Annotated in this window: 55 protein-coding genes (2 of these 55 cut by a window edge); 4 read left to right on the top strand and 51 right to left on the bottom strand. The window is 38.7% G+C overall.

The genetic code is table 11. The features are described from left to right. The 20 genes from F4694_RS16950 to F4694_RS16855 all read right to left on the bottom strand — a co-directional run. Positions 1-317, bottom strand: partial view of a carbon storage regulator gene (locus F4694_RS16950; RefSeq protein ID WP_179600075.1) — the 5' portion only. 40 nt of this gene lie to the left of the window's left edge; the window shows 317 of its 357 coding nt (coding positions 1-317); its start codon is at positions 315-317; the stop codon falls past the left edge of the window. A 336-nt stretch (positions 318-653) separates the two neighbouring features. Next, positions 654-2,207 carry a flagellar filament capping protein FliD gene (fliD, locus tag F4694_RS16945; RefSeq protein WP_179600073.1) on the bottom strand — a complete coding sequence of 518 codons (1,554 nt, stop codon included), beginning with the start codon at positions 2,205-2,207 and terminating at the stop codon, positions 654-656. A gap of 120 nt (positions 2,208-2,327) precedes the next feature. Further along, positions 2,328-3,182 (bottom strand): flagellar hook-basal body protein, encoded by an 855-nt coding sequence (locus F4694_RS16940; RefSeq protein WP_179600071.1) that lies wholly within the window; start codon positions 3,180-3,182, stop codon positions 2,328-2,330. A gap of 27 nt (positions 3,183-3,209) precedes the next feature. Then, positions 3,210-4,082: a flagellar hook-basal body protein gene (locus F4694_RS16935; protein WP_179600069.1), complete on the bottom strand. Its 873-nt coding sequence runs from the start codon at positions 4,080-4,082 to the stop codon at positions 3,210-3,212. A 27-nt stretch (positions 4,083-4,109) separates the two neighbouring features. Further along, positions 4,110-4,553, bottom strand: coding sequence for a YaaR family protein (locus F4694_RS16930; protein WP_179600067.1), 444 nt, complete (start codon positions 4,551-4,553; stop codon positions 4,110-4,112). Between the two features lie 169 nt (positions 4,554-4,722). Continuing rightward, complete coding sequence (locus F4694_RS16925) at positions 4,723-6,888, bottom strand: HAMP domain-containing methyl-accepting chemotaxis protein (protein WP_179600066.1); 2,166 nt, start codon at positions 6,886-6,888, stop codon at positions 4,723-4,725. A 43-nt stretch (positions 6,889-6,931) separates the two neighbouring features. Further along, positions 6,932-7,402, bottom strand: a complete 471-nt coding sequence (locus F4694_RS16920; RefSeq protein ID WP_179600064.1) for a chemotaxis protein CheW — start codon at positions 7,400-7,402, stop codon at positions 6,932-6,934. 212 nt (positions 7,403-7,614) lie between these two features. Further along, on the bottom strand, positions 7,615-8,040 hold the full coding sequence (locus tag F4694_RS16915; protein WP_374757431.1) for a chemotaxis protein CheW: 426 nt from the start codon (positions 8,038-8,040) through the stop codon (positions 7,615-7,617). 14 nt (positions 8,041-8,054) lie between these two features. Next, positions 8,055-10,064 carry a chemotaxis protein CheA gene (locus tag F4694_RS16910; RefSeq protein ID WP_179600060.1) on the bottom strand — a complete coding sequence of 670 codons (2,010 nt, stop codon included), beginning with the start codon at positions 10,062-10,064 and terminating at the stop codon, positions 8,055-8,057. Positions 10,065-10,262: 198 nt separating this feature from the next. Then, complete coding sequence (locus F4694_RS16905; protein WP_179600058.1) at positions 10,263-12,563, bottom strand: methyl-accepting chemotaxis protein; 2,301 nt, start codon at positions 12,561-12,563, stop codon at positions 10,263-10,265. A 194-nt stretch (positions 12,564-12,757) separates the two neighbouring features. Continuing rightward, on the bottom strand, positions 12,758-14,911 hold the full coding sequence (locus F4694_RS16900) for a methyl-accepting chemotaxis protein (protein WP_179600056.1): 2,154 nt from the start codon (positions 14,909-14,911) through the stop codon (positions 12,758-12,760). Between the two features lie 178 nt (positions 14,912-15,089). After that, positions 15,090-15,488 carry a flagellar protein gene (locus F4694_RS16895; RefSeq protein WP_179600054.1) on the bottom strand — a complete coding sequence of 133 codons (399 nt, stop codon included), beginning with the start codon at positions 15,486-15,488 and terminating at the stop codon, positions 15,090-15,092. A gap of 23 nt (positions 15,489-15,511) precedes the next feature. Next, on the bottom strand, positions 15,512-15,874 hold the full coding sequence (locus F4694_RS16890) for a response regulator (RefSeq protein ID WP_179600052.1): 363 nt from the start codon (positions 15,872-15,874) through the stop codon (positions 15,512-15,514). A 28-nt stretch (positions 15,875-15,902) separates the two neighbouring features. Continuing rightward, positions 15,903-17,027, bottom strand: coding sequence for a flagellar motor switch phosphatase FliY (gene fliY, locus F4694_RS16885; RefSeq protein WP_179600050.1), 1,125 nt, complete (start codon positions 17,025-17,027; stop codon positions 15,903-15,905). 1 nt (position 17,028) lies between these two features. Continuing rightward, positions 17,029-18,003 carry a flagellar motor switch protein FliM gene (gene fliM, locus F4694_RS16880; RefSeq protein ID WP_179600048.1) on the bottom strand — a complete coding sequence of 325 codons (975 nt, stop codon included), beginning with the start codon at positions 18,001-18,003 and terminating at the stop codon, positions 17,029-17,031. A gap of 57 nt (positions 18,004-18,060) precedes the next feature. Next, complete coding sequence (locus F4694_RS16875) at positions 18,061-18,981, bottom strand: flagellar hook-basal body complex protein (protein WP_179600046.1); 921 nt, start codon at positions 18,979-18,981, stop codon at positions 18,061-18,063. A 37-nt stretch (positions 18,982-19,018) separates the two neighbouring features. Then, positions 19,019-19,435, bottom strand: a complete 417-nt coding sequence (flgD, locus tag F4694_RS16870) for a flagellar hook assembly protein FlgD (protein WP_179600044.1) — start codon at positions 19,433-19,435, stop codon at positions 19,019-19,021. A 15-nt stretch (positions 19,436-19,450) separates the two neighbouring features. Continuing rightward, entirely contained in the window at positions 19,451-22,810 is a 3,360-nt protein-coding gene (locus tag F4694_RS16865) for a flagellar hook-length control protein FliK (protein ID WP_179600042.1), read from the bottom strand. Positions 22,811-22,943: 133 nt separating this feature from the next. Further along, positions 22,944-23,981 carry a protein-glutamate methylesterase/protein-glutamine glutaminase gene (locus F4694_RS16860; RefSeq protein ID WP_179600040.1) on the bottom strand — a complete coding sequence of 346 codons (1,038 nt, stop codon included), beginning with the start codon at positions 23,979-23,981 and terminating at the stop codon, positions 22,944-22,946. After that, positions 23,950-24,792, bottom strand: coding sequence for a CheR family methyltransferase (locus tag F4694_RS16855; RefSeq protein ID WP_179600038.1), 843 nt, complete (start codon positions 24,790-24,792; stop codon positions 23,950-23,952). Before F4694_RS16855 ends, F4694_RS16860 begins: the two co-directional genes overlap by 32 nt. 307 nt (positions 24,793-25,099) lie before the next feature. Here F4694_RS16855 and motA point away from each other — a divergent pair, with 307 nt between their 5' ends. Together motA and F4694_RS16845 are read left to right on the top strand one after the other, a co-directional pair. Then, positions 25,100-25,897, top strand: coding sequence for a flagellar motor stator protein MotA (motA, locus tag F4694_RS16850; RefSeq protein ID WP_179600036.1), 798 nt, complete (start codon positions 25,100-25,102; stop codon positions 25,895-25,897). Then, positions 25,881-26,642, top strand: a complete 762-nt coding sequence (locus F4694_RS16845) for a flagellar motor protein MotB (RefSeq protein WP_179600034.1) — start codon at positions 25,881-25,883, stop codon at positions 26,640-26,642. The genes motA and F4694_RS16845 overlap by 17 nt, the downstream gene beginning before the upstream one ends. 40 nt (positions 26,643-26,682) lie before the next feature. Here the strand turns inward: F4694_RS16845 and F4694_RS16840 are convergent, their stop codons facing one another. From F4694_RS16840 to F4694_RS16750, 19 genes are all read right to left on the bottom strand, one after another. Continuing rightward, the gene (locus F4694_RS16840) at positions 26,683-27,432 is read right to left on the bottom strand and encodes a C39 family peptidase (protein ID WP_179600032.1); all 750 of its coding nucleotides are present in this window, start codon (positions 27,430-27,432) and stop codon (positions 26,683-26,685) included. 114 nt (positions 27,433-27,546) lie between these two features. Continuing rightward, complete coding sequence (locus F4694_RS16835) at positions 27,547-28,755, bottom strand: iron-containing alcohol dehydrogenase (RefSeq protein ID WP_179600030.1); 1,209 nt, start codon at positions 28,753-28,755, stop codon at positions 27,547-27,549. A 19-nt stretch (positions 28,756-28,774) separates the two neighbouring features. Continuing rightward, on the bottom strand, positions 28,775-30,298 hold the full coding sequence (locus F4694_RS16830) for an aldehyde dehydrogenase family protein (RefSeq protein ID WP_179600028.1): 1,524 nt from the start codon (positions 30,296-30,298) through the stop codon (positions 28,775-28,777). A gap of 26 nt (positions 30,299-30,324) precedes the next feature. Next, on the bottom strand, positions 30,325-31,218 hold the full coding sequence (locus F4694_RS16825) for a R2-like ligand-binding oxidase (protein ID WP_179600026.1): 894 nt from the start codon (positions 31,216-31,218) through the stop codon (positions 30,325-30,327). Positions 31,219-31,228: 10 nt separating this feature from the next. Next, complete coding sequence (locus F4694_RS16820) at positions 31,229-32,749, bottom strand: long-chain-fatty-acid--CoA ligase (protein ID WP_179600024.1); 1,521 nt, start codon at positions 32,747-32,749, stop codon at positions 31,229-31,231. 126 nt (positions 32,750-32,875) lie between these two features. Further along, on the bottom strand, positions 32,876-34,084 hold the full coding sequence (locus tag F4694_RS16815; protein WP_179600022.1) for an ABC transporter substrate-binding protein: 1,209 nt from the start codon (positions 34,082-34,084) through the stop codon (positions 32,876-32,878). An 87-nt stretch (positions 34,085-34,171) separates the two neighbouring features. Continuing rightward, positions 34,172-34,879 (bottom strand): ABC transporter ATP-binding protein, encoded by a 708-nt coding sequence (locus tag F4694_RS16810; protein WP_179600020.1) that lies wholly within the window; start codon positions 34,877-34,879, stop codon positions 34,172-34,174. Then, on the bottom strand, positions 34,872-35,639 hold the full coding sequence (locus F4694_RS16805; protein ID WP_218895703.1) for an ABC transporter ATP-binding protein: 768 nt from the start codon (positions 35,637-35,639) through the stop codon (positions 34,872-34,874). Before F4694_RS16805 ends, F4694_RS16810 begins: the two co-directional genes overlap by 8 nt. Before the next feature lie 3 nt (positions 35,640-35,642). Beyond that, a complete protein-coding gene (locus F4694_RS16800) occupies positions 35,643-36,644 on the bottom strand; it encodes a branched-chain amino acid ABC transporter permease (RefSeq protein ID WP_179600018.1) in 1,002 nt (333 codons plus the stop codon). Next, on the bottom strand, positions 36,644-37,507 hold the full coding sequence (locus F4694_RS16795; RefSeq protein WP_179600016.1) for a branched-chain amino acid ABC transporter permease: 864 nt from the start codon (positions 37,505-37,507) through the stop codon (positions 36,644-36,646). The genes F4694_RS16800 and F4694_RS16795 overlap by 1 nt, the downstream gene beginning before the upstream one ends. A gap of 150 nt (positions 37,508-37,657) precedes the next feature. Next, positions 37,658-38,827, bottom strand: a complete 1,170-nt coding sequence (locus tag F4694_RS16790) for a thiolase family protein (protein WP_179600014.1) — start codon at positions 38,825-38,827, stop codon at positions 37,658-37,660. A gap of 31 nt (positions 38,828-38,858) precedes the next feature. Then, positions 38,859-39,632 (bottom strand): SDR family oxidoreductase, encoded by a 774-nt coding sequence (locus tag F4694_RS16785; protein WP_179600012.1) that lies wholly within the window; start codon positions 39,630-39,632, stop codon positions 38,859-38,861. 153 nt (positions 39,633-39,785) lie between these two features. After that, a complete protein-coding gene (locus F4694_RS16780; protein ID WP_218895702.1) occupies positions 39,786-40,973 on the bottom strand; it encodes a thiolase family protein in 1,188 nt (395 codons plus the stop codon). A gap of 127 nt (positions 40,974-41,100) precedes the next feature. Beyond that, positions 41,101-42,255 (bottom strand): acyl-CoA dehydrogenase family protein, encoded by a 1,155-nt coding sequence (locus F4694_RS16775; protein ID WP_179600008.1) that lies wholly within the window; start codon positions 42,253-42,255, stop codon positions 41,101-41,103. Positions 42,256-42,343: 88 nt separating this feature from the next. After that, a complete protein-coding gene (locus tag F4694_RS16770; RefSeq protein WP_179600006.1) occupies positions 42,344-42,745 on the bottom strand; it encodes a MaoC/PaaZ C-terminal domain-containing protein in 402 nt (133 codons plus the stop codon). Beyond that, a complete protein-coding gene (locus F4694_RS16765; RefSeq protein WP_179600004.1) occupies positions 42,742-43,191 on the bottom strand; it encodes a MaoC family dehydratase N-terminal domain-containing protein in 450 nt (149 codons plus the stop codon). The genes F4694_RS16770 and F4694_RS16765 overlap by 4 nt, the downstream gene beginning before the upstream one ends. A 24-nt stretch (positions 43,192-43,215) precedes the next feature. Next, on the bottom strand, positions 43,216-43,980 hold the full coding sequence (fabG, locus tag F4694_RS16760) for a 3-oxoacyl-ACP reductase FabG (RefSeq protein ID WP_179600002.1): 765 nt from the start codon (positions 43,978-43,980) through the stop codon (positions 43,216-43,218). 63 nt (positions 43,981-44,043) lie between these two features. After that, positions 44,044-45,222, bottom strand: coding sequence for an acyl-CoA dehydrogenase family protein (locus tag F4694_RS16755; RefSeq protein WP_179600001.1), 1,179 nt, complete (start codon positions 45,220-45,222; stop codon positions 44,044-44,046). Between the two features lie 173 nt (positions 45,223-45,395). After that, positions 45,396-45,752: a response regulator gene (locus tag F4694_RS16750; RefSeq protein WP_179600000.1), complete on the bottom strand. Its 357-nt coding sequence runs from the start codon at positions 45,750-45,752 to the stop codon at positions 45,396-45,398. Between the two features lie 167 nt (positions 45,753-45,919). On the opposite strand from F4694_RS16750, the gene F4694_RS16745 reads away from it, so the two are divergent. Further along, positions 45,920-47,212: an ATP-binding protein gene (locus tag F4694_RS16745; RefSeq protein WP_179599999.1), complete on the top strand. Its 1,293-nt coding sequence runs from the start codon at positions 45,920-45,922 to the stop codon at positions 47,210-47,212. A gap of 34 nt (positions 47,213-47,246) precedes the next feature. On the opposite strand, the gene F4694_RS16740 is transcribed toward F4694_RS16745, so the two are convergent. From F4694_RS16740 to F4694_RS16725, 4 genes are all read right to left on the bottom strand, one after another. Then, positions 47,247-47,471 (bottom strand): hypothetical protein, encoded by a 225-nt coding sequence (locus tag F4694_RS16740; RefSeq protein WP_179599998.1) that lies wholly within the window; start codon positions 47,469-47,471, stop codon positions 47,247-47,249. Positions 47,472-47,656: 185 nt separating this feature from the next. Next, the gene (locus F4694_RS16735; RefSeq protein ID WP_179599997.1) at positions 47,657-47,923 is read right to left on the bottom strand and encodes a phage holin; all 267 of its coding nucleotides are present in this window, start codon (positions 47,921-47,923) and stop codon (positions 47,657-47,659) included. A gap of 91 nt (positions 47,924-48,014) precedes the next feature. Continuing rightward, positions 48,015-49,370 carry an ABC transporter permease gene (locus tag F4694_RS16730; RefSeq protein ID WP_179599996.1) on the bottom strand — a complete coding sequence of 452 codons (1,356 nt, stop codon included), beginning with the start codon at positions 49,368-49,370 and terminating at the stop codon, positions 48,015-48,017. Next, positions 49,367-50,056, bottom strand: coding sequence for an ABC transporter ATP-binding protein (locus F4694_RS16725; protein ID WP_179599995.1), 690 nt, complete (start codon positions 50,054-50,056; stop codon positions 49,367-49,369). Before F4694_RS16725 ends, F4694_RS16730 begins: the two co-directional genes overlap by 4 nt. 172 nt (positions 50,057-50,228) lie before the next feature. On the opposite strand from F4694_RS16725, the gene F4694_RS16720 reads away from it, so the two are divergent. After that, on the top strand, positions 50,229-52,331 hold the full coding sequence (locus tag F4694_RS16720) for a PBP1A family penicillin-binding protein (RefSeq protein ID WP_179599994.1): 2,103 nt from the start codon (positions 50,229-50,231) through the stop codon (positions 52,329-52,331). A gap of 22 nt (positions 52,332-52,353) precedes the next feature. On the opposite strand, the gene F4694_RS16715 is transcribed toward F4694_RS16720, so the two are convergent. The 8 genes in view from F4694_RS16715 to F4694_RS16680 are tightly spaced (each overlapping or abutting the next) and all read right to left on the bottom strand, a layout consistent with a single transcriptional unit that may run on beyond the window. Next, positions 52,354-53,067 carry an ATP-binding protein gene (locus tag F4694_RS16715; RefSeq protein WP_179599993.1) on the bottom strand — a complete coding sequence of 238 codons (714 nt, stop codon included), beginning with the start codon at positions 53,065-53,067 and terminating at the stop codon, positions 52,354-52,356. Next, a complete protein-coding gene (locus tag F4694_RS16710; RefSeq protein WP_179599992.1) occupies positions 53,064-53,558 on the bottom strand; it encodes an ECF transporter S component in 495 nt (164 codons plus the stop codon). The genes F4694_RS16715 and F4694_RS16710 overlap by 4 nt, the downstream gene beginning before the upstream one ends. Next, on the bottom strand, positions 53,548-54,132 hold the full coding sequence (locus F4694_RS16705) for a cob(I)yrinic acid a,c-diamide adenosyltransferase (RefSeq protein WP_179599991.1): 585 nt from the start codon (positions 54,130-54,132) through the stop codon (positions 53,548-53,550). The genes F4694_RS16710 and F4694_RS16705 overlap by 11 nt, the downstream gene beginning before the upstream one ends. Further along, positions 54,129-54,578: a bifunctional adenosylcobinamide kinase/adenosylcobinamide-phosphate guanylyltransferase gene (locus F4694_RS16700; protein ID WP_179599990.1), complete on the bottom strand. Its 450-nt coding sequence runs from the start codon at positions 54,576-54,578 to the stop codon at positions 54,129-54,131. The genes F4694_RS16705 and F4694_RS16700 overlap by 4 nt, the downstream gene beginning before the upstream one ends. Further along, entirely contained in the window at positions 54,530-55,141 is a 612-nt protein-coding gene (locus F4694_RS16695; RefSeq protein ID WP_179599989.1) for a histidine phosphatase family protein, read from the bottom strand. Before F4694_RS16695 ends, F4694_RS16700 begins: the two co-directional genes overlap by 49 nt. Continuing rightward, a complete protein-coding gene (gene cobS / locus F4694_RS16690) occupies positions 55,099-55,890 on the bottom strand; it encodes an adenosylcobinamide-GDP ribazoletransferase (RefSeq protein WP_179599987.1) in 792 nt (263 codons plus the stop codon). The genes F4694_RS16695 and cobS overlap by 43 nt, the downstream gene beginning before the upstream one ends. Continuing rightward, on the bottom strand, positions 55,887-57,392 hold the full coding sequence (locus F4694_RS16685; protein ID WP_179599985.1) for a cobyric acid synthase: 1,506 nt from the start codon (positions 57,390-57,392) through the stop codon (positions 55,887-55,889). Before F4694_RS16685 ends, cobS begins: the two co-directional genes overlap by 4 nt. Further along, on the bottom strand, positions 57,392-57,671 hold the 3' end of the coding sequence (locus tag F4694_RS16680) for a bifunctional adenosylcobinamide kinase/adenosylcobinamide-phosphate guanylyltransferase (RefSeq protein ID WP_179599983.1). It continues 290 nt past the right edge of the window; the window shows 280 of its 570 coding nt (coding positions 291-570); its start codon lies off the right edge, out of view; the stop codon is at positions 57,392-57,394. Before F4694_RS16680 ends, F4694_RS16685 begins: the two co-directional genes overlap by 1 nt.

The raw sequence follows: 57,671 nt of genomic DNA, 5'->3' as shown, positions 1-57,671 counted from the left end.
AAAAGATCGCCTTTATACAATTCTTCTCGATAAATATTAACCTCTCTTGGAGCATCGATTGCAAAACGTAAGAGGCCGGTTTCAGTTTGGATAACAGTCACCTTTATGTATTCTCCAATTTGTGTTGTGGCACCGATGATTCTTGCCCCTTTTTTCAATTTACTCTTTCCTATTTCATTTTGTTTCACTTGTGTAATAGGAAAACCCTTTGGTGCGTCAATAGCAATCCGAAGTTTAGAACCAAGTTGTAGAACAGTCACTTTAACGGCTTCACCAATGATTACGGATTGTCCAATTTCCCTGCCTACAATAAGCACGTTACCAGCCTCCAATGATATTATTACCGGTACAATTCTTTTATCGGAAAATTAATAGGATTGTTTAGCATGATGTAAAATTTCTCTAAAAACTGGTAAACAAGGAATACCTTGGTATTAATTATTATCGGATATTTTAACAAAGAGTTTAGTCTTTTTATTTGAAATTATTTGACCACCTCTTGTTCTATTATTTTTATCGGTGTATCAAACAAATAGTTTAGTACCTTTTAAAAATATTTTGAGTTCATTTAATCGACACTACTATTTATATGTTCTGTTTCTTTATACTAAAAACCCAACTATCAAAAATTGATAGTTGGGCTTCTATTATTATTACATTCCTAATTGCTGCGACAGCCATGATCCTTGAGAATTAAGCTGCTGTAATGCCTTTTCCATCATGCTAAATTGTTTCCATAGTCTTGCCTCATAAGCACTAATTTTGTGTTGTTCTCGATCAATACTTTCATCTAATGCTTTTATTTGTTTAGCCATAAAACTTTTCGTATCAACAGAGGTATTTGGCGAACCAGCTAGTGAACCAAGTTGGCTTATGGTTACATTTATGCGGTCGTATAACCTCCAGGCGAATCCACTTTGATCATGTTTGGCCTTGTCAGTCACGGTGGTTGAGGAACTTGAGTCATCCCCTCCCTTGAAAGTGAACAGTTTCTTAACATCTTCTAGATTTGTTTCGAGAACACCCTTTAATTTAGCTTCATCAAGAACTAATTTTCCTTTGTCCATATAATTGTTAGAGAAGTTAATACCAATTTCCTTAAAAGACTTGAAACCCGTAGAGCTCTCGATTACTGAACCAAGACTATTCCGCATTTCATTTATTAAGGTTTGAATAGTAGAATCATTTGTTAATAATCCACTCTTAGCCTTTTCTTCCCAAAGCTTTATTTCATTTTCTTTTAGATCCTTTTTTTGTTCGTCCAATAATGGTGGGTAATCTCGATATTTCTTTTCACTTAACCGTCCATTTAAATCAGCAATTAACTCATTGTATTTATCAACGAACGTCTTAATACTTTCAAAAATGCCACTAGTATCATTTTTATTTGTTACAGTTAGGGTTCCAGTCATATTATCTTTAATTTCGAAAGTCATCCCATCATAGGTGATTTTATTAGTATCAGAGCGAAACTCTAACCCATTAATCCACATTTTTGCTTGGGTTGCGCTAGTTCCTTTGGTTACTGACATATTAGCAGCATTTTGATAACTTTGATCACTAGTAGATCCTGCCACTATGCCTAAAGCTTTAAGTAGATTTGGAGAACCACTTATTGTAATATCCGATTCGCCCAATTCTTTATTACTAAACGTAAGGGATTTCTCTGTTGCAGAATAGGATAACGTTGAAGTCCCCGCAATATTAATCTCACTAAAAACTTTTGATAAATTATCTTCGATACTAAATGTATAGGTTTTTCCATTAACTTTTAATGATGCTTCCCCATTAGCATTACCAACAACACCTAATTCACTTAGTTTCTTCGTTGTGTCTAGTGTACCTTCTAAGAAAAATTTAACAGACGTCGCGGTTGCAGGTTTTGCTTGTTGAACATTGGAAATTTCATAGGAAGATTGTGTAGGTACTCCACTAACAGTCCCTGAAACCACACTGTCGTTTGAGGATGTTGTAACTTGTTTATTAAAAGTGGATTGCAGCCTCAAAGCTTCCATTGATTTACGAAATTCATCAACCTTTTTATTTACGTCCCTATAAGCATCTGTTTTCCAGTCCGCGAGTGTTTTGTTTTGTGTTAGTTTGTTTAACCGAGCGCTTTGGACTTTTACGAGATTTGTTACGATTTCATCTGTATTCATTCCAGACGCCAGTCCCGTTACCCTTAATGTATTGTTGTTTTCAATCATCGTTGGTACCCCCTTTTTCATTTTTCACAAAGGACATAATACCCCTTATCTATTACTATCGGTAACTCTTAGAAAAAGTTAATAGCAAAAAAGAGACGCAATTACTACGTCTCAAAATTGTTATCTTAAAATGTTGCTGGCAATCCCCATCATTTGATCAGCATAGGAGACTGCTCGAGCATTCATTTGAAAGCTCCGCTGTGAGGTCATCAATTCAACCATTTCAGTCGTTAAGTCGACATTTGAGCCCTCTAGATACCCAGATGATAGTTGTGCCTCTCCAGGCTGCATCATCCTTACAAGATTATCCACTGTTGTGCCAGCTGGCAATTCAGCAGCATTAATCCCAAACTCATTATTCCCCAAGTTCTCTAATACATTGGGATTTTGAATATCGACAATTCCTACTTGCTGTGGTGATCGGAAGGCAATTCCCTGACCGTTCTTATCTCTCAATTGAATTTGACCATTCTCTGTGAAATTCACTTCGTATTGGTCATTGAATTCAAGCGCTTGTCCATTTTGATCGAGCAGGTAACCGCCATTGGCATTTACTAAATGATAGCTTCCATCTACATAGGGATTCGGTGTTAAGTGGAAACTCCCATCTCGGGTAAACCTTACTTCACCATTTACGCCTACAGCTCCAGGATATCCCACCTGAAAAAAGCCATTCCCTTTGATCATTAAATCAAACGGATTTCCTGTTGCAATTGCCTGGCCTTGTTCCATGTTCGTTTGTGTAAGCCCAATACGTGTTCCATATCCCACCCGAAGTCCATCGGGCGTTAGTCTGCCAACTTCCTGATCGGTACGGCCCTGATGATTGATTTGTGAGGCCAATATTTCCGAAAAGCTATGGTCTTTACGTTTATAGCCATTTGTATTTACATTCGCTACATTGTTAGCGGTGTTATCAATTTTTTGCTGATATGCTTGCATAGCACCAGAAGAGATAAATAATGAAGTATTCATTTCTTTTTTTCTCCCATTCTAAATGGTTTAGCCGTTAATTTTTCCAACAGAATAAAGCTGTTCTAACGAAGTGTTATAAACGCCAATTACCTTCTGATTTGCTTCATACCCCCGTACAGTTACCATCATTTCGGTCATTGTTTGACCAGGATCTACATTTGATTGTTCAATAAATCCCTGTTGAATTGTTACTCCTTGATTGTTTATTGCTAGTGGAATATCAGACTGAAAGGTACTCCCGCCAATTCGGCGCAGTTCATTTGGATTTTCGGCTGTGGCAATGCCTATTTGCCCGGCAACCCTCGTCCTTGCTAGGTCGCCAGGATAGGCAATTAGCTGCCCATCTGCACTAATATGTATGTCACTCTTACTGATACTACCGGTAAGTTGAATTGACTGTTGATTGGCACCAAGAATACGATATCCATCAGACGTGACCAAATTGCCTGCAGAATCAACATCCCACTTTCCGTTCCGCGTATACCCAACGGTTCCATCAGGCAACTGAACTGTAAAAAATGCTGCTGGTTTAACTTGCTTACCATTCATTAACTGAGGCGCAAGCCCTTGGTCATCGATGGCGATATCAAGGGGATTATCAGACTGGACGAGCGTCCCTTGACTGAAGCTCGGAACTCGTTCTTGTAGATACACGCCATTATACAATTCCCCAATTTGAACAGGCCTACCTGGTATGTTCGGTGCACCAGGAACTTGCCCAGTTCCATTATCATTAAAATCACGTATTCTTTGCATTAATAGATTAGGGAAAGCACGGAGGACTGTGTCGTCCTTCTTGTATCCTGGTGTCTGCGCATTTGCTAGATTATCAGATAACGCTTCCTGTCGTCGTTCTAAAGAAATCATTCCGGAAGCCGCTGAATATAAGCCTCTTATCATTTTTCAATCCCCTCCCAAATCAATCTTTCACGTATAAAGATTAATTAATAGCCCTTTTATTTCTCCGATTCGCTCTAATATAGATAAGCCTTTATCTTGTTGATTTAACACTTGATTCGTTAATTCAATTAGTTTCCAATCAATGGTTTGCACGGTTTTTAATGTTTTATTTCCTGCATAAGGGTCCCAGGTTTCTGTTTGATAAAGTGCAACTCCGCTTTTAGTTACCTCACCCATAAACTGCTTAACCAAATCTTTGTATTTTCTAAGTTCATGAAAAGTTGGATTTTCACTCAATTTTTGACCTTGCTGATCAATATTCTCCAAAATCTGTTGGAGGTGATCTTTTGTCAAATCTTTTGAATATGTACTCATTATTTTTTGAAAGGATGGTGATTGACTCGATGTCCGGTCAGTCGCATTCAGCCTTGGATCATTTAAATTAATCCTTACTGGTTCTTGTATTTTCATTATAATTATCCTCCGGAACTCATCAAAAAAATCTATCAAAATTCATCAAAATATACCTAGTCATTATACCTTACTTTTCTATTAATTTCATTAGGGTTATGAAAATATACTTTCCTACAAAATGAAAAAACTCCCGTAATTGGATACGAGAGTTTTTGAACTAAACTATTTATCTTAATTTCAACACTTGCGTTTTTACTTCCCCTATCGAAACAGCAACCTCAGCCATTTCCTTTGATTGTGATTCTATGCTGCCATTTAATTCTTCTGTTTGCTTCAGAACATTTTCAACCTCTTTGGCAATCACTGCACCGTATTTAGCCTGTTCACTTGCAGCAATGGACATTTGTTGAACCATTTCTCGCATATTATTTATATTGCGAACAATTTCTTCTGCAGTAAGCGCCTGCTCCTTGGTGGCATTGGTAACAGAGCTCGATTGAGTGGTGACATTTTCAACAGCAGAAACGATTGCCTGACCGCCTTTTGCTTGTTCAGCAGTAGCGAGAGTAATTTGGTGAACCTGAGTTTTTGTATTCAGGATTCCTTTTACAATTTCTTCAGCACTAGCTGATTGTAGTTGTGTAGAATGTGCCATTTCTCCAGCCTTCCTGGTTACATTCTCAACAGCTTGTAAGATAAGTTCACTATTTTTAGTTTGCTCAGAAGTAGCTTGGTTAGCTTGTACCATTTGCTCTGATACCTGTGCAATTCCTTCTGAAATTTTCTTAATCGCTAGGTTTGTTTTTTCTGCTAACTGATTTCCAATTCTAACTTTGTCTTCTCCAGCTTTGATAGAGGAAACAGCAGCTGCCGTTTCATTTTGAATCCCTTTGATTAGATCGGCTATTTCCTTTGTTGCTTTCGTTGATCGTTCTGCTAATTTCCGAACTTCGTCGGCAACGACAGCAAACCCTCTTCCATGCTCACCCGCACGTGCAGCTTCAATTGCGGCATTGAGTGCTAATAGATTGGTTTGTTCTGCAATATCATCAATAACCTCAATAATACTTCCGATTTCTTCAGAACTTTCACCTAAACTCTCCATTACATGACTTGCTTGGTTAATCACAAGAGAAATATCTTTCATACCGTTTAAGGTTTCATTTAAAGAGATTGTTCCTTCAACTGCGTCTTGCTGAACATTTTCCGTTAATTCTTTAACAGTATGTGTGGTTGCGGCAACTTGCTGAATAGAACGGACCATATCTTCTATCGTATCTGCTGTTTGCTCAGTAGTCTGAGTCAGACTTACAGTATTTTCACTTACTCCCTTTATGGATAAGCTCATTTCTTCAATGGCTTCAGTTATTTCATCCACCGTTATCCCAACGTTACCTGCGTTTGCAGCAACTTGATCAATAGAAGCCATCATTTCTTGGATCGCTGCAGATGTCTCTTCAGCTGAAACATTTAAATAATCAGCGCTTCCAGCCACAATATTGATTGAGGCACTCATTTGTTCAACAGCTGCAGATACTTCATCCACACTAGACGCTGTAATATCCGTACTGGTCGCCACTTGTTGTATAGAAGCAACCAATTCATTTACCGAAGCATTGGCCTTATTCATGGAAGTATCTAATTCATTTGCACTTTCAAACACATGATTGATTGATAAGGCAATTTCATTACCTGAATGCGTTGTTCTATCTACATTTGTGAGGACATTCTTAACTGAACGCTTAATAATTCTAAGCATAACAATTGAGATTAAGATACTTATAAGTCCCCCAAAAACTGCAATAAGAATGATACGTTTGATAAAACTATTAATTTTCTGGTTTGAATGATCGATTATCGTATCTGATTCTTGATTAATATCATCCGCAAGTTTATCAAGTGATGCAAGTGTCTTTTCTTCAAGAGGACCTAAAACTTCCATTTCCTTTTTTACCAACTCATAGTTGTTACTTTTTGATTGACTGATATAGAAAAAAGTAATCGCAGCAAATTCTTCAAAGTCTTGATTGAACTCCTCCAATAACTTGTCATCACTCTTAGAATTATTGGATTTCTCTAATTCTTTAATACTAACCCGTATTTTTTCTATTTCTTCATTGAGTAATTTTTCCATTTGATCTTTATCAACTGCCTCACGCTCGAATGCATGCTGCATTAAATAGAGGCGGACGCGGGTGTAATCTTCTTTAACTGTTCCAATTAATTCAATTCTGGGAATTTGTGTTTTCCCCATATTATTTACATCTTCACCAATTTTTTTAATACTATCTGATGCGAAATAAGCTAAAAACGCGAAAAATAAGATGATAAGGACATAACTGCCTCTTTGTTGTACAGTCATCGGTATGTTCATTTTCCATTTTTTATACATTTCATTTTCCCCTTTTATAAGTAGCATCCACTGTTACTTTCTCTTATAGAGAATCTTTAATTTTTTTTAATTCATCTAGATTTGTTGTGTTCTCTAATAACTTTTCAATATCTAAAAGAATGATGATACGACTTTCTAGTTTAGAAACTCCTTTTAAATAGGATGTCTCTTTAGCTTGCAACATTAAATCAGGCTGCTGAATACTTTCAGGTAAAATATCTATGACATCTGTTGCAGCATCTACGATTAGACCAATTTCTTGATCCTTTACCATCACGATAATAATGCGTGAAGTTTCATCAGCACCTTTGTTATTCCCTATTAAAGCTGCACGCATGTCGATTACAGGAATCACCATATGGCGCACAGATGTGAAGCCCACTACATGAGGTGGACGGTTAGGGAAAGAAGTAATTTCTTGCATTCTTTCAATCGATACCACCTGTGTGATATGAATACTATATTCTTCGCTTCCTACCCGAAAAACAAGTGATTTACAATCCTCAGCCTTCATACAATTCCCTCTTTTTTTAGTATTGACTGTGTTAAATAAGGCTGTTGATCTGCGCTCCAGGCGCTATGCTTTCCGCGGTCTCGACCGTGAGCCTCCTCGGTCTTTCGACCTGCGGGGTCTCACTCAGCTCGTGCATCCCGCAGGAGTCAAGCGCCTTCCGCTCCAATCAACAGGTTCATAAATCAATAGTATCCTTTAACACAGTCATAAGATTAATAGTTTGTTGTTTTCATTAATTCTTCTAGGTTTAATAAAATGATTAAGCGTCCGTTTAGTTTGGCGATGCCTTCAAAGAATTCTGTATTTCCGCTTAACGAGGTTGCATTTTCTATATTTTCTTTTGCTATGTCTAATACGTCGCTTGTTCGATCAACAATAATACCTAATTGTATTTCCTCATTTTTTGTAATGATGACACGCGTATCTTTTGTATAATCCGTACAATCAAAGTCCAACTTAGCTCGTAAATCTATCACAGGTGTAACCGTTCCCCGCAAATTGATAACACCTTTTACATAATGAGGAGCATTGGGAACTCTCGTAATCTGCTGGATTCGTTCAATGGATTGGACATTTGTGATATCCAATCCGTATTCTTCTTCTCCCAATTTAAAGGCTACGATTTTGAAACTCTCCACTAGGACCATCCTTTCTAATTAATAAATTGATTGGAATCTATGATGAGTGCCACTTCGCCATTGCCTAATATCGTAGCCCCCGAGATTGCATATAAATTGGTTAAATAGCTCCCTAAAGATTTTAGTACCACTTCTTGTTGTCCAAGTACTGAGTCAACCACCAATCCAACGGTTTTGTCTCCTTTACGGACAATAACAATAAATAATTCTTGTACTTCTGTTTCGTTTGGTGCAGAAGGAACGTGGAACACTTCTTGTAAATAAATTAACGGCACTACTTGTTCTCTAAATTGGATAACCTTTTGTCCATGAAGAGTTACTACTTCATCTCGAGCCACATTGGTAATTTCTACAATCGAGTTAAATGGAATGGCATATGTTTCATTTGCCACTTTTATTAACATGGCATAGATGATAGATAGAGACAACGGCAATTGAATTTGAAAGATAGACCCTTGTCCGAGTGTTGAATCTACACTTATTGCTCCGCCCAAAGACTCGATTTTTGTTTTAACAACATCCAAACCAACCCCGCGTCCAGATATATCAGAAATTTTATCCGCGGTACTAAATCCTGATGAAAACAACAGCGAATACACTTGTGAGTCAGTTAGGTTCTGACTATCCTCCAGTGTTACCACTCCGCGCTCAATACCTTTACTTAATACTTTTTCCCTATTTATTCCTTTTCCATCATCCTTCACCTCAATAAAGACATGGTTCCCACTGTGATACGCTTTTAGGACAACCTTGCCTTCTTCCGGTTTCCCGCATTCAATTCTATCTTTTGTTGTTTCAAGACCGTGATCTAATGCATTTCGAATTAAGTGGACCAAAGGATCGCCGATTTCATCAATTACCGTTCGATCTAATTCGGTTTCTGCTCCTTCTATAATTAACTCTATTTTTTTATTCAATTCTTTGGCAAGATCGCGAATCATCCGCGGGAATCGGTTAAATACCTGTTCTACAGGAACCATACGCATATTTAATATCAATTCTTGTAGATTCGTAGATATACGAGTCATATGCTCTACCGTTTCTGTCAACTCATTAAGGTGCGTATTTTGGGCTATTTGTTCAAGTCTTCCACGATCAATAATTAACTCACTAAATAAATTCATTAACTGATCAAGCTTATCAATGTCGACACGAATGGATTTTGAACGCGGCTTTTTCTTACTTGAATCACTTTCTTCATTACCATTTTGTTTTGGTGTTGGATCCGCTTTTTCGACCTCTTTAACTAGTACTTCCTCATCTATTTTTCCTTGTTGGTTGCCTTGCTCAACAACAAGGACTTGTTTTACTTCTGACACATTCAACAATTGCTTTTGAATATCCTGTGCTTCCTGAGGAGATAAAAGTAAAATACTAAATGTATCATTAAAACCTTCTTCTTCAATTTGCTCCACGGGTGGATTGGTTTGCAGAACTTCGCCAAGTTCTTCTAATACTTGGAAAACCATGTAAGCTCTGACCGCTTTCATCACACATTGTTCATCTAACGTAACCGAGATTTGATAAGCATGGTTACCAAATTTAATTGCCTCATTAATGACAGAAAGCTGAAATTCGTCCATTACTAACTGTGCTGTGGCTGCCGTCTCATTTATAGCTTGATTCTCAAGATTCATCGCAAGTGATGGATCTTGTATTTTCTTAAGTTGGAATACAATATCCGTTACATTTTCTTTTCCATTTCCACCCTGTTCGATGTTAGTAACCATTTTTTCTATAAAATCAACACAAGTAAATATGATATCCATTATTTCAGAAGTAATCGTTAATTTTGAATTCCTTAGTAGGTCTAGGACATTTTCCATATCATGAGTTAAAGATGCTAAGTCTTCAAACCCCATCGTTGCTGCCATTCCTTTTAGTGTGTGCGCAGAGCGAAAGATCTCATTCACAATCGATGTGTTATCTGGATCAGCCTCTAATTTTAATAGCTCATCATTAATATTCTGTAAATGATCTTTTGATTCTTCAATAAACATCTCTAAAAAATCATTGTATTCCATTTCAAACTCCCCTCGCTTTTAGTACATACAAAAATAGTACATATACCTCATATTACCATATTATAAAGCCGTTTATTTGATTTATTTTGATAGTTTTAGGTACTTTTTCATATGAAAATTATATAGTTTGATAGCACATAACAAAAAGTAAAAGAAAAAGGATTCGCGATCAAGCGAAGCCTTTTCCTATTCAAATCATTATTTTAATTTTTCTATTTGCACTTTTACATCATGAATAGAACCAGCTACCCCATTTACTTCTTTTGATTGAGTTTCGATACTGTCATTTAATTCTTCAGTCTGTTTGCGGACATTCTCAACTTCAATGGCAATATCTTTCCCATACTTAGCTTGTTCATTGGTAGCCATAGCCATTTGCATGACCATATCCTTCATGTGAGTGATGTTACGTACAATTTCTTCCGCAGTTAATGCTTGCTCCTTTGTAGCATTTGTAACGGAGTTTGATTGAGTTGTTACACTTTCTACTGCTGATACAATTGCACTGCTGCCTTTAGCCTGCTCCGCAGTTGCGATGGTAATTTGATTAACAAGTTCTTTTGCATGTAATATTCCCTTTGCAATTCTGTCTGCTGTAACCGATTGTTCTTTGGTCGAATGAGTCATTACATTTGTTTGCTGTGTTACGTTTGCAACCGCTTGGGTAATAAATTCACTGTTTCTAGTTTGTTCCTCTGTAGCTTTTGCAATTTGATTCATTTCTTCGGTTACCTGTGAGATACCCTCTGAAATCTTTTTAATGGCTAGGTTTGTTTTATCAGCCAATTGATTTCCAAGTTCAACCTTTTTAGATCCCTCTTTAGTGGATGCTATGGCAATAGATGTTTCTTTTTGAATGCCCTTAATAATTTTTGAAATTTCTTTCGTAGCTTTAGCAGAGCGCTCAGCTAATTTTCGGACCTCATCCGCTACAACTGCAAATCCTTTCCCATGTTCGCCGGCACGTGCCGCTTCTATTGCTGCGTTAAGTGCTAAAAGATTCGTTTGATCTGCGATATCATCAATTACTTTCACGATCATGCCGATTTCTTCAGAATTTTTACCTAAATTCTCCATAATTTGGCTTCCTTGTTGGATAACCTGAGAGATTTCTGTCATAAAATTTAAGGTTTCATTTATGGATAATGCGCCTTCAAGGGCATCTTGCTTAACAGAGATTGCCAAATCATTGACTTTATGTGCACTGCCTGCGACCTGCTTAATAGAAACCACCATCGCTTCAATGGTCTCCGCCGTTTCTTCAGCAGTTTGTGTTAGGCTAACTGCGTTGTCGCTTACTCCCGAAATCGATTTGCTCATTTCTTCAATTCTAGTTGCAAAAAGTTCGACACTATCACTTACATCTCCCGCATTTCCCGCAACTTGCTCAATCGAAGCCATCATTTCTTGAATCGCTGCAGATGTTTCTTCCGCAGTTGCATTTAAGTAATCCGCACTGCCTGCTACTATATTGATGGAAGCACTCATCTGCTCAACCGCTGCAGATATTTCATCAACACTATCTGTTGTCACATCTGTACCCGCGGCAACTTGCTGGATTGAAGCAACTAGTGCATTGATCGAATCATTAGCCTTGTTCATGGAAGTATCTAATTCTTGGGCACTTACTGCAGTACGTTCAATAGAACTTTTTATTTCTTCAACAGACACGTTTGAGATGTCTACATTTTTTGCTACCCGATAAACAGAACGTGCAATTAACCTAGTTAAGAAAAATAAAATAATAACACTTAAAACAACACCAATTAACGATACAATTATGATTTCATTCATCGATTCTGTAGAATCTGCTTCTGAATCTTTTACAAGCGTGCTAGTACTTTTATTGACATTTTCATCTAGGCGATCTAATGCAAGAATTGTACTTCCTCCGTTTTGTGCCAATAACTTCATCTGTACATCTGATATGCTATAGTCATTCGTTCTTGAACCTTCATAAAAAGAGGGTAAAAACTCAGCCATTTTTTCAAAGTTTTTATTAAAGTCTTTCAAAAGTTTTTTATCTTTATCTGAATCAATAAGTTTCGTTAGTGACTTAATATTCTTTCTAATATTTTCAATATCTTTATTGATAAAATTCTCCATTATGACTTTATTTCCAGAGCCCCGCTCATAAGCATGCTTTGCAGCATTTTGACGTATATTGTTTACCTCTTCCTTTAAATCACCAATAATTTGAGTTTTTTGTACCTGAGTATTTCCTATGTAGAGCATCTGTTCATTTAATTGATTGATATTCTTGAATGATACAAGCGAAATCGAAACAAGGAAAAGAAGAACGATAATAAAACTGCCCCACAACTTTACTTTCAACGGAACAGAGTTTATCACTGCCCAAAATTGCTGACTGGTTGGTTTATTTCGTTTGCCTCCCTCATCTTCACTTTGTTGGTGATTTATTGTTACTTTATTGTCAGGCTGTGCATTAGAATCCTTTTTCTTAAATTTATTTATGATTTTTGAAAGCCCTTTTACCATTTATTCCTCTCCTCTACAAATAACAAATAAAAAATATTTATAATAGTCATATAGTAGCATATATTTTGACTATTCTTCTATGGATTTTGATAGTTTTTTAGTTTTTTTGCTAAAAAATTGGTTCAAAGATAAAAAACCTTCTGATCAGTAGGAAGAGACCAAACCCTGCCACACTTTCCAGAAGGTAAATTTAATTATTTTAACTTATCAATCTGGACTTTCACATCTTTTATAGCATGCACCACTTCTTCAACCTCTTGGGTTTGGGTTTCAATACTCTCATTTAGGGAATCAGTTTGTTTTAAAACATTTCTTACCTCCAGACTGATTTTATGTCCATATTTCGCCTGTTCATTTGTGGAAACCGTAATTTGTTGAACCATTTCTTTCATAGAAATGATGTTACGAACAATTTCTTCAGCAGTTAATGACTGTTCTCTTGTAGCATTTGTCACTGAACTTGATTGAGCTGTGACATTTTCTACTGCAGAAATGATGGCTTGGCTGCCTTTTGCCTGTTCAGCTGTCGCAAAGCTTATTTGTTGGACTTGATTTTTAGTATTCATAATACCTTTGACGATTTCTTCGGCTGTAATCGATTGTTCTCTAGTTGAATAGGTCATTTCGGAAGCTTGCTTGGTAACATTCTCAACAGCTTTCATAATATATACACTATTTTTTGTTTGTGCTGCTGTAGCTTTTGAGGCTTGGTCCATCTCTTCAGTAACTTGTTCAATACCCTCAAAAATCTTCTTTAACGCTTGGTTCGTTTTAGCAGCTAGTTGATTTCCAATTAGAACTTTTTCAGTTCCTTCTTTGATTGAAGTTAGTGCAACACTTGTTTCTTTTTGAATTCCTTTAATCAAGATTGATATCTCTTTTGTAGCACGCGCTGAACGTTCTGCCAGTTTTCTTACTTCATCAGCTACCACCGCAAATCCTTTACCATGATCGCCTGCTCTGGAGGCTTCAATCGCTGCATTTAACGCAAGTAAATTGGTTTGATCCGCAATATCATCAATTACTTCAATTATGGTACCGATTTCCTCAGAACTTTTTCCGAGTCTGGCCATTACATCACTTGCTTGATTAATAACTTTGGATATTTCTTTCAATCCATTCAAGGTTTCATTCAGGGAGATGGTTCCTTCCTCCGCGTCCTGTTCTACAGAGTCTGTTAATTTTTTTACAGTCTGTGTACTTGCGGCCACTTGTTTAATAGAGGCAACTATTTCTTCAACAGTTTCTGACGTTTGTTCTGCTGTCTGTGTTAAATTTACTGCATTTTCACTAACGCCTTTAATAGATTTGCTCATTTCTTCAATAGCAGCAGAAATTTCTTCTACATTTGCACCAACATTTCCGGCATTTTCTGCTACCTGTTCGATAGAAACCATCATTTCTTGTATCACAGATGAAGTTTCTTCTGCAGAAACATTTAATTGATCTGCACTCATGGCAACTAGATTTATGGTAGCACTCATTTGTTCTACTGCTGCTGAAACTTCATCCACCCCAGAAGAGGTTATATTTGTACTGCCGGCAACCTGCTGAATGGAAGTAACCAGCTCACTTATAGATTCGTTCGCTTTATTCATAGATGTTCCTAATTCATTTGCACTGGCCGCAGATAAATCAATCGATCTCTTAATCTCATCAGCTGAATGCGTGGAAATTTCTACATTTTTTACAACCTGTTTTACCAACCGATTAATCAATCTCGTCATGAAGAAGGCAATTAAGACACTAAAAATGGATGCAGCTACAGATAAGAATAATATTTCATAGTTGAAAAAATTTGAATCCTTCAATGATTCCTGTATGGTTACATCTGCATCATTTTGGGCTTTTACATATAATTTATTTAGATTTGACACAGCCAGGCTGCCTAGCTGCTCTAGTTTTTCGATTTCTGAATTTATCCTGTTAAATTCATTTGTCTTTGATTCAGCGAAAAAAATTGGCAAAACTTCAAGGTATTGATCAAATGTTTTACTAAAATCCTCTACTAATTTAGCTTCTTTGCTTGATAGTTTCATGGCGTTTAATTCTTTAATATATGTATTAATCGTAGTACTTTCCGCCTTTATCTTGCTCTCCAACTCTTCTTTTTCTACATTGTTTTGTACAAAAGCATGCTTTGCTGTGTAGGAATTAAGAAGTGTAAACTCTTCTTTTAAGTTCACTGTTGTGACAATCAACGGTAAATTTGTTTGTCCTATCTGTAGTGTTTGATCTCTTAAATGCAGAACGTTATTGTAGGATGTATTGGTTATCAGTATTAAAAATAAAACGATGATGACATAACTGCCAGCTTGTTTCACATTCATTGATAATTTCTTAAACATTTTTCCTCCCCTTTTCAATTCATATTTTTAACATAGCTACCGAATTATCCTTCAAATGATATCACAATAATTACCAAATATAGCGTATTGTTTTTGATATTTTTTTGACTTTTCGATAGAACTAATCAAATAAAAAACGAGACATCTGACACAAAGTGCACAGACGTCTCGCATTTACTCAGTCTAAATATTTAGTAATATAGCCCCCGGCCAACTTTACATCAGAAATAATGTCTGAATTCTCGTTATTTTTGGTTAGCTGATCGATTTTTTTTCTGCACGTTGAACAGGTTTTCCCTGACTTAATCATATTTCCACACGTTTCACATGGATAAGATAGGTTAGGAAAATGAGCTGTGATTATTCTTCCAATGATAATAAAATGGCGAATATTAGCAACACTTACCTCGGTTTCCTCACTAAGCTCTTGTAGCGTAGTTCCTGGATATTCACGGAGGTATGAGGCTACCTTCAGATAATCATCTTCTTGTTTTTGATAGCAGTCTTCACAAATGTCTCTTATCCGCAAATAAAGCTTTCTACATTTTGGGCAATTGCCTAACTTTGGTGCAGCCAAAAAAGTTCACTCCCCGTCAGGAACTATGATCCCAACACTTTTTTTATCGATTCCATTACACGGTCTGGCTGAAATGGCTTTACTACAAAGTCCTTAGCACCAGCTTGAATTGCTTCTAATACCATTGGCTGCTGTCCCATAGCTGAGCACATGATAATCTTCGCTTGCGGGTACATCGCTCTAATTTCCTTTACGGCCGTAATTCCGTCCTTTTCCGGCATCGTAATGTCCATGGTTACTACATCGGGCAGAAGTTCTTTATATTTTTCAACTGCGTCAAATCCATTTACCGCTTCACCAACCACTTGAAGCCCATTCTTTGTTAAAATATCCTTTAACATCATTCGCATAAATGCGGCGTCATCTACAATTAGTACCCTTGACATAGAAATTCCTCCGTTCTTTTATGTTATATTAGTTAGTCATTTTTGTTAGACGATCTATAGGGCTAATGATGTCCGTTACACGTACACCAAAGTTATCTTCAATCACAACTACTTCACCTTTTGCAATTAACTTTTGATTGGCTAAGATATCTACTGGTTCCCCAGCTAATTTATCTAGTTGGATGACCGCTCCTGGTCCTAATTCGAGAATTTTACGAATTTGTAAACTTGTTCGACCTAACTCAACCGTAATTTCTAAGGGTATATCGTATAATAAATCGATATTGCTAGGTACGCTTTGAGACTTTTCTGCAAATGAAGGGAATGTAGAGAATTCAACCTTTTGAACATTCGCATTTGCCTGTACAGCAGGAATCTCAGGCATCGCCATAGATGGAGCAGGTGCCGAATAATTTGCTCCAGTTGGTGATGGAGGTATTGCCGCAGCATTTTTTATGTCCTCTTTTACCGGAGCAGAAGGCGCTTCATATTGCAGTATTTTTCCAATCATCTCTTTTCCAAATGAAAGAGGAATAAATTGAACCATATGTGAATCTATAAGGCTTCCTACAGCTAAACGGAAAGATACTTTTATTATAATATCATCCTGAAGAGCTTCTAACTTTTTTGGAGGAAAGCCAAGTACGTCAATCGTAGGCGGCGAGATATCAACTTTTTGACTGAACAGCGTCGACATGGATGTAGCAGCAGATCCCATCATTTGATTCATCGCTTCTTGGACTGCACTTAAACTCATATCAGATAGTTCTGGTTCAAGAGTTGTTCCATCTCCACCCATCATCAAGTTAGCTATTATTTTGGCATCATTTTCTTTAATCATTAATAAATTTTTCCCACGGATTCCTTCAGTATAGTCCACATGTACGGCAACATGCTTCTCCTGAATCAATTCTTCCATTCGAGCCTGCTCTATTACAGAGAGTGTAGGTGTAGTAATTTCGACTCGCTGATTCAACAAAGCGGAAAGAGCAGTGGTAGAGCTTCCTAATGAAATATTTCCAATTTCCCCTAACGCATCTTTCTCCATCGAACTAAGGAAATCGTCGATTGATAATGAGAAATCTTGGCCACTATTTTCCATCTGGTTAAATAGTGCATTGATTTCCTCTTGTGATAATGTTGCTCCACTCATCTTATAGATCATCTCCTTCCGTGTTAATTACTTGTTCAATCTGAACCGCGTAATGACCTTTTTGAACACCTGGATTCCCTAAAAATCTAGTAACTTGGCCAACTTTAAGTTGAAGTTTATCACTTTCAATTCCAATTACATCGCCAATTTGCAAGTTAACCAGGTCTGAAACAGGTAAGGTTGCCCTTCCTAGTTCAGCTATTACAGGTACGCGAACATGATCAAGGTTTTGCTGTAATTTATCTTGTTGTGGGGTATTGGCTTTCATAGAGTAAGAAAACCATTGTTGATTCGATAATTTTGGTAACACTGGTTCAACGATTAAGTGAGGAAGACAAATCGTCATCCGATCTGTCGTTTCCCCGATCGTAACACGAAGTGCAATTACAATCACCGTATCGTTAGAGGAAGCAATTTGGATGAATTGCGGATTCGATTCCATTGCTTCCCACTTTATATTTAGTCTTTCAACATTATTCCAAGCATTTTGATACAAATCAAATGTTCTTCTTAATATCTTTTGCATGAGTACCATTTCAATTTCGGTTAATGAACCATCACGCGCTGAAGGGTCACCTTGTCCACCTAATAATCTTTCGAGCACAGCATAGGCCACATTTGGATTAATCTCTAAGACCATCTTTCCATCCATTGGTTTCACTTCAAAAATATTCAAAATTGTTTTTGATGGAAGCGAAGCTATAAACTCATGATAGGTCACTTGCTCTACCAGATCGATTTCAATTTGAACGTTTGTCCTCAGTTGCGTAGCAAGATTGGACGTTAGCATTCTTGTAAAATTCTCATGAATTCTAGTGATACTCCTTAGCTGTTCTTTGGAATATCGCATTGCACGTTTGAAATCATATACTTTTACTTTTTCTTGTTCTATTTTTACATCTGCTGCTTGTAAATCGCCGTTATTTATGGCCGATAAAAGGGCGTCTATTTCTTGTTGCGATAATATATCTGCCAATGGCCATACCCCCTAACTCTTCCATGAGTTATAAAAGTCTATTTATACTAAATTAAATTATCGTTTTAAGTTGATAACTTCTTCTAAAATAGAATCTGAAGTCGTAATCGTTCTAGCGTTTGCCTGGACACCACGTTGCGCTATAATCATTTCAGTAAACTCTTCTGTTAAATCAACATTTGACATTTCCAAAATACCAGAATTAATTTGACCGCCTTTGTTGTCTGCTATCCTACTAATTGTAGCTACACCGGTATTTGGTGTTACTTCAAACATCGTGTTACCAACTTTTTTCAATCCAGCTGGATTTGAAACAACAGTTGTCGCAATCGAAATATTATCATCCACACTAGAGTTTTCATTTAAATGGTACCCTGATGCTGCATTATATGCTAATTTACCACTCACTCCATCTTCACGAACAACGTTAATATAACCATTAGAATCTATAGAATAGGAGGTGAATTTCAAATAATCACCATCAGCGTTTGTAACTTTTTGATCTTCTGTAATATTAATAGGAATATTTAGCTGTTGACCTTCAGGGCCCGCTAACCCCATAACATAAAAGCCATTGGCATTGACTAGATCTCCATTGGCATCACGATTAAAATTTCCAGCCTTTGTTAGAAAGCTCAGACCATTTGCTTCAGGATTTTCTGGAGTTACTACAAAATAGGCGTCTCCATCAATGGCTAAGTCTGTTGCAATATTCGTCGCCATTGGACTTCCTGGTGTATGTACCGTATCAATAGCTGCTATCTTTACTCCAAGACCGATTTGCTTTGGGTTGATTCCACCCTGCTGGCCAGCAGGTGGTGTAGCACCAGAAATATTTTGACTGATAATATCCTGGAACATAATTCTGCTCTTTTTAAATCCTACTGTATTGACATTTGCAATGTTATTCCCAATAACATCTAGTTTCGTTTGAAACCCTTTCATACCTGAAACACCTGAATAAAGTGATTTTAACATTTGAAAATCCTCCTATAATAAATTCTTCATATTTTTTTTACTTAACTTCCTTAATCTCAGTAACTGATTCTACTGGTACTTTTTCATTTCCGACCATATAGAAATAATTGCCATTTTGAACTGATACACCATTTACTACACCAGAAGCTGAAGAATTATCCAGTGACCAGGAGATCTCTTTTCCTATTGAATTCGCAAATTGACTTATTTGCTGATTTGCAACCTTCTCAAATGCTTTATTTAAATTCATCATTTGCTCAAGAGAGCTAAAAGTAGCCATTTGAGCAATAAAGTCTTTATCCTGTAAGGGACTAGACGGATCTTGATGTGATAATTGGGTCGTAAGAATACGAAGAAAGTCATCCTTACCAAGTGAACTCTTTTGTTCAAAGCTTATATTATTAAAAATCGAAATATTCTTTGGCACATTAGCAATATCTACCCAACTACTCATTTTTCTTCTCTCCTTCTAAGCAGTGAAATCAATACTTGTGGCTGATTTTGTTGTAATTCCTCCGTATGTCAGCGGCACATGCTCTTTTTCTAGTTCTTGTTCCTCTCCACTCGATCCATTTTTGGTCTGTTCACGGTTAAGATTATAAGTGGGATGTTGCTGAGAAGAACTTGAACCTCCTTGTGAAAACGATAATCCAGTTTGACTAGAATCGAAAGAACCTGGTAATTGTTGGACAATTTCCAGCTTTTGAACCTGTAAACCTTGGGTTTGTAGCGACTGTCTTAACTGATGCAGCTGACCTTCTAAGGATTCTTTGGCAACTGAAGTGTCGGTAACGATTTGTATTTGAACCTGTCCGTCTTGTGAAACAATTTTAACTTCAAGATGGCCTAAATGTTCTGGAAATAAATTAAATTTAGCTTCTGTACTTCCTGATTGCCCCTTTAATATTCTTAAGTAGCGATCTGCAAACTTGCTAACCTCTGGAACAAACGATGTTAACATAAGGTTTTGCGAGGTTTGTGGAGTTTTTGTATCAATACTAGTATCCTTTTTGGGCTGGGGTATTGTCGCGCTCACTGTATCAAGTCTGGACGAAAATTCATCTAAATTTTTTGAAAATGAGATAGATCCCTTCATTATGGATGTTTCACCATCTGTCTGGTTTATAACTGGTGAAACAACTGGATTGTCTTCCTTATTCCATTCAAGTCTAGATTGATTCACCAAACCTTCCACTTTCATTGGTTTTATATCTCCAGTTTTGAATGATAGATTCCCATCTATCCTATTCTGTCTTCCATACAACCAATCCTGTACAGGTTCCACCAGCATAATTGGCGATTCTCTATCTAACTTCTTTTTTGGTATGTCACCGACTATAGGTTGTCGATTAATTAGTTGAACCTGAAATGTATCTTCTAAACGATAAAACTGACTTTTTCCAACTCTGTTTGGTATGATTTCTTCAGCCTTCAATGACTGGTTATCTTGAACTTTGTATTGTAGTTGTTCTTCACTCTTTAGTGGTATTCCACTTTCATTCTTGTGCAGCAGAGGAAGGGTCTGCCCGCTTTCTATCTCGTTGGACAGTGACTCAGTATTCTTTAGTAGCTGATCGCTTTCTACCTGGAGAGACTCTGGCACTTCACTCATTTGTGTTTGTCCACTTTCTAGCTTATACGGTTTTGACACTTCTCTGTTTAATGACTGTCCTTTTTCTAGCTTATCCGGCTCTGACACTTCAATTTTTTGTGGCTGCCTTTCTTCTAACTTGTTTGGCAGGACCGCTTCACTTAGCTTGTCCTGCTTTGACCCTTCACTTTTAAGTGGCTGTCCTTCTTCTACCTTGTTTAACAGGGCTGCTTCACTTTTTACTGGCTGGCTACCTTCTTGCTTGTCCGGCTCTGACCCTTCACTTATAAGTGGCTGTCCTTCCTCAAGCTTGTTTGGCAAGGCCGTTTCATTTTTTACTGGCTGGCTACCTTCTTGCTTTTCTGGCTCTGACATTTCACTTTTAAGTGGCTGTCCTTCTTCTAGCTTGTTGGGCAGGGCTGCTTCACTTTTTACTGGCTGGCTACCTTCTTGCTTTTCTGGCTTTGACATTTCACTTTTTTGTGGCTTTCCTTCTTCTAGCTTGTTGGGCAGGACAGCTTCACTTTTTATAGGCTGGCTACCTTCTAGCCTGTCCGACTTTGACATTTCACTTTTTTGTGGCTGTCCTTCTTCTAACTTGTTGGGCAGGGCCGCTTCACTTTTTACTGGCTGGCTACCTTCTAGCCTGTCCGGCTCTGACACTTCAATTTTTTGTGACTTGCTATCTTCAAACTTGTCCGGAACTGAGAATTCCCTTTTTAGAGGTTGTCCTTCTTCTATTTTACTTGACACCGAGACTTCTCTTTTTAGTATCTGTCCATCTTCAAGTTTATTTGGCACAGACACTTCACTATCCAGTGGAAGTCTATCTTCTAGCTTGTCCGGCCTTGAAAATTCAATTTTTAACGGCGGTCCATCTGCTACCTTTTTTGGCACAGACACTTCACCTTTTAGAGCCTGTCCTATTTCTAGCTTGGTAGGCACTGGTACTTCACCTTTTTGTAGCTGTCCTTCTTCTAGCTTGATGGCCACTGGCGTTTCATTTCTTAGTGTCTGTCTACTATCTGATACATTGTTAGGCACTGGCACTTCAGTTTTTTGTGGCTGCCCTTCTACTAGATTGCTTGGTATGGGCATTTCACTTTTTTGTGTCTGTCGATTATCTGCTACATTGTTGGGCATTGGTACTTCACTTTTATGTGGCTGCCCTTCTACTGGCTTGTCTGGTACTGACGTTTCATGTTCAATGGCATGGTTATTATCAAAATTATTAAGACCATTTTCTCCATCATTATCAACATGACTTATTTTGTATGGTAAAGATTCTGTACTCTTAGATGTATCTATGGATTCAATCTCGTTTGGAGGTATCTCTCCATTTATTAATCCTTGTTCATTGTCCCCGGTATTTGGAGAATTCCACTTAATTTCTATTATCGGACTGTTTTTAAAAGAAGGTATGGTCGTTAGGTCACTTTTCATTGACTGACCATTATCTGTATTATTAAAAACCGTGTTTGCAATTTTGATGTTGCCTTCACTCTTTGAAGAAAGATTGCTTTCCACGCTATCGACTATGTACTCACTTTCCATTAAAGGCTTTGTCTTAAAGCTTTTTTGCGTATTCTGTTCTGCCAACAATGGTATGTTTGCTTTTGGTGTCGTCTCTGCTTTGCCCAGATATGAATTTACTTCTTCCAATGCTAGTTGAATCTTTTGAACAATATCATCTTCAATATCAAAATTTATTTGATCATCTTTAATCTGAAGGCTTCCCACTATTTTATTGATTTTCTCTAAAATATGATCTGAATCTATTGAAACAGGTTTATCATTAATTTCTATATTTTGAAACCAATCTACTAATCGTTTAGTAAACTCTAATTCAATCTCTTGAAAAGGTTCATTTGCAGTGTGCTCTGCCAATGCAATGGATTGGCTGCTATGATGAAGATTACTAGATAAATTAGAATTGGGAAAATCTTTAACTATTTTGATTTCACTCAAAAAATTGTTCAAAATTGATTCCAATTCCATTAGGTCTACTTCTCTGTTCTCCCAATTATTGAGGTTAATAGAATCATTAACCACAGTATTATCTATTGGGATTGTATTCATTTCTTCATCTTTTTTGGAGACATTACCATTTAAATTAAACATAGCTAATATTTGATTAAAGGACTTCTCCGGGGCATCAACTTGTTTGGATAACCTTTGAATTCCAGCTTCAGAAGTATTAGTTTGATTTATTTTGATGAGACTTTGTGTAATATCCAAAAATCAATCGCCTCCGGTTTACTCACTTCTTCTAATAAAAAATATTATAACTCATAGACCTGCTCTTCGTCATGAGATTTTTCGATTATTATGGATACCTTATAGCTGTTTTTGATAGATTTTGTGTTATTTATTAAAAAAACGACATAATCTCCTGATACATTTTTGATACTTCATATTGACCGTCAACATAACCTGCTTCAAGAACTGCTTTTGGCATTCCATAGACAATACACGATTCTTCAGCTTCTACAAACACATTTCCATTATATTTTTTTACAAACCCACATCCACGCATACCATCTGCCCCCATTCCAGTAAGAATAACGGATAAAAGTCTGTCCGTATAAATAGGAGCTGCGGATTCTAATGAAATATCAACGGATGGTTTATATAGAGCTTTATCGGATTCATGCTGATCCACCTTAAAAACAACCGAACCATCAGACTTTTTCTCAAATCTAGTTTGATAACCTGAAGGGGCGATATATATGGTACCCGCACTTACAGACTGACCATGTTCTGCTTCTGTCACCTTTAGTTGGCATAATGTATCAAACCTCTCTGCAAGTGGCTGCGTAAAACCTGGTGGCATATGCTGTGCAACCACAATAGGAATCGGGAAGTCTTTTGGAAAATGCGGAAGTATTTTTTGTAAAGCAGATGGTCCCCCCGTTGAACAACCGATGAAGATTAAATCCATTGGGCTCATTTTTCTCAGTTTTTTTCTTTTGTCTTGAATAGTTTTGACAGCCAGGGGATTTGAATCCTTTGTCTCCAGAATCCCTTTTATACGCATTAAGAATTCGTCAGTGTGGTTTCCTTTGCCATGATTATTTAGTAAATAATCTTTTAAAAAGAAATCAACCGCTCCTAAATCAAGTGCCTCTAGCGTTTCTTTCGCACCTTCCCCAGTACGCGAACTTAGCATTACAACAGGAACAGGATTGGAATTCATAATTTCTTCTAACGCGCTTAACCCGTTCATTTTTGGCATTTCCACATCCATTGTCACCAGATCTGGCTGGAGTCGTTTTACTTTCTCTACCGCCTCTTCACCATTTCTAGCAATCCCAACCACAGATAATTGTGGATCATTTTCCAGTATTAAACTAATAGCCCTTCTCATAAATGCAGAATCATCTACCACTAAAATACGGTACTGTTTCATTTTGATTCGTTTCCTTTCGATAGTAAAAAGTGTTCTCTGAATATGCTTTTTGAAAACCTAAATCACTGTCCGTTATTGATTCGGCATGTCCAAGAAACAAATATCCATCCGATGCTAAATTTCTATGTAAACTATCAATGACCTGTTTTGTTGTCATTTGATCAAAATAGATTAAAACATTCCTGCAAAAAATAATATCGACTTCACCTATTTGAGCGGTTTTTTGTTTGTTAAGTAAATTTAGATGTTGGAAATGAACCATTTTTTTAATTGTATCGTTAATTTGATATCCTGCATCAGTGGGTGTAAAGTATTTCTTCATCAGATTTTCAGGAATTCTCCTAAACGCAAAGGAGCCTTGGTGATACCATCCCTTTTTTGCCTTTTCAAGCACTTTTTTATTGATATCGGTAGCTATAATTTCAATTGATCCAGGAAGGAACTGGCCCGTTTCTTGTATGAGCATGGCTAGTGTATAAGGTTCCTCACCGGTAGAGCAGGCTGCACTCCAAATTCTTATAGGACCGCCATATCTCTTCTTTTTCAACAAAGGCAGGACTACCGAACAGCATTCAATTAATTGATTTTCTTCACGATAAAAATATGTTTCGTTGATGGTTACTAACTCAATCATGATATCCCACTCAGATGGGTTTCGAGTTAAGTATTCACAATAGTCAGCATATGAAACACCCAATTCTGTAACTCTATTATCAACCTTCTTCTTTAACGTAGAAAGCCGTTCATTAAAACTCAATCCACAATAATCTTTAATTATGTGGCTCAATCTTACTAGTCCATTATCGTCCATATATTTATCACCTTATTTTAGTTGAGTTGGTCTTTTTGAGTAGGTTATTATTTGTACTTCTAGGTTAGTATTTTTGCCTTAATAACATCACAATATATTCCATAACTGTTATTCTATCAGTAGTTGGAGGTTTTAGTTAGTATAAAATAATTTTTCCACTATAATCTTAACTTATAGTTTTTTTATTTTTGTTTGATAAATTAGTTTGATACTTTTTTCAAACAAAACAAAAAACATTTGTCGTATTTTCATGAGTGACGTACAATTACATTATAGATTAATTTGAACATTTAAAAAGGAGAAAATAATGTCTAGTATTATTGGAATTATTATTGCATTACTAGCTATAGGGATAGGAATGGTCTTAAAGGGAGCCTCACTAGCAGCATTATACAATCCTGCGGCATATCTAATTATTTTTGGTGGGACCGCTGCCGCTGTACTGATTGCGTTCCCACTTAGCGAATTCAAAAAATTTCCTATACTATTAAAAATTGCCTTTATTGAACCGAAATTACCTTCTAAATCTGACCAGATTTCAAGTTTAGTAGAATGCTCAGAAATTGCCAAAAAAGAGGGCATACTTGCTTTAGAAGAAATTTCAAACAATACAAAAGACCCCTTCTTCAAAAAAGGACTGGAAATGATCATTGATGGATATGAACTAGAATTTATTGAAGAAGTTTTATTGGATGAGGTAGCTGCTATAGATAAGCGCCACAAAACAGGTGCTCTTATTTTCACCCAAGCAGGAACCTACGCCCCTACTCTGGGTGTTCTTGGAGCTGTAATTGGTCTAGTTGCTTCACTTGGTAACCTTAATGATGTAGAAAAGCTTGGACACTCAATCTCTGCTGCTTTTATCGCAACATTACTTGGAATATTTTCTGGATATGTTCTTTGGCACCCTTTAGCCAATAAATTAAAAAGAATTTCGAAAAAAGAGCAAGAACTAAAGCTTTTGACAATTGAAGGATTACTAGCTATCTATCGAGGAGTATCCCCAAGCGCCTTAGAGAAAAAACTTGTGGTTTATATTGATCCGAAGGAACGCAAGAAGTTTGAGAAGAAAACTGAGGACGATGTTAATGAGCAGATTGCATAAAAAATTCGAGGAAGAGCATGAGGAACATATTGATGAGTCCTGGTTAATTCCTTATGCCGACATATTAACCCTTTTATTAGCACTTTTTATCGTGTTGTTTGCTTCTAGTGAAATTGACAAAACGAAGTTTCGTTCTATTATGGAGGCTTTTCAATCTGAATTAACCGGTACAAAAATTGAAAGTACCTATTCAGGTTTATCTGTTAATCAAAAAGGTGAACTCGATAAGGATATTATAATAGAACCGGCTCCCGCCAAAGAATCTGCACCTCCCACAAATGAAGCTGAGGATGCCGAACTCGATAACTTAAAAGCACAATTAGAGAAATATATTGCGGCCAATAATCTAGAAGCTGTCGTTACCCTTCAAGATACCAGGCGTGGAGTTGAAATTGCCTTAAAGGATGTTTTGCTATTTGATTCAGGAAAAGCAGTGTTAAAAGAAAGCTCGTTTACCACATTGAGTGCCATTGTGAAATTAGTTAATACACTGCCCAATCCGATTAGTATTGAAGGACATACTGACAATGTTCCAATTGGAAATGCAGCCTATACTTCAAACTGGGAGCTATCTTCTGCCAGAGCAGTAAGTGTGTTACATTATTTTGCTTCACAATCAATTGCAGAAAACCGCATGCAGTTTACTGGCCATGGAGAATTTCAACCAATGTATCCGAATGATACTGCAGAAAATCGGCAGGCAAATCGACGTGTGAATATTGTAATATTACGTGAAAGTAAATAAAAAAATGGTCCAATCATTTGACATTTGATTGGACCATTTTTTATTTTTCAATTGCGATTGCTTGACTGCCCATTTCTTCCCAGGCAAGTTTAAAATTCTTTTTGTCTACTTTTCTATTTTTAAAGCCAAAGGGATCGTTCATATAAATGTAATTTTGATCATAGCCCGTAATCACTACACTATGAACGTTAAAAGTTACATAAATAGTACCTTGTAGGGTATCCCATTTTTCAAATTTTGCAGTACCTGGAGAATACTTGGTTGTAATAATTACCCAAACAGGAACTCCCCTGCCGACTTTTCTTAATAGATCCTCGAAGGGACTATTGGTTAAATTTACGACTTTATCCCCTGCATACTCCTTGGCTAAATCAAATATAGGTTCATTGTAGACGCTTAACCCCGGACCATCGGCCATATCTCCAACAAAACCAACATGGGGATTTCCTTTTTTCTTGTTGGGATATTCAAAAGGAACCGTATTAATTTTTGCTGCCAATTCATTCTTTGTTACGTTTACACCATGATGATTAAGGATCATAGCCAGACTAGTCACTTCACAGCCTTTATTTAAATGTGGCTCCTCAAATTGGTTCAGAAGTGGAACATCAAGCAATTTATTCGTTGGAAAAAAGGAATCCTTCTGAGTAATGGCTAATTCTCTCGTCGTTAAAATGGTGCTTCCTTCCTTATTCCATGGAAGTACGTCCTGTAATTTTTCTAGAAGGATCGACTCGGTACTAAATAACGTTACAGAAAATATCGCCATTCCCACTACTAATTTCTTCATGTTTTATCCCAGCCCTATTACTATCACTATCTATTACTATATCAAAAAGGGCAGGGATGAAAAAGGTCCTAATTCAAAATGCTCTCAATTGCCGATTGAGCTAGGCATTCAAACTTATTTTACTCCAAGTGGAACAACTCTTTGTCCAATTGCTGCGATTAATTCTTTTGGCATCGGGAAGCTTAGTGCTGCCGGGTCTTTCATGACGGCTGGCACTGTTTGTGCGAGATTTTCTTCGGTAATATTGTATTGTTGGAAATCTGCAGGAAGACCCACCTTATGCTGCAGCAATCGAATCTTCTCAACCACCTTTGCCAAGGCCGCTTCAGCAGTATCACCTTTCACCTCAACATCTAATGCAGAAGCAAGCTCCGTTACCTTTGGCAGGTATAATGCAGGAACCATTTCCATTACAACCGGTAGGAATACAGCATTGGCTAAGCCATGTGGAATACGGAACAAAGCACCGTAGGCGTGTGCCAGGTTGTGTACCGGAATCGCATTTAAGGCAAAGCTAAAGGCGGTTATCCCCATTAGGCTTGCTTGTAATAAATCCATTCGAGCGGCTACATTTGTGCCTTCGGCTACCGCAACTGGGAGATTTTTTTCAATTAACCGAATCGCATGCAGTGCATAAGCGTCAGTAAGGGCTGTTGCAGTTGGTGAAGCAAGGGCTTCAATGGCATGTGTTAAGGCGTCAAAGCCAGTAAAGGCCGTAATGTATGGCGGAAGTCCAACCGTTAAATCAGGGTCAAGGATCGCCATATCAGCATTTATGAATGGATTGATGATATTTGTCTTCATTTGAATATCTTCATTGAAAATAACCGCTATCGGTGAAACTTCTGACCCTGTACCTGCAGTTGTTGGGATCGCAATATGTGGAATCGGAATAAAGTTAGCCTTTGGAAATTGTTCATATAATAGACCGCCTGGAATCGCATCTTTTATATCCGCTAATCCTTTATGAAGTGCATATTTCACTCCTTTTACAGTATCCAATACACTTCCACCGCCAACGGCAAGGAGGGCGTCACCGCCTACTTCCTTTACATAGCGGACAGCATCATTGATACAGCGGCTTTCTGCATCCTGAGAGATATCTAGAAATTGACCAACCAACTGCGGTCCGCTTCCATGACCAGTTAGATTAAATATTTCTGCAACCTTTTGGACGACACCTGCTGCCTCGAGCCCTCTGTCACTTAAAAGGACGACTCTTTTGGCACCTAGGCCTGCAAACAAGCTTGGTACCATGGCACGTGAATTTGAACCGCTGTAAATACCAGTGCGAAGCATAAACTGTGATAAGGAAGTTTTCATGATCTTCTTCACCTCTTCATTAGTTTTGACCAAACAGAATACCATACCAGTTGCGTCTTTCAAGCTCCGGAGACATAGACGTGTGCACATGCTTTGTTTGTGTATAGGCGTCTAGCGATTGCTGCCCCATTTCTCTGCCAATTCCACTTTGTTTATAACCGCCAAATGGCGCATCGCTTCTAAGCATATGCCAGTCATTAATCCAAACGACACCAGCTTGAAGTTTTCTAGCCACCTCATACGCTTTATTAACATCACGTGTCCAGACACCTGCTGCCAATCCATAGATTGTATCGTTGGCCATCTTAATCGCTTCGTCTAACTCTGAATAGCGAATCACACATAAGACTGGTCCAAATATTTCTTCCTGTGCAATTTTCATGTCATTCGTTACATTAGTAAAAATCGTTGGTTCTACAAAAAATCCATCTTCACAGCCAGCTACCTTAACTTCCTTTCCACCACAAACAAGAGTGGCTCCCTCTTGTATACCAACCTCAATATAAGAAAGAATGGTTTCTTTTTGTTTTTTAGAAATAACTGGTCCTACATCCGTCATCGGGTCTAATGGATTTCCAAGCTTCAGCTTACTTGTTAAAGCGACTAGACCTGCAACGACTTGATCGTACAAGGAATCTGGTACAAACAGACGTGTTCCGCTCTCACAAAGTTGACCAGAATGTAAGAACACTCCGAAAAGACTGCCTGGGAGTGCGATATTTAGGTCCGCATCCTCTAAAAGAATGTTTGGTGACTTCCCTCCTAATTCCAATGTTGTATTTTTAATGGTCTCGGAAGCCAATCCCATGATCCTTCTGCCTACTTCTGTTGAGCCAGTAAAGGCTACCTTGTCTACCTTTGGATGACGAACTAGCGCTTCACCAATTTCAGCACCAGGACCTGTGACAACGTTAATCACTCCTGGCGGTACAACATTGGAAATTAATTCAGCCAACTTTAGGGTGGATAAAGGTGTATAGGTTGCAGGCTTAATCACAACTGTATTACCCATTGCTAACGCAGGAGCAATTTTCCAAGTGGCAATGACCATCGGTAAATTCCAAGGTGTGATGGCAGCACACACTCCAATTGGTTCCCGCCAGACAAAATTATGTGCTGGTCCTGGAAATGGTGGTACTGGCAATGTTTCGGAGAATGGATATTCCAGGGTGAAATTGGCAAGTGTTTGGAATAGGTCCACCATTTGCAAGATATCGCTATTGCCGATTCTACGAACTGTACCGCCAGAACTAATTGCTTCTAAATATGCTAACTCCTCAGCGTGCGCAGCAATTTGATAGGAAATCGCATAGAGTACCTTAGCGCGGTCCTTCGGGTGCATATTTTTCCAGTCAGTGTTATCAAACGCGTCTCTTGCTGCCTGGACTGCACGATCAACATCTGTTGCAGTACCTTTTGCCACTTTTGCCACAAGCTCACCAGTGGCTGGGTTAAAGACATCAAAGGTTTCTTGATTACTTGCAGGCTCCCACTTTCCATTAATAAACAGCGGGAAACTTTGAACTTCGACTTTTACTGTCATTTCCGTTCCTCCTTTTATAAAGGCCTTTATAATACACCTAATTCACTTTCTGAGAATCTATAAATCTCTTCAATTTTTTTTCCTTTTGCACGTGCAAGGATTTCCATCCTAACTGACAGCTGTTTGAGTGTAAAATCCATCACCATTGCTGGATCACCACCAAATGCGCTTACCCCCCTTCCCGCTATTCCTTCCTCATTTAATCTAAGAGATAAAGGAGTAAGTTCAGTCATTTTCGCCGCAACAAAATCAAAGAGATGAGGGTGTTCACAAATTAATCGTTGAAGCAGGAAGGTGCCATAGCCGATATGCCGGGATTCATCCTTTTTCAATTTCCCAATGCCCTCTAAAAGACCTGGCATAATATTAGCCGTTTCTAACGCTTGGTAAAAAGAATAATAACCTGTTTCTGCTAAGACACCTTCAACAAACATGTTATAAACAACGGAGGCTTCTGCAATTGCTTCTGAAGATTGGTCTGTCAAAAGACGTTCCATCGTAGTTGGGAGGATTTCATAGAAGATCTTTTTATATGTTTCTGTATGGAAATGGGATAAGTCCCCTTTTTCGCCGATGGCATTCAGTACAATCCGAAAAAACTCTGTATGCTTTGCTTCTTCATATAAAAATGTTGTTAAGAACATCTCTTCCTCAAGACGCCCTTCTTTTGCAATCGCCATAATCAGCGGGAGTAAATCGAGTGTTACTGCTTCTTCCCCAGCTTGGAACTGTGAGATCAATCGAAGAATGTCCTCCTTCTGTTCATGATTTAGTGTTTTCCAATCTCTAGCATCCTGGCTAAAATCGATATCACTTGGATTCCAGGTTCCTAATCTTTTCGCCTTTTGATATAAACGAAACGGGAAGGAATCCTCCAATAATCCTCTTTTACTCGTCGTCAACATTTTTCTCTCTGTCATTTTAGCCCTCCTAGTTTCTAATCTCTATTTCTGCGACAGTTTTGCGCAGATGTGTTTTTAATATTTTTCCGACGCCGTTCCTCGGCAGCGTCTCGAGAAAAACAATTCTTCGCGGTGTTTTGTTTTTTGCTAAATGCTCCTGACAATAAGTGATTAATTCCTCTTCAGAAGTAACAGCACCCGGTTTCACTACAACACAGGCGACCATTTCTTCCCCCATTTTTTCATCAGGAACGCCCACCACTGCGACTTCAGATACTATTTCATGACTATTTAAAATTTCTTCAACATCTCGTGGATAAACATTAAATCCACCACGAATGATTAAGTCCTTTTTGCGGTCAACAATATAGACATACCCTTCATCATCCATGCGTGCCATATCACCGGTATGTAACCAAGAATCGATCAGGACCTTACTTGATTCTTCAACATTTTGATAATAGCCTGGCGTCACGTTGTCACCGCGAACACAAAGCTCACCAACCTCACCACATTCCACCTCGTTACCATTGTCATCGACAATTTTCACTTCAACTCCGGGAATCGGGATTCCTACAGAGCCAGGTTTAATTTCAATTCCATTTTTATGAGCTGTCACAATAGGAGCAGCCTCCGATAACCCGTAGCCTTCAAAAACCTTAGCACCAAACTTTTTTTCAAAAGCATGCAATAAAGCGACAGGCAGCGGTGCTGAACCGGAACTTACTGATTCAAGGCTTGAGGTGTTATAGTCATCAGCATGAGGATAAGAAACTAACGCATGAATCATCGCTGGCACTGCCGAAAAGTTCCTCACTTCATATTTCTCAATTGCTTTGAATACTTCTCCACTATCAAAATTTGAAAAAATAACAATCGAGCTGCCCATTAATAAGCAAATATTAGAGATGGTCAGCCCATAGACATGTGCAAGCGGCAGAACACCAATCGTTGTTCCCCGTTCAAGTTCATTATGCATGACTGAATTTTCGGCGTTACTAGTTAAATTTTTATGAGTTAAAAGAACTCCTTTTGGATTTCCTGTAGTACCAGATGTGTAGAGAATAACAGCAGTATCGTCCTCCTTCCTCTCATTACCTGAAACAAAAGAACCTTCACTCCATACATCATAAAAGTTTAACGCACGTTCACTTGTGGGCTGATCTACCACGATAACTATTGGTTGAGAAGCTAACCCTTCAAGCGCTTTCTCTACATTTCCTAGAATAGGTGAGGAGGTAATGACTGCTTTTGCCCCAGAATTTAATGCAATATAATGCAGTTCTTTTGGATGGAGAGTAAACATAACCGGTACGATAATAGCGCCTGCCCTCGTTATCCCCTGATAAGCAAAAATAACTTCTGGACAGTTTGGCATACAAACGATCACTCTATCACCAGCAGTAATACCCTTCTTCTTGAGCCCGCCTGCAAATTTGTCTGCAAATTTCTTACATTCCAAATTGGTATATTGCGTTTCTTTATAATGTAAAAAAGGATACTCACCAAACTTACTGATGTTAGTTTCAAGCAAATCACTTAGCCTCACAACACCAACTCCTTCTAAAGGAACTTTTTAAAAGATGATTTTCCAATTACACAAGTCCCCACTTGTGTTCTACTAAACACAAGAGGGACGTTAAAAGATATGCACTGCTCTATTAAACTAGCGCTATTAATCTACTTTGATTGGAACTATTTTTCCATTTTCAACTGCTGCGACGGATAAATCAAATTCAAATCCGCCATCCTCACCAATTTTGTCAACGGCATAGATCTTTTTGTCGGCTGCTAAATTGTCTAATCCAGCCTGCATATTAGCGCGGATTTTCTCAACATCATCCACCGAACCAGCAGCTTTCATTGCTTCAACAAATACATGCATGCCAATATAGTTTAGTCCTGCTTCAGATCCTGGAGTTTCATTGTATTTTTCCTGGTATCGCTTCACAAAATCAGGTATGGCTGCCTCTTGGGAATCAACAAGCGGCATAACACCAATCGAGCCATTTAATAAGTCATAAGATCCTGTAACAGCCTTCATTTCATCAAATTTCGCCTGATCCATCACGATAAAGCCGCCTTTGAAGCCAAGCTCACGAGCTTGTTTTGCTACTTTCGCAGTCGGCTCAGAGGCACCGCCGATAAACAATACATCAGGCTTCTCTTTGAGCGCGTTTGTTAAAATCGTGAAAAAATCTGTTTCTTTGCTAAAATCAATCGCAGAGTCATAAACAACTTTACCGCCTTCTTTTTCCCAGTAAGTCTTTAATTTGGCACCCCAGTCCTTACCGTACTGAGAGGCGGTTGGCAGGAATGCCACATTCTTACCGAAGTTCTCCATTGCATACTCAGTGAATGGCTGTAAATACCCGTCATATCGCGGCGGGATTCGAATCGTTAATTTATTTCCAACTTCGGTAATTTGTGGTTCACTTGAATAGGCGCCAATGATAAATTTATCTAGCTGATTAAATACCTGTAACGCGAAAATCCCTCCGCTATGCGGTGTAAAAATAATCGGCGGTTTATTTTCTTGAACCAATCTTTTGGCATTCGCTCCGGCTTCATTTGGCAGGTATTTATCGTCTAAAGAAACGATATTTAATTTGTACTTCTTGCCATTCACTTCAAAGCCGCCAGCAGCATTTACTTCATCCGCTGCCATTTTCACACCATTTAATGTTCGCTCACCATAGAAGGCAGCCGGGCCACTTAATGGACCTGTATAGCCGATATTAACAGTACCTACTTCCTCTGATTTATTGTCGTCCCCCTTTTGATCATTATCTCCGGATGTATTGGTTGAACTATTGCAGGCTGCTAGGCTGAAAATTAATACGAACACCATACTGAACATAAAACGCCACTTCATTTTCCTCATGGTTTTCCCCCTTGTATTTTCATATAAATTTCAGTCGCGGTACCTGGTGAAAGTGAACCATCACCCCCTTAGAAGACAAACAAATTTTTAAGCTCCTATGTACGCCTTCCTAACCTCATCATTAGCAAATAATTCTTGTGATGTGCCTTGGAGGACAATGGAGCCACTTTCAAAAACATAGCCTTTATCTGCAATTTTTAAAGCAGCGTTGGCATTTTGCTCTGCCAAGAGGATGGTCGTCCCCTCACGATTGATTTGCTGAATAACCTCAAACATTTGCTCCACAATCAATGGAGCAAGACCAACCGATGGTTCATCGAGAAGCATCAATTTCGGTTTCGACATTAACGCTCTGCCTATGGCAAGCATTTGCTGCTGCCCGCCACTTAATGAACCGGCAGCGTCGTCTTTTTTATCATGGAGGATCGGGAAAAGTTGATAGACGTGCTGTAAAGACTTTTTTATTTCATCCTTCTTCCTTCTGTGAACAAATGCACCCATTCTTAAGTTTTCCTGGACAGACATCGCTGGAAAAAGCTTTCTTCCTTCTGGACATTGACCAATCCCTAATTGAACAATTTTGTCCGCGGACACTTTGTTTAATGACTTTCCTTCAAAAAGAATTTCTCCTTCTGCTGGCTTGTTAAGCCCGCTGATCGCACGAAAGGTAGTGCTTTTGCCGGCACCATTTGAACCTAATAGAACGACGATTTCTCCCTCTTTGACTTCGATATTTAAACCATGCACCGCAGCAAAACTGCCATATTTGACCGAGATGTTTTTCAAACTAAGCAATCGCCCCACCTCCCAAATAAGCCTTTATGACAGCCTGATTATTCTGGATATCTTCAGGTTTCCCCTCTGCAATCTTTTCTCCATAATTCAATACCATAATTTTGTCAGCTAGCTTCATAATCATTTGCATTTTGTGTTCAATCAGACAAACGGTAATTCCCTTAAGCGTCATTTTTTTCATTAAAACCGCTAACCCCTCGGTCTCATCGGGATTAACTCCTGCCGCAGGTTCATCAAGAAAGACGATTTCAGGGTTAGTGGCCAGTGCCAATGCAAAAGCTGTTCGTTTTTTCTCCTCCTGTGATAAACCTGCAACGGGTTTATATGCTACTTTTTCTAATTCAACAAACTCAATAACCTCCATAGCTTTTTCACGGCAAAGGGCTTCTTCTGTTTTAAGTCGCTTCGTCCGGAAGATCGCATCAAATAAATTGGACTTTGTTCGTAACCTATGACCGACAATAATATTATCCAACACGCTAGATTGCTCGAATAGATTCGTCGTTTGGAAGGTCCGTGCAACCCCTAACTGTGCTATTTTATTAGAAGGTAATTTAGTAACATCGTGCCCTTTGAAGATAACCTGCCCCGAACTTGGAGGATGAAAGCCGCTGATTAAGTTGAAAAAAGTCGACTTACCAGCACCATTGGGACCAATGATGGCGTTAATTTTTCCTTGCTCTATCGTAAAGTCAACATTGTTAACAGCCACTAATCCACCAAATTTTTTTGTTAATTTCTTCGTTTCCAAGAAAATCATCACTTACCCCTCCTTTACTTGTTCTTCAGGCAGTTTCTTAGCACGAATGATTGGTTGATGAACAGAGGCCTTTCGTTTTTGAGTCCAGCTTACGACTGCTCCGACAATTCCGCGCGGATAGAATATAATTAACAGAGTTAACACGGGTCCGAAAACGAGCATCCGATAATCCTGTAAAAATTGAAGCCGCTGTGATAGGACAACAATTAAGATCGTACCAACAATGGGACCACTTAAGGTTCCAATTCCTCCAACTAGTAAATAGGTTAGAAAATCAAACACAATCGCGATTGAACCGATATCTGGTCCAATAAAACGGACAAAAGAGGCATACAGTGCGCCAGATAATCCCGCTATTACTGTTGAAATCACGAATACCGTTAGTTTATTTTTCATGGTGGAAATCCCGATAGTTTGCGCCAAATCTTCACTATTGCGAATTGCGATATAGGTTCTGCCTGAAAGTGAGTGAACGATACGATACATGATGAGGACGACTAGGAGTAGGAAGAATAGAACTAAGTAGTAGTGGCTTTGTAAGGTTTCAAAAGAAAGTGGTCCGATGTTTGCCGGTGCAGGAATTCCAATCAGCCCCCGAACACCTTCGGTTAAGCTGTCCCATTTATCAATGACAAGATAGATAATATAGCCAACACAGAGCGTATAAATCGCAAAAAAGTGCTCCTTTGTCCTAAGTGAGATGAGGCCGACAAAGAAACCAATGACCCCCGTAATAACTAGGGATAGAAGAAGTGCTGGCCAGAAATTCATTTCTGCTTTGACGGTTAATAAACCAAGTGAGTAGGCTCCTATTGCAAAGAATCCGGCATGTGCCAAGGAAAGATAGCCAGTATAGCCCGCAAGCAGATTAAGGCCGTAAACACCAATCATCCAAATAAAGGAAAGTGTCATCACGTGGATGAAATAATCATTCTGACTGATTATTGGAAAGATAATCGCTAGTAAAATAAGAACAAGGATAGCAATTCTTTGAACTTTTGACATTAATGGCCCCCCTTTGAAAACAGACCTGTAGGTTTAACAGATAGTATTAGAACAAGGAGGACAAAGGCAATGATATCCTTATAATCATTGGAAATATAGGTTGCCCCTAAGCTTTCACTAAATCCTAAAATATAGCCGCCTAAAATGGCTCCAGGTACACTTCCCATACCGCCAAGGATGATGATAACAAACGCTTTTAAAATGACGAGCTGTCCCATTGCTGGAAATACAAGATTGATAGGTGCACTTAACGACGCAGCAATAGCGGCTAAACCACCAGAAATCATGAATGTAAGCATGGCGACTCTATTCGTGTTGATTCCAACTAAATTTGCACCTTCTCGATTTTGTGACATTGCAATAATGGTTGAACCAGTAAAAGTTTTTTTTAAGAATAAAGTTAATAGAATCATAACGACGATGGCAGAAATAACAATAAGCAAGCGCTGCATAGTAAACGTTAATCCAAAAATCTGTACAACTTGACCATATGGAGTTGGCATGCTTTGGAATTCTGCCCCCCAGACGAATTGAGCGAAAGCTTCTAAGAATAATAGGATCCCAATCGCTGCAATCTTATCATGGATCGGCGGCGCTTCTCTAAGAGGATGGAAAACGAACCTTTCCATTAACACACCAATCACACCAACTACTAATATCGAAACAAAGATAGCCAGCCAATAATGTAGTCCATACTTGGTCATCATTGTTAGTGTTATGTATCCCCCCATCATGTATAGTGCACCATGTGCAAAATTCGGTATGTGGAGGATCCCATAAACGAGCGTTAAGCCTAAAGCCACCAAACTGTAAACGCTTCCAATTGTCATGCCATTAAATAATTGCTGAATAAGAATCTCCATTGGTTCCCTCCTTCTTTATCCAACGATTTCATATGGGAGCAAACCCGAGATTGGCTACTCCCATGAGGCATTACTGACCCTTATAAAGTTTTAAAACATTCACATTAAGAAGATGGAAAATAGTGTCCATTATTTCTGCCTTAAACACTTTTACTCTCTTTCGATTATAGTAGCGATCCCTTGACCCCCACCAATACAAGCCGTAATGAGCGCATATCTGCCATTTGAACGTTTAAGTTCATAAACTGCTTTGGTTGCTAAGATGGCGCCTGTTGCTCCAAGTGGATGACCATGTGCGATAGCACCACCATTGACATTTACTTTATTTGAATCCATATTAAGCTCACGATTACACGCAAGTACCTGTGCTGCAAAAGCTTCATTGATTTCTATCAGATCCATGTCCGCTATAGAAAGTCCACCCTTTTCCATAACTTTTCTTACGGCAGGAACAGGTCCAATTCCCATGATATTAGGATCAACCCCTGCAACTGCATAAGAACGGATAACCGCTAGCGGCGTGATAGCTAATTCCTCCGCTTTTTCTCTAGACATAATCACAAGAGCGGACGCTCCATCATTTAATCCGGAGCTATTACCGGCGGTTACAGTACCGCCTTTGAGGAAAGCTGGCTGGAGCTTTGACAATGCCTCAATCGTCGTTTGTGGGCGTGGATGTTCATCTGTTTTAAAGATGAATGGTTCACCCTTTTTTACTGGAATGGCGATCGGAACGATTTGTTCATTAAAGCGTCCTTCTTCCATAGCAGCCTTCATACGGTATTGGCTCGTCTCTGCAAATTCATCCTGTTCTTCTCTCGTAATCTTATATTTTTCAACGAGATTTTCAGCTGTTATCCCCATAGGCGGATCTCCGATGTCGTTTGGTGATAGTTGTGATTTTCTAAAGCTTGGGGGCGTAGCACTATATGGCTTTTCTGGGCGATCCATTAAATACGGAGCCCGGCTCATACTTTCGGTACCACCTGCAATAAAGATATCACCATCGCCAGCCCAAATAGCTTGTGCTGCTAGATTAATGGCATTTATTCCGGAACCGCACTGGCGATCTACCGTTAAACCAGGCAAATTTATAGATAGTCCTGTCTGTAATGCTGTTAATCTAGCAATATTTCCCCCACCTGATAAAACATTCCCAATAATCACATCATCTATCATCTCTGGATTGATATTTACTCGTTTAACGGCTTCTCTTATAACCGCTGCTCCTAGCACATGTGCTGGAATCGTTGCAAGAGCACCACCTTGCCTGCCAATTGCTGTCCTTACCGCTGAGACGATAACTGCATCCCTTTTCATTTCTCTTCACCCCTTCTATCAAGTGATCACTCTACATAGCGTGTGCGCCGCCATCTACAACAACAATGTCTCCTGTGATAAAATCAGATGCGGGTGCTGCTAGGAATAATGCAACTCCTTTTAGGTCAGTATCTGAACCAAACTTACGCAATGGTGTGCCCTGTAGAATCCCTTCGCCGCCTTTCTCTAGCAATCCTTTCGACATTTTCGTAGGGAAAAACCCTGGCGCTATTGCATTGACATAAACACCGTGCGGACCCCATTTAACCGCTAAATCCTTTGTAAAAGTAATGACCGCTCCTTTAGAAGTATTGTAGCCAATCGCATTCATATAATCAGGATTACTTCCCTTAAGACCTGCTACAGAGGCAATGTTTATGATTTTTCCTGACTTTTGCTCTAGCATAACTTTTCCCACAGTCTGTGACATAAGGAATGTTCCTGTTACATTGACGTCGATTACTTTCTTCCAAGCCTCAAGCGGCATTTCTTCAGCCATGGCTCCCCAAGTCGCTCCACTATTATTTACCAAGATATCGATTCTTCCAAACCTTTCTAACGTAAGGTCAACTACATTCTTTACATCCTCTGGATTGGTTACATCACATTTTATAGCAAGGCTATCCACACCGATTTTCTTTAATCCTTCACTTACTTCCTGACACGCCTCTAGTCTCCTTGAACATACCACTACATTGGCACCGGCCTCCGCAAATCCTTCAGCGATTTGCTGACCTAGACCTCGTCCACCACCAGTCACAATGGCAACCTTTCCTGTTAAATCAAATAACTCTTTCACATGCATCGACGTTTCCTCCCAGGACCATTTTTACTCACTCTATTTTAGATTTTACATACTAACTAGTTAGTATGTTGCTAAAGACATAATATACAAAATATTTATAATATTCAATACTATTTTTTCACCAAAATTCTCGTTTCTATAGCTTAAAAAAAGTCAAATCACCTCTACCATGATAGCCATGCCTTGGCCACCGCCGACACATAGGGTAGCGATACCCCTGTTTTGCTGACGACGAATCAATTCATACACTAAAGTTGTTATGATCTTTGCCCCGGAAGCGCCAAGTGGATGTCCAAGTGCAATGGCACCGCCATTGACGTTTACCTTTGCCTTATCTAAATATAATTCTCGTATTACAGCTATTGCCTGGGAGGCGAATGCCTCATTTAATTCAAATAAGTCAATATCCTCAAGTGATAGATTAGTACGCTCTAGTAGCTTTTTCACTGAAGGTACAGGTCCGATTCCCATTACCTCAGGTGAAACCCCTGTAACCGCCCAATCTACGATTCTAGCAATTGGTTTTAATCCTAGGGACTTAGCATATTCATCTGAGGTTAACACCATTGCTGCCGCACCGTCATTTCTGCCACATGAATTACCTGCTGTAACGGTTCCATTTTCTTTAAATGCAGGCTTAAGCTTTGCCAGGGATTCAATCCTGGTTTCCGGTCTAGGATGTTCATCTTGTGTAACCAAGATTGTACCTTTTTTCGTTTTTACTTCAACTGGAATAATTTCTGCATAAAATCGGTTACTTTCAATCGCACTGGCAGCACGGTGTTGACTTTCTAAAGCATATACATCCTGTTCTTCCCGCGTAATCGAGTATCGTTCTGCAACAATTTCTGCGGTGATACCCATGCCAAGATGATATCCATATTGCTCTGTTGGCTGCTGGCCCACTTCAGTGTTAGAATCAACCAGTTTAGGATTATCACCGCCAAAACGAGAATTCCTTAGATAGATCGGCGCATTGCTCATGCTTTCGGTACCGCCGGCAACCACAATATTTGCATGTCCAAACGCAATTTGCTGAGCAGCTGAAGCAACCGCCTGCATACCAGAAGCACAGAGACGATTTACAGTGAAAGCAGGTGACGTTTCTGGTACGCCGGCTCGTAATGCGGCTACTCTCGCAACATTGGAACTCTCTGTGGTTTGCCTTACTTCCCCTAGTATTACTTCATCCACTTGGCTAGCTGAGATACCTGCTTTGTCGATCGCTTCTTTAATGACGATTGAACCCAGCTGTCCAGAATTAAGACTTTTTAAAGCGCCGCCATATCTCCCCACTGGCGTCCGAACTGCACTAAGAATTACGATATCTTTCACGGTCATACCTCCTTTATCTGTTGAGTAGCTCCAAAGTTTCCAGCATTAAACCAAATGCTCTTTTTGAATGTTTTTCGGTCACTTCAAGGTTCCTGGATTGACCCAACTTCTCTTTCCAAATGCACTTCGGTCACTATAATCCGCTATACTCAATATCCAGTTGCGATGCGATGATATTTTTCTGTATCTCCGAGGTCCCTTCATAAATCCTCGTAATTCGTGCATCCCGATAAAATCTTTCAACAGGATAATCTGCAATATAGCCAAGTCCCCCATGGATTTGAACAGCTTTATCCGCCACCCTGTTATACACCTCTGAACCATAAAGCTTTAACATTGCAGCTTCTTTCATTACTTTCATTCCTTGGTCAACCATCCATGCCACACGGTAGGTAAACGAACGCAGTGCCTCAATTTCGACCGCCATTTCCGCTAACATATGGCTGACTGCCTGGTGTTTAATGATCGGGGTGCCAAATTGGATACGTTCTTTCGCGTACCTCACAGACATGTCTAGCAATTTTTGACAGGAACCAAGATTCCTAGACGCTAAACCAGCACGACCATTTGCTAATATTTTCAACGCATTGACATACCCCTGCCCCTCGGTTCCAAGGACATTTTCCAGAGGTACCTCACAATCTTCAAAAATTAATTCTGCTGAATGTGAGCCTCTTAACCCCATTTTCCGCTCCACTGCCCCAATTTGAAAGCCAGGAAAATCCTTTTCAACGATGAACGAAGTAATCCCTTTTGCTCCTTTTCCCGGGTCAGTAACAGCCATTACCGTAAACACACTGGCTTCAATTGCATTGGTGATATAATGCTTCAACCCATTGATAAGGAATTTATCTCCTTTTCGGACTGCAGTAGTTTTTAAATTGGCGGCGTTCGAGCCGGCATTTGGCTCTGTTAGAGCAAAGGCTCCCAATTTTTCACCGCTCGCCATTGCAGGAAGGTATTTTTTCTTTTGTTCCTCATTACCCATTTCCACTATCCCCACTGTACCAATTCCTGTATGAGCACCAATTAAAGTGGTATAGCCGTTGTGCGTTTGACCGATTTCTTCATACAACGCACATTTTCCAACCATCCCAATACCAAGTCCACCGAACTGTTCTGGAATACTGAGTCCGAAAAGTCCCATTTCCCTTGATAATTGAATGATTTTTTCGGGAATTTGATTGTCTTCTTCAATTTGCATGGCAACAGCTTCTACTTCGGTTTGAATGAAATCACGTACATTCTTTTTTAAAAATAAGATATCCTCATCAAATTCAAAGTTCATCTTAATCACCTCATTTCATCCATCTCAACTATAATAAACCCAGCCAATAAGCAGGTATCTCTCTTTTGACCGGGTTATCAATGACTACTTAGAATTGGGTAAACAAGACTTCCCCTTTTAAAACTTCATTTCCATTTTGGTTAACAGCTTGAACCTGAAAGCGTAATTTATTGTCTACTACTTCTTTTAAGGTTGCTTTAAGAGTAATGACATCATTTAAAAAGACCATTCCTTTAAATCGGATCGAATAATCCTGAACAAATCCATCTTCAAAATACGGCGTGAAAAGCTTTGCAAGATTGCCCATCGTCCACATACCATGAGCAATAATCCCTGGTAATCCAGCTTTTTTCGCTTCCTCATCAATCGTATGAATCGGATTAAAGTCACCGGAGGCACCTGCATATTTTATTAAATCGATCCGGGAGACCGGGTCTAACTGAATTTCTTTAAGTGATTCACCAACTTGTAATTGCAAAAGAGTACTCATTTTGTCAGCACCTTCCTCACAGCTTCAGAAATAACAACCGTTGATGTTGAACTAAATATCACGTTGCCAGCTGCATCTTCACCAAAGCTTTCCAAGACAAGAAAACCCATATCACCAAAATTACCTTTTTTCTCAAAGTATTTCTTCACTTCGGAATAACAAAGAAGTTCTTCACCAACGACAAGCGGTCGTTTATAATGAAAGGTTTGCTCCCCGTGAATTAATCCTTTATTTGGCAGATTTAATCCCTCAATCACACCATAATCAAACGTCCTCGGAAAAGTAGGCGGGGCAATATTATTTTTATACCTTGAATTTCTGCCTGCTTCTTCATCAAAGTAGATCGGATGGAGATCTCCAATTGATTCTGCAAATTTTTTAACTGCTCCTCTCTCGACAACGTTCTTCACTTTATTGGAGCGTTTACCAACTGTTTCATTAAACAATTTATCTTCGCCTCACTTTTTCGATTAATTTTTTGGTCCGCCGGCAACATAAATAACCTGACCATTCACAAAAGAAGATTGTTCATCGGCAAAGAATGCCACTGCATTGGCGATATCTGCAGGCTTTCCACTTCTTCCAACAGGAATGCTGGCTACACTGTGCTGAATTAATTGTTCAAATGGAACACCAATTCTATCAGCGGTTTCCTTTGTCATTTCAGTCTCAATAAACCCAGGTGCAACAGAGTTTGCCGTAATTCCATATCTCCCAAGCTCTATCGCAAGTGTCTTTGTGAAGCCCTGTAATCCTGCTTTTGCTGCAGCATAGTTTGCCTGACCACGATTGCCAAGAGCTGAAGTCGAAGAAATATTAATAATACGGCCATATTTATTTTCCACCATGTACTTTTGTGCTGCTCGTGCGGCATTAAACGATCCTTTTAAATGAACATCCATGACCATCTGCCAATCTGAGTCTGTCATTTTAAAAAGTAAGTTATCGCGAATTACTCCTGCATTATTAACAAGAATATCAATCGAGCCAAATGCATCGTACGTCTCTTTGATCGCACCTTCTACCTGATCAGCATCGACTACATTTGCTACCTTTGAAAAAACATCATAGCCTTTTTCTCTTAGTTCATTTGTTGTCGCTGCAAGTGCTTCTTCATTTAAATCAATAAACGCTACTTTTGCGCCTTCTTCCGCAAAACGTTCAACAATTCCTTTTCCAATTCCACGACTTCCGCCTGTTACAAATGCTACTCTTCCTGAAAATCTCCCTGCCATTTCTATTCCTCCCAAACATAATCTATTAACATAGTTTTATAGATAACGCTTTCAAAAAAATTATCAAACGTATTGACCAACTTTAACATGTCCTTTTATTAGATTTCTCGCAATAATCATGCGTTGAATTTCATCTGTACCGTCATAAATTCTCCAGAGTCTTGCTTCGCGGTACCAGCGCTCGATTGGCAATTCCTTTGTATAGCCCATGCCACCATGAATTTGCAAAACACGGTCGACAACATTATTACCCATATTCGATCCATAAAGCTTTGCCATCGAAGCCAGGTGGCGATTATCTTCTCCGTTATCAAGCGTGAAGGCAGCATTTAATACCAGCCACTTAGCAGCTTCGATCTCAACGGCAGAGTCAGCAATTTGCCACTGTATCGCTTGTCTTTCTGCAATTGGCTTTCCAAAGGTGATCCGTTCCTTCGAATAATCAATGGCCATTTGTAATAAGCGCTCTGCTGCACCTACAGCTCTGGCACCGACTACCCATCTCGCAAATCCTATCCACTCCAATCCTAGATTGTACCCTTTGTGTAATTCACCAAGGATATTCTCTTCTGGTACTCGAACATTCTCAAATACTAGGCCGGCTGGTCCCCATTCTCCCATGGTATGTATATACTCAGATTTCCAGCCCATATCCCGGTCGACAATAAAACACGTAACCCCTTCTCGCCCCTGTGTGGATTGGTGCAGGTCTTTATCTGTTATGGCAATTGCCATAACAAAGTCTGCTTCATTTCCACCTGTAATGAATGTTTTTTCACCATTCAACACCCAGTCATTTCCATCTTTCATTGCTGTCATTTTAATATTCCTAGTATCTGATCCTGCACCTGGCTCTGTCATTGCAAAGCAAGACTTCTTCTCACCGTTAATAGTAGGAATTAAGTATTTCTTCTTTTGTTCTTCATTACCGTAATAAAGGATATTGTCTGCGGATCCGCCAAAGCTAAATGGGACAAACGTCTTTGAAACCTCCATCAATACAATCGCCATCATCATCTGCCCAAGGTCTGCTCCGCCATACTCCTCTGGTGTATTTATGCCCCAGAAGCCAGCTTCCCTCGCTTTTAACTGAAGTTCTTTGAGTACTCCAGGAGGAAGACTTGGCTTACCTTCTCTTTCATTTCTTAATACTTCATTCTCAAGTGGAATTAACTCTTTTTCTACGAATCTTCTAATTGTTTTTTGGACCATCTTTTGTTCATCTGTCAAACGTAAATGCATACCTTTCACTCCATTCATTTTTTTAGAATTTAGTATAATAGCCGCTAAATATAATTATGCTGGCAAAACCGGATACATACCTACCGGTTGGTATGTTAGTTTAATTTTATTCTGAACTTTCAGATAACACAAGTTTTTTATTATGATAAATCTTATTTTCTCTTATCCAATAATTAAGTCAACGACAGGAAAAACAGCAATGGCTTTACAATATAATCATCTGCACCGAGCTCTAACCCCATAATTTTTTCCATATCCTGCCCCCGAGCCGATCCAATAACAATTGGCAATTCCGGATTACATTCTCTTAGCCTGGTACAAATCTCAAACCCATCCATATCGGGGAGCATTAAATCTAACAATACAAAAGCAGGGGACTGGTCATGAACAAGCTTAATTGCTTCTTTCCCGTCCCCCGCTTCTACTACCTGAAAATTTGACCTTTGTAGATTAAATACAATTAACTTCCGAATAGGTATTTCATCCCCTACCACATCATACTTTTTTTTACCAAAAAAAGGGTTACACATCGGTAACCACTTTTATACGTGGATGTTACCAATTTGTAACCTTTATAATGTAATTATGTAGATTTCCAGCTTTCAGATATTCCATATTACCTGAATTTTTAGTAGTATAGAATAGGCAACAATGATAATCCAGGAAATTTCCTTCCAAGAGAGGATAGGAGAAATAAATGAATAAAACGAAATTAGTACTTCTTTTTTTAATTACTAGCTTGATTTGGATTTATGCTAGTAACTATATACTGACACATTATATCCCTTCGTCCCTTGACAATTATTTTGAACGAGGGAAAGAAATTTTCTATATTCTAGTGACGGGTGGAATATTTTATTTTTTCATCCTAAAAAAAGAAGAGCTTGATACGACGAAGGAACAAGAAAAACGCTTATCCACCCTCATAAATTCAATGGTGGATTTTGTAAACTTTAAAGATGGTGAAGGTCGCTGGATTCGAGCCAATGATTTTGGACTGAAATTATTTCAGCTGGAGAATGTTGATTACTTGGGAAAAAAAGACTCTGAATTGGCAGAATACACGGAGTTCTATTCAGACGCACTCAAATACTGTGAAGTATCTGATGAGGAAACGTGGAAAAATGGTACAGTAACACGCTGTGAAGAGGTCGTTCCACTGCCCGATGGAACATCTAAAATATTTGATACCATTAAAGTTCCGTTGTTTCATGAGGATGGAACGAGGGAAGGACTAGTTATTATTGGCCGCGATATTACGACTCTAAGACAAGCAGAAGAGCGTCTTAGCAGAACGGAAAAGCTTTCGGTTGTCGGTGAATTATCTGCCAGCGTCGCCCACGAGATCAGAAATCCCTTAACCTCATTAAAAGGTTTCGTTCAATTATTGCAAATGGAAGATGATAAACACCAAGATTATTATCAAATAATGCTCGATGAATTAAATCGAATTAATCATATTGTAGGCGAGCTCCTGCTCTTAGCGAAACCGCAGCATTTAAAATATTCAAAATTAGCGATTCAAAAAATACTCAATGATGTCATTTCTTTATTAGCAGTCGAAGCAACTTTATATAATGTTCAAATAGAATCGAATTTTCCAAAAGAGGATATCATCATTGAGTGTGAGCCAAATCAGTTGAAACAATTATTTATTAATCTTATTAAGAATTCAATTGAAGCTTCAAAAAGTGATAGTAAAATCTCTATCTCTCTTGGTTTAATGGATGATAACCGATTAGGCATTACCATCCAAGATCAAGGCTGTGGTATCTCAAAGGAACTACTACAAAAGATCGGCGAACCCTTCTATTCATCAAAAGAAAAAGGGACAGGCTTAGGCTTAACCGTCAGCTATAAAATTGTACAGTCACATAAAGGAAATATTATGTTCGATAGTGAAATCGGCCATGGAACAACCGTTAATATCACTTTACCTGTGGTACAAAATGCTTCAACTGACACCAGCCAGTCAATAGTAACATCATAAAAAAAGTTCCTTTACGGATTGTAAAGGAACTTTTTTATGCCGATTGTTTACCTGAACTTACTTTATGTGTATGTTTTCTTCTAAATTCTAGCAGGTGTAATTGAATAATAAAGGCCATTCCCAATATGATTCTACTCCGACGTCTTGCTTTTCTCTCTTTTGGTCCGTAAACATAACGATTCCAAAAGTAATAAACAGACTCCTCAAGGAGAATAAAAAGTATATATATTCCTGCCGCCATTGCAATCCAATACCACATATCAAGAACCCCTTTCTCATGTATTACCTGCCCTTATCTGTAAATTGTTTCCATCTTCATTATACCCCCAACCCCTTCGACATTTCAGGAATTTCAATCTTCTAATTTTTACAAAATTCTACATAAATAAAAAAACGCTCGAACTTTGCCTGAAGTTAGGCAACCGAGCGTTTCTGTCTCTATGATTAGTTGGGTTCTTTATATGTCTTTGCACGTTCACTGTCACTCATACCTTTGGTGGTTGGATCCTGTACGATTCCCATCAATGATAATAATATAAATACAGTATTTATAAAGGTTAATATAGATTGCTGAATCGAATCTGTTAGTTGAAAATCTGTAATCCCTAATGCATTTAAACCTTGCAATAGCATTTGCGCCACGATCATCAACTGAGCCACAAACGCCATCACCCAGCTCCGGTTCTTAAAGCGGACCTTCCAGTTTATCATTCCCACATCCCCTTTCTATGTTAAAGACGTCTTTCTATTAACATATGCTTGGACTGAAAATGGTTGTCCGCCAATATCACAGAATCGACAATTAAACTTCTCTTCTCATGGCTCTGAGTACATCTACTTTTGTTGCTCTTTGGGCAGGACGAAGACCTGAGAGTATGGTTACTCCATAACAGATGACGATACAAATAATGGGAAGACTAAGTGGAATATCGCTAAAAACAATTTCAGGAGGTGTCTCTTCCCCAAAAGCCTGTTTAATGATTATAGGTATCACAAAGTTGACTGCATAACTAATTCCATAGGAAACGACAGTCCCAATGAATGCCCCAATCAAACCAATATAACTGCTTTCTAATAAAAAGATTCTCTTAATGGTACGAGGATTTGCCCCAATTGCTTTCATGATTCCGATATCAGGTGCACGTTCTGTTACGGCCATTGTCATCGTATTATAAATTCCAATAGAGGCAATTAGGATTGCAATGGTCCCAATAAAGATAAGTCCTGCCTTCGCTATTGCAAACATCAAATTAACTTCCTTTAATTCATTGACTACGGAATAGGTGGCATAGTCATTTTCCTTAAGTTCATCAACAATCCCCTGGACCGCTTCCATGTTTTTCGCATAGACCTTTACATCATCAAAGGTATTTTTTGAAGCTTCTAAATCTGCTAAATTTACCTGATCAGTGGAATCTAAAACAATTCCTTTTGGTGTTCCGGTAAACGCCTCGATATCCTTTAATAGTTCCTCCGAAATATAGACACTTCTGTCTTCTGCCCACTCTTTTGTTGGCTTTTTAGATATCCCTGCGACCTTTACTGGAAAAACCTTTTCTATTTTTTTCCCATCTTCCATCTTACTAACCGTTAATTCAATGGTTTCTCCAATTAGCTTACCGTTATAGCGGAATTTTTCTTTTAATTGACCTTGTTCATCAAACATTTCTTCCGTTTGTTCACCTTTAACACCAAGATTGAGTGGGAAATTATATCCAACCACTACTTCAGCTTTATCCTTTGCAAGGCTTCCTGCCGATAATTCAAAACCAGCTTTTATTTCAGAGGGAAAGTTTGCTACCACCGTTTGTGTGCTCTGCTGGTAATTTCCAATCAAATAAAAACCTTCCTGCTGCAGCATTTTTCTTCTCGTTACAGCTTTTACGTCAGACATTTCTTCAAATTCCTGAACGTCCTTATCATCTAACTGCCGATACCCGCCACTCTCAGTTGTTTCTTGACCGTAGACATCAATTTGTGTCATGATTCGTCGTTCTGTCATTTCCTTAACTACAGATTTTTGTAATCCGAAACCAACAGACGCAAGGACAATTAAGAATGCACAGCCCATTGCTGTCGCTAGGATTGTCATGTAAACCCGCGTTCTATTTTTCTTCATGTTTTGGCGGACGAAACGGAATTGATCACTAAGCTTCATGCTAGCACCCCCTCGATAATCCGTCCGTCTTTTAATTCAATCGTCCGGTGGCCGATATTAGCAACCTTTTCGTCATGTGTAATGATTAGAAATGTTATTCCTAAATCAGTGTTTAACTCTTTGATAAACTTCAATAAATCTTCTTCCGTTTCACTATCAAGACTTCCCGTTGGTTCATCCGCTAGAATGATAGGTGGATTTACGATTAAAGCACGAGCAATACTTACTCTTTGTTGTTGTCCCCCTGATAATTCCCCTGGATAATGGTCCTGGTAATCTAGCAAACCGACCTTCGCCAGCATCTCCTCTGTCTGTTTTTTTCTTACAGTTTCGCTGACACCTTTTAAAATTAATGGAAGTTCCACATTTTGAAAGGCAGTCATACTAGGAATCAACTGGAAGCTTTGAAAAATGAAGCCAAGGTTTTTAATTCTAAAATCGGCAAATTTCGTCTCATTCATTTGCGAAACCTTTTGGCCATTAATCCAGATTTCACCCTCTTTTGGATGAATAAAACCACTGACTAGATTTAATAAAGTGGATTTACCTGACCCGCTCCGACCAACGATGGTGACAATCTCTCCTTCTTTCACCTCGAAAGAAATATCCTTTAGAACAGGTATAAATGTTTGTTTACCCTTTTTACCTACCACAAATTCATGGCTTAAATGTTTTATTGTAATCATCGTTTCCTCCTGTTTCCCCTACTTCACCTTAATAGACGATGGCCCTTTACCAAACCCCTACAGATTTTTAAATTTTTTGTGGTATTCACCATAAAAGGCTATTATTGGAGTTTTTTTGCTAAAAAATTTATAATGAATAAAGCAAAATTCCTTTTGAAGGAAAGGAGACACAATGGAAAAATTACGCCCATATTGGGAAATGATTGTCCGTTTCTGGAAAAAGAAGCATCTCACACAGCTATTATTATTAGTGATTTTGATTGTTGTACTTGTTACCATTGTTTATTTCGGCTGGCTTGCAACGAGAGCAAATGTTCAGTCATTAAAAGAGGGACTAAGCCAACCAACTGTCATTTATGATAAAGATGAACAAGTGGCTACTAATGTTGCTACCAATCGAACTGCAGGGATAAAGATTGAAGATCTTCCGGAGTATGTTCCTGGAGCAGTTGTGGCCATTGAAGATGAGCGTTTTTATGAACATAACGGATTTGATCTTAAGGGCATTACCAGGGCTTTGTTCAACAATTTATTTGCGGGAGAGATTACTGGCGGAGGCAGTACACTCACACAGCAATTAGCAAAAAACGCATTGCTTTCCCCAGAACAAACTTATAAACGAAAAGCGGAAGAGTTATTTTTAGCCGTAAAGATTGAAAAAGTCTATAAAAAAGATGAAATCTTACAAATGTACTTAAATCAAGTTTATTTTGGAAATGGCGCATGGGGAATTAGTAATGCTTCAAAAAGATATTTTAATAAAGAGATTACGGATGTTACGATCAGTGAGGCAGCACTTCTCGCTGGATTGCTGCAATCACCGAGTTACCTAGATCCAACAAAAAATTATGACGTGGCAATCAAGCGGAGAAATCTGGTCTTAGGCAAGATGAACGAACTTGGTATGATTACCAAGGAACAGTACAATGAGGCAAAAAACGAAAAGATTAAGATCACTATCGGAAGTGGAAGTTTGGTTGAACGGAAGTATCCTTATTATGTGGATGCGGTCCTAAATGAAGCAATCTCTAGATATGGATTAACACAGGAAGAGATACTAACGCGGGGTTATCGGATCTATACCGAATTAGACCAAAACCTGCAGGCTGGTCTCGAAAAAGTAAACAATAATAAATCATTATTCCCGAGAAGTTCTGGCGAACGTATGGTTCAAAGCGGTTCCGTTCTAATGGATCCGGCTTCAGGGGGTGTTCTCGCGCTTGTTGGCGGACGAGGTGAACATGTGTTTAGAGGCTTTAACCGTGCTACACAATTAAAGGCTCAGCCAGGTTCAACGATTAAGCCGCTCGCGGTTTATACACCTGCCCTTGAGGAAGGTTATACTTTTGACTCTGAACTCGTTGATGAGCCTACTACTTTGGGTGAATACAAACCAGAAAATTTTTCAAAAACCTACCAGGGTAAAGTTCAGATGTACAAAGCTTTAGAGGAATCATTAAATATTCCAGCAGTTTGGCTTTTAAACGAGATCGGTCTTGAAAAAGGATTGGACAAACTTACAACCTTTGGATTGCCAGTCGAAAAAGAGGATAAAAACCTGGCAATAGCACTAGGCGGAATGAGTAAAGGAATTTCTCCGCTTCAATTAGCAAATGCATTCTCTGCATTTCCAAATGGCGGCAAGCGGCAAGACAGTCATCTTATCACTAAAATTGTCGGTCCTACCGGAAATATCATTGCGGAACGCGAACCTAAAACTACAAAGGTAACGTCAAAAGAGAATGCTGATGAGATGACCGCCATGCTTCTGAATGTGGTAGAAACTGGTACCGGCAAAAACGCACATATTCCAGACGTTCAGATCGCAGGAAAAACAGGTTCCACCCAGCTTCCATTTAATGATATTAATGGCACGAAGGATCAATGGATGGTTGGTTATACACCTAACTTGGTGGCTGCCATATGGATTGGTTATGACCAAACAGATCGACAACATTATCTGCCAAGCAACGGTTCTGGAAATGTGGTTCCGATTTTCAAAGAAATCATGAAGGCGTCACTCCCGCATAGACAAAATGAACAATTTGATGTTATTTCGATAAATGACCAATTGGCTGGAAAAGTTCAAACAAGGGAAGAAATTAAAAAGCAGGCTGAAAAAATAAAAGAGGAATTAAATCAAAATGCACAAAAACTAGGTGAAAAGCTTCAGGAACAGGCTCCCGTTTGGAAAAAAGGCTTAGAGGAGACAATGTTTTCAATTGGAAAAGGTATTGATACGATCATTCAAAAAATTAAAGGTTTAAATGAATAGCACGCCATTGCGGCGTGCTATTTTATTTAACAGTAATGAAATGGTAATACCCAGCAGCGACTTTTTTCAATTTCTCTTCTTGAGTTTGTTCATAGGCAATAATACAACAGGTTGCAGGTCCAGAGGATTTTAAAACGTCAAGTTTCGTATGAAGCATTTCTTTTGTAAATTTTTTATTTGGAAACATCTGATTGATTTCATATAGAATTCCTTTTGAGCCAACTGGCCAAACCATTAATTTTTCCAGTTTAGAGATTTCTTGAAAAATCAATAAAGGCAAGACCTTGTCTGCCTGATCAATCACTTCATTCCCCACTAATGGGCTGCCAATTACGGCGAACTTAAGATTAGCAGAAAGAACGTTCTCCGATTCTTTTGTAAAAGACCGTTGCCCAAGAACCACTAAACCAATCGCGGATTGTTGTAACGGGAAATTACTTTCTGTACTGCCTGTTATGGGTATATCCTCTAGATTTAATTCTGCTAAACCTTTTTGAATGCCTTTTATTAGGTCATTCCAAGTGTGATCTCCACAAAAATTATGAAGAACAACTGAAAGTGGAACTCCTCCTGCTGCGATACATTCCATTGCTGCTACTCTAAATGAATAATAGGCAACCGTTTCGTATGAAACCTGTACACGATCCCCTGCTTTCATACCAATGCCGCCGCTATTATCACTTGCGATGATAAGCGTATCGGTACTAGTTAACGGGATGGTAATGATATCCCTCATAATCTCACATCTTTATTCATCAAATCTTGTTTAAACAATGAAATTAGTCGCGGAATTGTCACCATTGCGATAACTGTATTAATCATTGAACCGATTAACAATGATGGAACTAATGCAACATAAAATGCTTTGCTCATTAAAATAATAAACGGTAATGGTGCTGCAAATGTATTCAGAAGGATAAAGAGAATACCAGCAGTATTTTTTTTGTTTTTCTTATAAAGAACACCAAAAAGAAAAACAAGAAGAGCCATTTCGATTGCAATTAACACATGCATTGGTCCTAATGGAAAACCTGAGATTAGAGCAGATAATAAATGCCCTAACGCACCTACAATTGCTCCTGCTCTGCTGCCAAGTAAGGCTGCAGCAAGCAGAGCTGGAAATACATCAAAAGCGACACTGCCTACGACCGCAGGAATTTTTACCGCTGCACCAACTGCGGATAGTGCAGAAAACAATGCCAGTAAACTTAGCAATCTACTTGTCATCTTTACGTTTCCCATCCCTGAATACTTTCGCACTTCGAACATACTCTACATCTTTTACGTTAAGTCGAAAATTTACCACTCTTGCTAACGCAAAGAAGTAATCGGAAAGACGATTTAAATATTTTAGTGCTAACTCAGGAGTTTTCTCATCGGTCTTCATTAATGATACAACTAATCTCTCTGCTCTTCTCGTTACTGTTCTAGCAATGTGGATCGAAGCTGCTGGCTTCGTTCCACCAGGTAAAATGAACCTTTCCAGCTCTGGAGCTTCTTGAATATATTCATCAATCTTGGTTTCTAAATAGTCAATGGCTTCGTTCCGCAGCTTATACTCAATCTTGTCAGAAATATTGGCAAGATCCCCGCCACAATCAAATAATTCATGCTGTATTTTTTCAAGATCAGTTAGTACGTCCTTAAATACCTCTCCATCAAGTTCAGTCATTACTTGGCCGACAAAACAATTTACTTCATCCACGGTTCCGTAAGCTTCCACGCGAATATCATCCTTGTCGACTCTTCCTCCAATAATACTTGTCTTTCCTTTGTCACCAGTTCTCGTATAAAGTCTCATAGCTTCCCATCCCCCGTTTTTTTGATTGTTTGATTTAAACCATACCAAATGATATCTACTCGATCAGCTTTTGCAGCAAGATCTTGATAAGCCCAGCCTGTTACATCGCGCCATAGTCGATTTTCTTTCTCCATCGGGACAATTCCCTTTGTAGTATCCGTTCCAATTACAACAAGTCTTCTGTTAAACTCTGCTTTTTCCCAGAAAAGCCAATCGTTCATGAAGCTATTCCAGATTTCACGGCAGTTGTAAGAATCTTGGGATTTCGTTAAATCCTTCAGCCACAACTCGATACCTTCTAAAATGAGCAAATTACTTTCTATTTGGTTACTATCAGTGATTAGATGATGACCCTGATAGGCTGAAAGCCAAGTACCACTTATCCCGTAATTTCCCTTTACCCAAGCTCTTTTGCCGTTAAAGGCACCTCCCGTAATAAAGTGCAACGTTCTCGCCTCCCCAATGCTTCTTTTGCAAAAACAAGTTCGTATCCATGATGGTGTGGTACCTGCCACGACCAAAAATCTCTGTGTTGTGGTGCAAATTCAGATAATAAATATCGAATCACCCCGCCGTGTGTAATAATTGCACATCGTTGAATATTTTGAGAAAAAATATCTTTAGTAATCTTTTCCCATCCAATAGAAACCCTTCTAGTAAACTCCACAAAAGACTCTCCTTCTGGAGGACTATAAGATATAGGATCCGAAAGCCAGCGCTGGTAAAGAGGGACTTCTTTTAAGTCTTCATAGGTTTTTCCTTCCCATTTACCGAAATTCATTTCTCGCAAATGACTTAGAAGGTACAAATCATTCGTTGGAAAAAGTATATTTGCAGTATTTATACACCTTGGTAAATCACTAGAAAAATAACTATCGTATCTGTTGTTTGTGTAGATTTTCTTTGACTCAGAACATAAAGGGGAATCATTCCACCCTAAATAAGCTTTCCGTTTATTCTCCTCCGTTAGACCATGACGAAATAATGCAACAACCACAGTGTCATCCATAGAAATAACTCAGTCCCTTCAACGGCTGCCCCTAAAATATCTCCCGTAATGCCACCAAACCACTTGATCGCTTTGCGGCGGCAAAAAAGCAAAATAAGGATTGCTGCAACAAGCAATATGGAGAGATAAAAGAATTCGCCAACAAATAATATCACAAGAACTAGGAATCCAATGATATATACAGGATAGGTCCATAAATCCCTGGGTAAGGCCGCACTTTGAAAAAGCGCTCCAAGACCAGCTTGTTTTGCAGACTTTACGGTTAATAACAACAGACCCATAACACTTTTACTAAACAGAGGGATTGCAGCAATCAGCAGAAATGAAGCAGCATGTATATTAACGGTGATCTCATAGATAAAGAGAAAACGGCTGCTTAACAAAACAATAATCGAGATAACCCCAAATGCACCAGTTCTTGGGTCGTTCATTACCTCTAGTCTTTTTTCTTGATCTTTGTAAGAAAAATAGCCGTCACTTGCGTCCATCCAGCCATCCAAGTGGATTCCGCCTGTTAAAAGAATACTCATCAGCCAAAGTAAGAAGGCAGCAGCGAGATTCGAAAAAGGAGTATATTCTAGTAAAAAATAAAAAAGCCCAGCATATATTCCACCTTGAAACAGACCCAGCAGCGGGAAAGCTTGAACAGCACTTTTTAGATGTGGTTTGTCCATTGGTATTTCAAGATGTACGGGAAGGGCAGTGAAAAATTGCACATTGATTAAGAAACCCTTTAAAAGTTTTCTCATTTCATGCACCACTTGTTGATGATGTCATTTAGCATTTCATAGTTTAAATGTTCTTTCAGTCTGTGTGCGATTTCATCGTATCTTTTATCTAAGTGTTCCCTCATGTAAGAAGTTTCTTTTGTATGTAATCCTTTGCTTTTCCGAATGAGGTTTAACCAAGTATTTCTCCATTCATCATTATGAAAAAGATGATGAAGATACGTCCCAATGATTTGACCATCCTTGCTAAAATAACCTTCTTCTTTACCATTATCAAGCGATAAAAATGAGCACCCTTCCTGGTGTAAAACGGTTTTTCCTAAATGAATTTCAAACCCATCCAGCTTCCTATCAGCGGGCAACCCTGTATGTTCGTGATACACGCCAGCCCCTCTTACCGTTTCTTTTTCTTGATAAAAGATTGTTGTCCCTGGAATACATCCCAATCCTAATACTTTCTTGTTGGGAATCCCTGTATCTGAACCAGCTTCATCAATGATTTCTTCCCCAAGTATTTGATATCCGCCGCAAATACCGACAACATAGCCGCCATTTTCAATATGGGTTTGTATCAAAAAGTCTAACTTTCTATCTCTTATACTGTTCAAATCATTGATTGTACTCTTTGTCCCAGGAATAATAACGGCATCAGGGCTGCCAAATTCAGAAGCCTGTTTCACCCAGCGGATCGACACATCTTCTTCATATAAAAACGGTTCCAGATCACTATAGTTTGAGATAAAGGGGAGCCAAATCACTGCAATATCCAGATTTCCTTTTTTCCTGCTGGAAAATTGATTGTTCAATGACAAAGAATCTTCACCATCAATCATATGATTCTCTACAAATGGTAAAACCCCTAAAACTGGAATCCCCGTTTTCTTTTCCAGCCAGTTAATACCATCTTCAAATAAACTGATGTCCCCGCGGAATTTATTTATGATTAATCCAGCCACTCTTTGTCTTTCTTCTGGCTCCAAAAGCTCAAGTGTACCAACAATACTGGCAAAAACCCCGCCTCTATCAATATCGGCTACAAGTACAACTGGAACGTCCGCCAGTTCAGCAACCTTCATATTCACAAGTTCTCGATCCTTCAAATTGATTTCAACTGGACTTCCAGCCCCCTCAATCACTACTAGGTCATATTCACTCGATAACTGGTCTAAAGACTTCTTTATCACATCAAGTCCTTTTTCGTAGAAAGTATCCCGATACCCTCTTCCGGAAAGAGTCTTTAACGACTTTCCTAAATACACAATCTCTGAATCTTGATTCGAACGAGGCTTTAATAATATCGGATTCATCCATACAGATGCCTCAATTTTTGCAGCCTCCGCCTGGATCCCTTGCGCCCTGCCAATTTCTTTTCCGTCATTTGTCACATAAGAGTTATTGGACATATTTTGAGATTTAAAGGGTACAACTCTTATCCCATCATTGGCGAACATTCGGCAAAGTGCTGTCACAATAAGGCTTTTACCGACGTCGGATGAGGTTCCTTGTATCATAACTCCTTTCATTACCTGACTCCCTTCATGTTGATGGGTATTCCTGCTTCAACCAAAAAGGCTTGATTGGCATCCTTCACCAGCTGTTGATGGATCTTTCCAAGGATTCGTGAATAAAAGAAAACGAGATTATTCTCTGCGATTGACTCATAGAAAACTTCATTACTCACCACAATTAAAACTTTTGCTCTGTCTCGTATTTTATTTATACCTGTTATGATTGTTTCCATCACATGTGCTAAAAAACAATCATCCCATTCTTGATTGTAAGAAAACAGCTCATTATTTAAA

The organism is Neobacillus driksii, assembly GCF_013409995.1.
Taxonomy (GTDB): Bacteria; Bacillota; Bacilli; order Bacillales; family Cytobacillaceae; genus Neobacillus; species Neobacillus driksii.
Note: the sequence above shows the minus strand (reverse complement) of the source record. Positions and strands in the feature narration are given on the sequence as shown.

Coding starts and splice junctions, on each gene's coding strand:
- F4694_RS16785 (WP_179600012.1), bottom strand. CDS start 39,632: ATGCATGTGAAAGAGTTATTTGATTTAACAGGAAAGGTTGCCATTGTG.
- F4694_RS16705 (WP_179599991.1), bottom strand. CDS start 54,132: ATGAGACTTTATACGAGAACTGGTGACAAAGGAAAGACAAGTATTATT.
- F4694_RS16695 (WP_179599989.1), bottom strand. CDS start 55,141: ATGGATGACACTGTGGTTGTTGCATTATTTCGTCATGGTCTAACGGAG.
- F4694_RS16780 (WP_218895702.1), bottom strand. CDS start 40,973: ATGACCGTGAAAGATATCGTAATTCTTAGTGCAGTTCGGACGCCAGTG.
- F4694_RS16770 (WP_179600006.1), bottom strand. CDS start 42,745: ATGAGTACTCTTTTGCAATTACAAGTTGGTGAATCACTTAAAGAAATT.
- F4694_RS16710 (WP_179599992.1), bottom strand. CDS start 53,558: ATGACAAGTAGATTGCTAAGTTTACTGGCATTGTTTTCTGCACTATCC.
- F4694_RS16740 (WP_179599998.1), bottom strand. CDS start 47,471: ATGTGGTATTGGATTGCAATGGCGGCAGGAATATATATACTTTTTATT.
- F4694_RS16935 (WP_179600069.1), bottom strand. CDS start 4,082: ATGATAAGAGGCTTATATTCAGCGGCTTCCGGAATGATTTCTTTAGAA.
- F4694_RS16830 (WP_179600028.1), bottom strand. CDS start 30,298: ATGACAGTAAAAGTCGAAGTTCAAAGTTTCCCGCTGTTTATTAATGGA.
- F4694_RS16720 (WP_179599994.1), top strand. CDS start 50,229: ATGGAAAAATTACGCCCATATTGGGAAATGATTGTCCGTTTCTGGAAA.
- F4694_RS16750 (WP_179600000.1), bottom strand. CDS start 45,752: ATGTGTAACCCTTTTTTTGGTAAAAAAAAGTATGATGTGGTAGGGGAT.
- F4694_RS16940 (WP_179600071.1), bottom strand. CDS start 3,182: ATGAATACTTCATTATTTATCTCTTCTGGTGCTATGCAAGCATATCAG.
- F4694_RS16795 (WP_179600016.1), bottom strand. CDS start 37,507: ATGGAGATTCTTATTCAGCAATTATTTAATGGCATGACAATTGGAAGC.
- cobS (WP_179599987.1), bottom strand. CDS start 55,890: ATGAGAAAACTTTTAAAGGGTTTCTTAATCAATGTGCAATTTTTCACT.
- F4694_RS16840 (WP_179600032.1), bottom strand. CDS start 27,432: ATGAAGAAATTAGTAGTGGGAATGGCGATATTTTCTGTAACGTTATTT.
- F4694_RS16900 (WP_179600056.1), bottom strand. CDS start 14,911: ATGTTTAAGAAATTATCAATGAATGTGAAACAAGCTGGCAGTTATGTC.
- F4694_RS16910 (WP_179600060.1), bottom strand. CDS start 10,064: ATGGAATACAATGATTTTTTAGAGATGTTTATTGAAGAATCAAAAGAT.
- F4694_RS16805 (WP_218895703.1), bottom strand. CDS start 35,639: ATGATTTTCTTGGAAACGAAGAAATTAACAAAAAAATTTGGTGGATTA.
- F4694_RS16855 (WP_179600038.1), bottom strand. CDS start 24,792: ATGGACGATAATGGACTAGTAAGATTGAGCCACATAATTAAAGATTAT.
- F4694_RS16725 (WP_179599995.1), bottom strand. CDS start 50,056: ATGATTACAATAAAACATTTAAGCCATGAATTTGTGGTAGGTAAAAAG.
- F4694_RS16875 (WP_179600046.1), bottom strand. CDS start 18,981: ATGTTAAAATCACTTTATTCAGGTGTTTCAGGTATGAAAGGGTTTCAA.
- F4694_RS16715 (WP_179599993.1), bottom strand. CDS start 53,067: ATGAGGGATATCATTACCATCCCGTTAACTAGTACCGATACGCTTATC.
- F4694_RS16685 (WP_179599985.1), bottom strand. CDS start 57,392: ATGAAAGGAGTTATGATACAAGGAACCTCATCCGACGTCGGTAAAAGC.
- F4694_RS16775 (WP_179600008.1), bottom strand. CDS start 42,255: ATGAACTTTGAATTTGATGAGGATATCTTATTTTTAAAAAAGAATGTA.
- fabG (WP_179600002.1), bottom strand. CDS start 43,980: ATGGCAGGGAGATTTTCAGGAAGAGTAGCATTTGTAACAGGCGGAAGT.
- F4694_RS16905 (WP_179600058.1), bottom strand. CDS start 12,563: ATGGTAAAAGGGCTTTCAAAAATCATAAATAAATTTAAGAAAAAGGAT.
- F4694_RS16860 (WP_179600040.1), bottom strand. CDS start 23,981: ATGAAACAGTACCGTATTTTAGTGGTAGATGATTCTGCATTTATGAGA.
- F4694_RS16825 (WP_179600026.1), bottom strand. CDS start 31,218: ATGACAGAGAGAAAAATGTTGACGACGAGTAAAAGAGGATTATTGGAG.
- fliY (WP_179600050.1), bottom strand. CDS start 17,027: ATGAGTGGAGCAACATTATCACAAGAGGAAATCAATGCACTATTTAAC.
- F4694_RS16845 (WP_179600034.1), top strand. CDS start 25,881: ATGAGCAGATTGCATAAAAAATTCGAGGAAGAGCATGAGGAACATATT.
- F4694_RS16790 (WP_179600014.1), bottom strand. CDS start 38,827: ATGAAAAGGGATGCAGTTATCGTCTCAGCGGTAAGGACAGCAATTGGC.
- F4694_RS16890 (WP_179600052.1), bottom strand. CDS start 15,874: ATGTCAAGGGTACTAATTGTAGATGACGCCGCATTTATGCGAATGATG.
- motA (WP_179600036.1), top strand. CDS start 25,100: ATGTCTAGTATTATTGGAATTATTATTGCATTACTAGCTATAGGGATA.
- F4694_RS16930 (WP_179600067.1), bottom strand. CDS start 4,553: ATGAAAATACAAGAACCAGTAAGGATTAATTTAAATGATCCAAGGCTG.
- F4694_RS16745 (WP_179599999.1), top strand. CDS start 45,920: ATGAATAAAACGAAATTAGTACTTCTTTTTTTAATTACTAGCTTGATT.
- F4694_RS16920 (WP_179600064.1), bottom strand. CDS start 7,402: ATGAAGGCTGAGGATTGTAAATCACTTGTTTTTCGGGTAGGAAGCGAA.
- F4694_RS16730 (WP_179599996.1), bottom strand. CDS start 49,370: ATGAAGCTTAGTGATCAATTCCGTTTCGTCCGCCAAAACATGAAGAAA.
- F4694_RS16800 (WP_179600018.1), bottom strand. CDS start 36,644: ATGTCAAAAGTTCAAAGAATTGCTATCCTTGTTCTTATTTTACTAGCG.
- F4694_RS16815 (WP_179600022.1), bottom strand. CDS start 34,084: ATGAGGAAAATGAAGTGGCGTTTTATGTTCAGTATGGTGTTCGTATTA.
- fliD (WP_179600073.1), bottom strand. CDS start 2,207: ATGATTGAAAACAACAATACATTAAGGGTAACGGGACTGGCGTCTGGA.
- F4694_RS16835 (WP_179600030.1), bottom strand. CDS start 28,755: ATGAAAACTTCCTTATCACAGTTTATGCTTCGCACTGGTATTTACAGC.
- F4694_RS16925 (WP_179600066.1), bottom strand. CDS start 6,888: ATGTATAAAAAATGGAAAATGAACATACCGATGACTGTACAACAAAGA.
- F4694_RS16755 (WP_179600001.1), bottom strand. CDS start 45,222: ATGCATTTACGTTTGACAGATGAACAAAAGATGGTCCAAAAAACAATT.
- flgD (WP_179600044.1), bottom strand. CDS start 19,435: ATGAGTAGTTGGGTAGATATTGCTAATGTGCCAAAGAATATTTCGATT.
- F4694_RS16735 (WP_179599997.1), bottom strand. CDS start 47,923: ATGATAAACTGGAAGGTCCGCTTTAAGAACCGGAGCTGGGTGATGGCG.